Genomic DNA, 56,387 nt, shown 5'->3' on the forward strand with positions numbered 1-56,387 from the left:
TGACGGCGGCGCAGGTCACGGGGTCAGGGCGGAGGTAGACGCCGTAGCGGTAGGGGTCGCCCGCCGCCCGGGCGAAGCGCGCGTTCCTGGCCGGGACTGTCGACTGAGTGACGGTCACTGGCCGGCCTGCTCTCGGTAGTCCTGGATCTTCTTCGTTGCGGCCTTCTGAGCCGCCTTCAGCGCGCTGTCCAGCGAGGTCTTGCCGCTGAACGCCTGCTGCATCTCCGCTACGACGGCGTCCCGCACGCCCTGCATGGCGCCGCTGAGGCAGCCGGAGGTGGCCGTCGTCGCCGGAGTGCCGTCGAACTGCTTGTTGAGGGCGGCGTACGGCTTGTTCTCTGCGAGGAAGGTCTTCCAGGTGGCCGATTTGTTGACGTCCGTGTTGATCGGGGCGTATCCGGAGGCCTTGGCGAATCGTTCCTGTGCAGGTGCGGAGGCCAGGTAGCTGATCAGCTTCCAGCTCGCCACCTGCTCGGCCGCGCTGTGTCCGGGCCGGTCCACCCACATCGCGGCACCGCCGATCGCGGGCCCGGCCGTGGACGACGACCCCGAGAGGGGGTAGGGCAGCGCGGTGTAGTCCTTCATGCCCGCCTGGTTGAGGCCGCCGATCGCACCGCTGGAGTTGAACATCATGGCCGTCTTGCCCGCCACGAACGCGGACACGGCGGCACTGCCCTCGGTGCCGGTGTCGAGGGCGACGCCGTCGGTGTAGAGCTGGGCGACGGCGCCGATCGCGGCGCGCTGCGGTCCGCTGGTCAGGGACAGCGCTGTGGCTCCGCCCGCCTTACGGCCGTTGTCGGGGGTGCAGTAGGGGACCCCTGCTGCGGCGGTGAGCTGTTCGAACCACCAGCCGTCGAAGGGCTGGTCGAGGCCCTTCACGTCCGCCGCCGCGTGGATCTTGCGGGCGGCGGCTGTGACGCCGGCCAGCGTGCCGAGGGTCGAGCGGTCCACCTTCGCCTCGTCCAGCAGCTTGTCGTTGACGTACAGCATCGGCATGGACGTGTTGAGCGGTACGGCGAGCAGCTCGCCGTCAGCCGTGTAGTAGTTGCGCGCCGCCGGGCGGAGCTTGCCGAGGTCGAGGTCCTTCGGGTTGGCCGCCGCCATGGCCTGCGCGGAGACGGTCTGCCCGGCGTCGCGCAGATAGCCGGTGGTGATGTCGTTGGTGACCATCACACTGGGCGTCCCGCCGCCGCGCACCGCGGAGGTGTACTTGGCGATGGCGTCGGCGTAGCTGCCCTGGAAGGAGGCCTTGACGACGATCTTGCCGCTGTTGGCCTTGTTGAACGCGTCGATCTCGTCCTGCAGGGCCTGCCCGGCCGGGCCGCCGAGGCCGTGCCACAGGGTCACGGTGACCGGGCCCTTGGCGGAGGCGAGCGCGGAGGGGCCGGGGACGGTGCCGTCGGCCTTCCCGCCGTCGGATCCACCGGAGCCGCCACAGGCGGTGAGGGTCAGTGCGGTTGTCAGGCAGGTGATCGCGAGGTGCGCTCGTCTGGGTCGTGCGGGCATGATGGATCCTTCTCCTGTCACGGTTTACACATTTATTGGCGGTATGACGAGTTTGGTCTAGGTGGTGACCCGCGCCGCCAGCCCCCGGACCAGGAACCGCTGGCCGAACAGGACGAGCAGCAGGGTCGGCAGCAGGACGAGCAGGGTGCCGGCGTAGATCACGGCCGGGGTGGTGGCCTGGTCGACGACGAGCTGGGCGAGGCCGACCTGGATGGTGCGCCGTTGCGGGGAGTCGGTGATCAGCAGCGGCCAGAAGTAGCCGTTCCACGCCGACAGCGCGCACCACATCGCCGCGGTGATCAACTGCGGCCGTGCCATGGGCAGTACGACGTGCAGCAACGCCCGCAGTTCGCCGCAGCCGTCGAGACGGGCGGCCTCCCACACCTCCCTCGGCAGCGCGAGGAACGCCTGGCGGAGGAGGAAGACCGCGTAGCCCGCGGCCAGGTACGGGACGACGATCCCGAGCAGCGAGTCGCGCAGTCCGAGCCCGCTGACCGTCTCGAAGTTGGGAATGACCAGGCTCTCCCCGGGGAACGCCAGGGTGGCCAGGACCAGGGCGAAGGCGAGGCCCCGGCCGCGCCAACGGGGGAAGACCAGCGCGTACGCGGCGAGCGCGGCCGTGACCAGCTGGGCGCCGGCCTGCACGGCGGTGGCCCCGACACTGACCAGGTACTGCCGGGCCAGCGGCGCGGAGTCCAGCGCGGCGCGCACGTTGTCCAGGGTCAGCCGGCTCGGTACGGGGACCAGGCGCCCGGCCGCCACGTCCCCCTCGGGCAGCAGGGCGGTGACGACGGTGACATAGACCGGGAAGACGACGACCACGACCACGACGGTGAGCCACACCCAGCGCAGCACGGAGCCGGGGGTGATGCGGCGGCGATTCATGCCCACCTCCGCAACACCCGGAACTGGAGCGCGGTGATCGCCAGGACGAGGAGGAGCAGGACGACCGCCAGGGCGGAGGCCGAGCCGACGTGGGGCAGCGCCTCGCCGAACGCCCGCTGGTACAGCTCGTACACGAGTGTGGAGGTCGAGCCCGCCGGGCCGCCCCGGGTGAGCACCTGGACCTGGGTGAACACCTGGAGTCCGCTGATGGTCTGGGTGACCAGCAGAAAGATGAGGCTTGGCCGGAGCATGGGGATGATCACCGAGCGGGCCAGCCGCAGCCCCGTGGCGCCGTCCAGTGCCGCCGCCTCGATGACCTGCTGGTCGAGCTGGGTCATCGCGGCCAGCAGGACGAGGAAGGCGAACCCGAACTCGTACCAGGCGGTCGCGAGCGAGACCGAAAGGATGGCCAGAGCCGGCGAGCCCAACCACTCCGGTCCGGTGACGCCGACATGCGCCAGGACCCCGTTGAGGGTACCGACCGCAGGTGCGAACAGGCCCGCGAACACGGCTGCCGAGGCCGCTCCCGAGTAGGCGAACGGCAGCGACAGCAGCACGGAGACCACGGCGCGCGGCCGGGCGGCGGCGCGCCGCAGCGGGAGTACGGCGGCCAGTGCGCCGCCCACCGAGAGCAGCACGCTCAGTCCGGCGATCGCCCCCGTGGCGAGCAGTGCCTTTCGCAGCTCGGGGTCGGTGAACACGTCGGCGTACTGGTCGAGGCCGACGAACCGGGTGGGGGCGCCGAGCAGGTCGTTGCCGTACAGACTCAGGACGCCGCCGCGGACGACCGGCCAGTACACGAAGACGAGCAGCAGCCCGACGCAGGGCAGGACCATCAGCGGTCCTGCCAGTCGGCCGGTCGGCCGACCTCGCTTAAGTGGAACGTTCCCAATCACGAGTGGAACGTTCCCATTCGAGTCGGGACGAGAACAGCTCCGTCCGGGTGAACAGCGGGTGAAGAACCGGTCAGTCGATGTCGTCGGCCGTCGGCGATGCGGCGGTCGTGCCCACGACCAACGTGCCGGGCAGGGCCTGATGGTGGTCCGGGGGCTGCTCCCCGTCGAGGAGCTGGACCACCGCGTCCACCGTCCGGCTGCCGATCAGGTCGATCGGCTGCCGCCAGCCCGTCAGCCCGATGAGCGGGGTCGTGAGGTCGCCGATGGCGTCGTAACCGGTCACGGACAGCTGCCCCGGCACGGCCACCCCGCGCAGCCGAAGCTGTTCCAGCAGGGCGATGGCGTGCCGGTCGCTTGGGGCCATCACCGCGGTGATGCCGGGATGCCGCAGCACCTCCGTCGCCCACGCGCCCGCCGACTCCCCCCGTGCCCCCGGGATCTCCAGTACCCGCGCGCCGCGCTTCCGCAGCCGGCCCGCCATGGCCGCCGTACGCGGACCCATCGTCACGGAGCTGCTCATCGGCACCGTGACCACCGCGATCTCCCGGTGCCCCAGTTCCAGCACGTGGTCCGCCACCCCGGCACCGCCCTCTGCCTCGTCGCAGTAGACGCTGGTGATGTTCGGATGGGTCTCCGGGCGCCCCGCCACCACGGTCGGCAGCCGGGCGGCGAACGGCAGGATCTGCTCGCTCGGCAGCATCCCGCTGCACACGATCAGAGCCTCGACCCGCAGCATCGCGAGAGTCTCCAGGGCGCGGTACTCGTCGCTCACCTCGAACCGGCCAGACCCGGTCGCGGTGACCACGCGGTAGCCGTGGAAGGCGGCGCGCTCCTGCATCGCGGTGAGCAGATGGCCGTAGAAGGGAGTCGCCGCGTCCCGTACGAACGCCCCTACCGTGTACGTACGGTGGGCCACCATCGCGCGGGCGACAGCGTTGACGACGTACCCCAGTTCGGCCGCGGCGCGCAGCACCCGCTGCCGGGTCTCCTCTCCCACGCTGCCGCGCCCCGAGATGACGCGGGACACCACGGACTTGGACACCCCGGCCCGATGGGCCACATCTATGATCGTCGGGTTGCGCGGCCGGCCCCTGTCCCGGTCAGTCATCGAGCACGCCCTCCTGTCGCAGGGCCGCGACGGCCGCCTCGCCTCCGGTCCACACATGCGCGCGCCAGCCGTGCGCCCGGGCCGCCTCGACGTTCTCCGGGCGGTCGTCGAAGAACACGATGCCCGAGGCCGCCGCCGCACGGCCGAGCCGCGCGTCGGCGGTCTCGTAGATACGCGCGTCCGGCTTCGCCAGCCCTACGTCGGCGGAGAAGACCAGTTTGTCGAAGCGAAGGCTCCAGGACGCGCGCCGGACGGCTGTGGCCAGCGTCGTCGGCGCGTTGGAGAGGACTCCCAACGGGGTTCCACGGGCGGCGAGTCGGGCGAGCAACCGGTCGGCCTCAGGGGCCAGGACGGCCCAGCACTCGGTGTCGATCCGGTCCAGTCGCTCGACCCATTCCGCGTCCAGCGACCGCCCCAGCCCCGCAGCGACCCCGTGCCAGTATTCTTCGGGGGCGCCCCCGAGGTCGTAGGCGTCGCGGTGGGCCCAGTACGCGGGGGCGAAATCGGACTCGGGCATGTCGAGGGCGTCGGCGAGCGCCGTCAGCGCCCGGCCCGGCGGCGCGAGCACACCGCCGAGGTCCCATACGACCATGGTCGGCGCGTCGCGCCGGATAACTGCTTGGGAACGTTCCACATCGTTGATGATAGCGACTGGGCGGGGTGTTGTGGGTGGGATGGGGCAGGCATGCCTGATCACTCCCCCTACGCCCGCCGACTGCGTGAAATCGCCGACGCGCTCGACGCCGAGTTCCAGCCAGCCGACGACGCTCTTACGCCGCACCCGGACACCCTGAACGTCATCAAAGACCGCCACACCAAACGAGGGCAGCTCAACCACGCCGCCCCTGAAGTTCTTCAGTTCCAGCGCCGAATCCGCCGCTGCAACGCCGACACCGACATCCCTCACGGTGACATCGTCGCTCTCGCCCTTGATGCCTGGCTCCGCGCAAAGGGCTACCCACCAGACCTCAAACCACCGGGGACAGAAAGTCCTTTGGGTGCAGATCTTCTGAGGGTGCCTCGCTGGGGTGATTCGCAGAGGTTCGGGTTGTGGCTGGTCGTGCCGACTTCTACCGTCGCCGGGGTCGAGCCCGCCGTGAGGGGTGCGGGTGCTGAGCGAGGGTGGCTGTGGTGTGCCGTCGTTGATGGAGGCGTTGGAGGCCAGGCGGGTTGAGGTGCTGGGCCAGACCGAGCGGCTGCGTGAGCAGATCGCTGGTCCGTCCGAGGAGTTGTCGCAGGCCGAGGAGCGGCTGGCGCGGTTGCAGATCGCGCGGGAGACGGTGGAGGAGGTGCTGGCCGCGCCGTCTTCTCCGGTGCCGGGCACGGACGCGGGTGAGGGCGCCGGCGGGGTCGCCGTGGCGATGGTGAAGGCCGAGGCAGAGCTGGATGTGACGGTGATGTCGCCGGAGTACCGGGAGATCATCGCCCTGTTCGCGACCTCGGGGGCGGCGATGCGCTGCAAAGAGGTCTGCCAGCACCTGGGGCTGGGGACCCAGCCGCGGCATGTGGAGGGGATGCGCTCGAAGCTGAAGCGGCTGGTGGAGCGCGGGATTCAGGCCGAGCCTTCGCCCGGGCTGTTCAAGGTTGACGGCAGGAAGCAGGGGTGGTGAGCGTGGTGGGGGTCGGCCCAGAGCGCGCTCGCGGAGTGTGAGGATGCTTTCGCAGGGTGTGTCCCAATAGGGGCCTTGCCGTCAGGCGCCATCACGGTTCAGACCGCCCGATCGGGCAGGTGCCAGCCACCCAGCACATCACCACGCGGGAGGCGGACCAGCATGACGACCAGACAGCGCAGCACCTCTTCCACCAGCACAGACCCGCCCGCGTGGGGCGAGGTCGTCCTGGGCGTGGACACGCACGGCGAGGTTCATGTCGCCGCAGTGGTCTGCCCACTGGGCCAGATCCTGGGCACCAAGTCCTTTCCGGCCACGGCGGTCGGATACCGTCAGTTGCTCGCCTGGGCCTGCAAGTCGGGAGTAGTGCGGCGGGCCGGGGTGGAGGGGACTGGTACCTTCGGCGCGGGCCTGTCGCGCTACCTGCTGGCGCAGCAGGTCGTGGTGTTCGAGGTGAACCGGCCCGACCGCTTGGCCCGTCGGCTGCTTGGGAAGTCGGATCCGCTCGATGCGCAGGCTGCCGCGCGGGCCGTGCTCAGCGGTCGCGCCAGGGCCCGCGCCAAGACGGGCGACGGTCCTGTGCAGAGCGCCCGGATGTTCAAGATTGCCAAGGATTCTGCGGTCAAGGCCCGCACCCAGGCGATCAACCAGCTCAAGGCCGTTCTGGTCGTAGCCGACCCGGTCCTGCGGGAACGGCTGTCTGGCCTGGGCAACCGCGAACTGTTCCGCACCTGCGCACGCCTCAGTCCGCGCGAGGGCGAGGCCGGCGGGAGCGATGAGGACCCTGTAGCCGAGGCCACTCTCATGACGCTGAGCATGCTGGCTCAGCGCATCGAGCAGCTCACCGGGCAGATCGATGAGTTGAATCAGCGACTGACAGGGCTCGTTGAGCGCCAGGCCCCGCAGCTGCTCGCGCAGGTGGGTATCGGCCCGGACTCCGCTGTCACGCTTCTGATCACCATGGGCGACAATCCCGAGCGTCTGGGCAGCGAGGCGTCTTTCGCCGCTCTGTGCGGAGTCAGCCCCATCGAGTACTCCTCGGGCGGCCGGAGCTCGCGCCGGCTCAACCATGGTGGCGACCGGCAGGCGAATGCCGCTTTGCACCGTATCGTGTTCACCCGGCTGCGCCACGAACCGCGCACCCAGGCGTACTACGAACGCCGCACCCAGGAGGGCAAGACCCGTCGTGAGATCATCCGATGCCTCAAGCGATATGCCGCCCGCGAGGTCTTCAACCTGGTCAGGACGGTCTCTACCGACCCCCCGTTATAGGGGCGTCCGTGAACTGGTGAGGATCACCTGCAGCTCGGGTCGTGCCTTGACTGTTCTGCGCAGGTAACGGACCAACGAGTGCTGTAGCTGAGGGTGGAGATGGGCTTCAGGCTCCTCGATGATGACCGTTGCGTGGAATGGGGCGGTGGAGAAGAAGGAATCTTCCTCGGAGGCCGCCTCAGCTTGTGCTTGCGCCAGGTTCTCGAACGCCTGCCGCGCCTGCACCTCCTCGGACGGGGGATCGTGATCGACGCTCTCTGATGGGTTCGTCGGGGCGAGGGGGATCTCGGTGGAATCAGGTATCGCAGCCAACGTCACAGCAATATGCAGCAGGTTGACGTACCCAAGGCCCGAGACCTCCAGAGGGCGGGCTGCGGAGCGGCCTTCGATCACAGCGAGCATGATCTCCAGGACGCGAGCGAGATAGGTGTCGTCAATGACTTGACCGCGCACGTAGGGCCATTGTGGGCTCACGCCGGCGGTCAGTCTGCCCAGCTGTTCGCCGATGCGAGCCTCAACGGCGTCGATCAGACTGTCCTTGGCGAGATCCTCCAATAGCCGGGAGGCACGGGCTCGTAGAGCCACCAGGTTGCGGCTGCCGTGGAGTTCCTGCTGCCGTGCGCGGAGTAGCTCCACCAAGATGCGCGCCTCGCGGCGGGCGAGCTCGTCCAGCGGATGACGCCATGCGGGCAGATAGATCAGCTTGAACTGGTCGATTTTCCGGGCGAGGCCGTGGCTGCTTGTCAGGCGCGAGGTGACGGTTCCCAGTTGTCGGTGAAGGGAGACACTCCAGGATTCAGCTTCGCGACCGAGCCGTCGATGCGCTGTGGTGTGTATCTCGCGGCCGAGGCGCCCCTCGGCATCCAGGTCGTCGGCCAGGGTGTACGCGATGTCTATGCTGCGCTCGACGCCGATATCTGGCGGTGCCAGCGCGGCTGACGTCGGTCTTGGGAGCACCGGAAACCGGTTCCCTGGGTGTGCAAGGTAGAGAGCGTCCGTGAGGGTCGTCTTGCCCGCGCCGTTCGGCCCGATCATCACGCTGAACCTGCCGGGAAGGTCGCAACTTATTGGCGTCTCTGCGCTTGCGCGTAGTCCGCTCACTTTGACGCGACTCAGATACATGGCAGGCCCCCGATCGACTCCGTCACTCTGGCAACATCATCGCTCAGCGGTCTGCTTCGCTGCCCAGAATCCCCTTGCCCAGCTGGATCTGCCTTTTGGCTCGGCGGTGTAGCGGCGCTGGCTGGGCGTATGACGAGGCTGCTCGACTGAAGGCGTAGACCGTACCCGGAGGAGGGCGACCGAGCGGCTCTCGTCTTTCAAGAGCCGTGGCTGGTGGACTTGGTTGACCCTTCACGGACTTTCCGCCGGCAGGCCGGGCAGGCGTGGTGGCCGCCGACACGAAGAGGCCCTGCCGGTTTGCTCCGGCGGGGCCTCTTCGTGTGGTGGTCAAGATGCTCTGAGGGTTCCTTCGTGGGCTCCGTTGTATTCGGGCTCGCCGCTGTCGAGCACCCGAAGCAGGGACGTGGTGACGACCCGCGTGCAGCGGCCGATGCGGAGCACGCGGCACGGAAACTTCCCCTGGCGAACGAGGTCGTAGCCCTTCGCCCTCGAGAATCCGAATGCCTTGGATGCTTCCTCCACGCTCCCTGTCCCGCCCCAGGTGGCACGGATGTGCGTGGGGCTGTACCGGGAAACCTCTATCGCGCTGTTCTGTGTATGCATGTCTGGGTGTTGGGCCCTTCTCAAGACGGGTTTCTGTGGCGGAAATATCCCTGAGCCTGCTGGCGTTTCCCTCTGGCATCGTGGTCGTGCAGGGGGAATGGTGGGCCTGAAGCTGTTCAACACGCAAAGCGGCGTGACCGAGGTCGTGCCGCGTCTGGCTGAGGTCGAGGAGGACGTACAGGACCTCGTCGAGGCGCACATGGAGAAGATGCTTGGCGTCACGTTCCTTGCGAGCGAGTACGTCATCGACTGTCTCGACGGCGGGCGGATCGACTCGCTGGGCCTCGACGAGAACGGTGCACCCGTGATCGTCGAGTACAAGCGCGGCACCGACGCCGGGGTGATCAACCAGGGCCTGTACTACATGGCCTGGCTGACGAACCACAAGGACGCCTTTCGGAGTCTGGTCCGCGACCGGCTCGGGGTGACGGCAGCGTCCCAGATCCTGTGGAGCGCACCGCGGCTGATCTGTGTGGCCGGCGACTTCACGCGCTACGACGTCCACGCCGTACGTGAGCATCGGCGCTCGATCGACCTGGTGCGCTACCGGTACTTCGGAAGCGACCACTTCGGCCTTGAGACGGTGGCCTCGGTCACCGGGCACTCGGCCAGGGCCAAGCGGGTACGCCGCCGCGTGGCCGGGGCGTCGCCGGTTCGGCACCAGGGCGGTGCGATAGCCGAGCTGGCTGCTGCGGTCGACGAGGTCCTCGTCGGCCTCGGCGACGGTGTCACCAGGGTGCAGCGCAAGCAGTACCTCGCCTATCAGCGGCTGCGGAACTTCGCATGTCTCATCCCGCCCCAGCAGACCAAGGTTCTGGTCTACCTGAAAGCGGATCCGACGGCAGCCGATCTGGCGCCCGGTTTAACCCGGGATGTGACCGGGCTCGGCCACCATGGCACGGGAGACCTGGAGGTTCAGCTGCGCACGGAGCGGGACCTGGAGCGCGCTCAGGACCTATTCCGGCTCAGCTACGCCGCGGCGTGAAAGCGCAAGGGCCCCCAAAGCCGTGTGCGCTTTCCAGGTGAAGTTGTGGTTGGTCGTGATGCTGCCTTTCGACGTGGCGGTCAGGTAGTGGCGGTGGAGCTATAAGTATTCGGTGGATCCCCGGTTTCGGTAACCGGGGATCCACCGCTATATTGCCGTCCGCTCAGAGCTCGGCGTACTCACGCAGGGCTGCGAGGAACACCGTTGTGTCCGCGCGTGCGGGCCCAAGACCCTTGCGGATTCGGGCGCTCTGCTGGATCACGAACGCTCGCTGCTTGTCGGGGAGATGGTCCAGCACGGTTCGGTGCAGACCGCGGCGAGGTGGTTGCGGGAGCCTGCCCAGCACCGGCATCCCGTGGCGGGCCAGTTCCATGTCCACCGTGGTGTCGAAAGAATCCGGGTCGTGCTGATCGTGTGCGTACCAAAGGAGCAGGCCGGTCATCGGGATATCGGCGAAGGGGATTCTCGCCAGGCGATGGTGAAGCCAGGCGACTGCGGACTCAGCAGGAGTAAGTGCGATGGTGCGGCGCTGTAGTTCCCCGGCGTCCATCCTGGTGATCTTGGTCGTTCTCGGCAAGTGTCCGTCGGCGACGATGAGGTGGTCATCGGCCAGCGGAGAGAATGCCTGCAGGGGCAGGTCCACCCAATGGCGCTTGACCAAGATGATGTGGTCGAATGCCGCGCGCGCCCGGGTGATGTCGGCTTCGAGGTCGCCGTGCACGTAATTGGCCTCGCCCTTGAACATGGCGCCGGCACCGCCGGTCAATCGTGCGCGTTGCCACGCGGCTGTCGCACTTCCGTCCTGGCTCCGGCTGCTGTCCACTCTGAGTACCAGCGTGTTCAGGCCCTGGTGAGCCCAGGCAGCGGCGAGCTGCTCGGCGGTGTCCAGCGGGCCGTCTCCCCAGGGATCGATCAGCTGGAGGACGTGCCCAGCGCGGCCCTCACCGCCGGCGTCTGCCGAGGGGGAGCGTTCGGTGAGGAACGTCGCAAGGACGTGAGAGCGGGCGCGGCCTGGGCGCCGAGCGGGGCGGGTGTCCTCGCTGTACACCGTTTCGACTGTGAGGCGCATCGAGTCGAAAGTCTGGACGCATTGCCGCTGGCTGCAGAGGTGTCCGTCGATGTCCGCTGTTAGTCCTGGTCCAGCTACCGACTCTGCGAGTGCCGTGGCTACGTTGTCATCGTGCAGACGGGCGTCCTGCGTCAGCCTTCGCTGCACCGTCCACCTCAGGCCCGATCCGTGCGACTCACTGGTGAACGTCACCTTGCTCCCGGCGGCCATCGACTCCCATAGATGCAGGCGGCGCAGCAGTGCGCTGGCCAGGCCGGGGCACACGGCGTGTGGGTCCACGGGCTTGGCCGCCTTGCTCCTCGTTTGCGCGGTGCGGCTGGGACGCCGGGGCCGCGACGTTGGATCGTGCGGGGTGTCTTTGGTCCACAACGGAACGTGCTGTCGGCCCTCCACCGCTTCGCGGTGCGCCTTCAGTACGGCGGCAAAATCGCAGCCCTGGGGGCCCAGAAGGGTCACGCGACCGGCGCCGGTCCTGCCCAGGAGCAGCTCGATACCCCGGCTGCCAGCGAGGGCCCGCAGATCCAGGACGCCGTGCCGGGACCTGCGCCTGTCCCGGTAGGGAAGCAGGGGCAGCAGCGAGGCGAGAGGCTGAGCCGATTCCAGGCGTAGCACCAAGTGGCCGGCGTAAGGGACGACTTCACTGATGCCCAAGGGGTGGCGGCCTTGTCCCTCGCCGAGGGCTTGCAACAGGTGGGATTCCAGCCTTGCCTGGTCGCCGGCCTTGGCGACGGGCAGCGGCTCGGACCAGTCCCGAAGTTCGCCCAGGCGGCGCCGAGTCGCTGTCAGGGACTCGCCTGTGAGCTGGCGTCGGACATCGACGATGTACTGCTCGATGAGCATCACGCTCTCCCTTTTCTCTGCCCCGACCCGGCAGAAGGCGCGTGAAGATCAGAATCTAAGGCTGTGTGCGGGCAATACGCGAGGAGGTGTTGTCCGTCGGTGTCAGGGTCGGTTCGTGGCACTCGGAATTGGCCGCCTCGTACAGCCAGGTAGGAAGAACGGAACCGTACCGGCCGCTGCTCATGCAAGCTCGGAGTGCGAGATGAGGAAATGCCACCCCGAAAGGATTACGGCCGGTTGGCTCAAACAAGGGGGCGGAGCAGGCATCTGACCGGTTCACGAGGTCGGCCGAGTGCGGCTCTCCGCTCAGTGGACCGGCGAATCCGGCGGGGTGACTGGCGACTGCTGTCGGTGAACTCTGAAAGCTGACCCACTGCTGGTCTGCGAAGTCGGACCCCCGGTCCGTTAGTTGATGTTGTTCATTCCCCGGTGTTGGCGGGTGGAATCCGTCCGAGGTCACGTCCGCGCATGCGGTAGGAGTCGCCCTTCAGCGAGATGACTTCGGCGTGGTGGACGAGCCGGTCGATCATCGCGGCGGCGACGGTGTCGTCGCCGAAGACCTCGCCCCAGCGCCCGAAGGGCTTGTTGCTCGTGACGATCACGGATGCGTGTTCGTAGCGGCCCGAGATGAACTGGAAGAAGAGGTTCGCCGCTTCCGGTTCGAAGGGGATGTAGCCGACCTCGTCCACGATGATCAGCGGGATCCGGCTGAGGCGGGTGAGCTCGTCGGCCAGGCGGCCGGCATGGTGAGCGTCGGCGAGGCGGGTGACCCACTGGGCGGCGGTCGCGAACGCGGTGCGGTGGCCTGCCTGGCAGGCCCGGATCCCGAGGCCGGTGGCCAGGTGGGTCTTGCCGGTCCCGGGCGGCCCGAGGAAGATCACGTTCTCCTTCCCGGCGACGAAATCCAGGGCCCCGAGGTGGGAGATCGACTCCCGTTTCACCGACCTTTGGTGGTCGAAATCGAAGTCCTCGATCGATTTGCGGGAGGGGAACCGGGCGGCCCGGATGCGGCCCTCGGCGCCGTGGGAATCGCGGGCGGCGACCTCACGCTGGAGACAGGCGGCGAGGTATTCCTCGTGGCTCCAGCCCTCGGAACGGGCCCGCTCGGCGAGCCGGGCGGCGGCATCCCGCAGGGCCGGCGCCTTCAACGTGCGGGTGAGGTAGGCGAGTTCGGAGGTGACATCGCGGCCACTCTTCGCGGCCTTCGTGTTGGTGCTGGTCTGGGTCATGATGCGACTCCGTCTCCCGTCGTCAGCCCGCCGTCGATCACTCCGAAGATCCGGTCGTAGGTGTCCAGGGGCCGCTGTTCGACCTCGAGCTGGTCAGCCGGAACCGGCCGGCGCCGGGCCCGCTCGCGTCCCGTTGCCGCGGCGGCCGCGTGGGTGGGGTCGGTCAGTGACTGGTGTCGGGCCCAGCAGCGGGCATGACGGGCGACCTCGGTGCCCTCACAGAACGCCAGGACCTGGTCCAGGTCGGCCTTCACCTCGATGCGGCGGCCGATCGCGAGGGGGTGGATCGAGTAGTCGTTGGTGTCGATGCGAACGTAGTGATCGCGCGGAAGCCGCAAGCTGGACCGCCACCAGCCCGGCGGATCGACCGGCGGAACGGGCAGCATCCGGGCGGTGTCCGCGTCGATCCGGTCCGATGGCCGGGCCTGCAGAGTGCGGTGGATGCGCCGGTTGGCCTTGCTGAGCCAGTCGGCCAGCTGGATGTTGAAGTCGGTCGGCGAAGCGAACACCCGGCCAGGCAGGAAGCTGGTTTCCAGGTAGCCGTTCGCCCGCTCGACCAGCCCCTTGGCTTCCGGATCACCGGGACGGCACTGGATGATCCGGATGCCCAGGAGACCGGCGAACGCCGCGAAGTCCTCGGTGAGTTGAGGCCGTCCGCCCCGCCAGGAGCCGACGGCGCCCTCGTTGTCCCAGACCAGGGCCTTCGGGATCGCCCCGAGGCCGGTCAGCAGCCGCCAGTGCCCGGCGATCAGGTCGGCCGCGGACTTCGTCGGCAGCATCCTCGCCATGATCCAGCGCGAGTAGCCGGCCACGATCACCAGCACCGGCGGACTGGCCGTCTGCCCGAAGCCGAGCGGGATCTCCGCGGGCGGGAACCACAGGTCGCACTGGGCCAGTTCGCCCGGCTCATAACCCGTGCGCGAGACCGGGTCCGCCGCCCGATAGACCGGCCTCAGTTCACGGACCCGCTTCTTGACGACCTCATACGAATGCTGCCAGCCGATCCGTTCCGCGATCACCGTCGCCGGCATCTCCGGGAACTTCTGGAGCAGTTCACGGATCTGCGGCTCGACCGCATCCACGATCGAACCCCGCCGTTCCCGCTGGTACTTCGGCGGCGCGTTGCCCGCCAGGGCTCGCCGGACCGTGTTCCTCGAAACCCCCAGATGCCTTGCGATCGCCCTGATCGGCATCTGCTCAGAACGGTGCAGCCGGCGGATCTCCGCCCAGTCCTCCACGTCGATCACCCATCCTCCCGGCCTGACTCAACGAGCCAGACCCTCGAAGGGGGTCAACTTTGCGAGACCGCCACCGGTCCACTTTTAAGAGACCGCCGACAGACTGCGATCCCTACGGTGATCCCAGTCCGCAGAAGCCGGCGAGGACGCTCGGGGACAGGCCAATTGTGAATCCCGTGCGGGGCATGCGGCGGACGATGGCCTGCCAGAGCTCGGGCGCAAGGCTGGAGGGAGGCCGTTCCACCGTGGCCCGGAGGTCGAGTACGGCCGTCTTGCCGGCGTCCTGGAGGACGAACTGCTGGTCGCTGCCGTAGTTCTCGTCGGTGTCTCCGCGGAACCTCTTAAGGAGGAGCGGCAGACCGCAGACGGGGTCCACCAGGGCCGCCACGATGTTGTGCGGCCCCGGTCCCTGCTCGCGGGCATGGGAGGACCGCAGGACCATCCGTGCCACGTCGAAGGCCGCGCCGTCATGGCCGTCGGCCATGAAGGTGTTGGCGACGGTGTGTAGGAGAGCAGCGCGCCGGAGCAGACCGCTGCCCAACCAGGCCCCGCGCCGTGTCACCTGTACGTAGTGGTCATTGGGGTCTTCCCAGCGAGCGTGGTGCGCCTGCTCCGCCGACGTCCACGTGCGTGGCGAGGAACGCCAGCACAACTGCATGCTGTCCGGGTCGATCCACTGGGAGAGCGCTCGTGCTTCGGCGGTGCGCCAGACAGTTGCTGGGAGCCCGGTCAGTCGCAGGCGGGCCGGCTCTCCCAGGACCTGCAGCTCGATCGCGGTCCGGTCGCGGCGTGTGATGCGCAGGCCGGGGACGCCGTGTACTTCGTGATCGGAGACGTACGACGGCAGGAGGTTGAAGAGGATTTCAGCCGCTCGTTCTTCGCTCTCCACACCGAGGGCGATGCCGTCTGGCTCGGGGTGGACCGCAGTGATCCCCAGGGGGTAGCGGGTGTAGACGTTTCGGTACTCCAGGAGTGCGACGAACACGCGGGCCTCAAGGAGTCGTTGGGCCGATGACGCCGCTGCCGGAATCGGGGATTCACCGGTTTGCAGGGCATCGACTGCCCGGCGGGCCTGTTGGACGCTCTCGCCCGTGTAGTGGCGTCGGAGCAAGGCAACGTCTAGGTGCAGTACGTTCATGGGTCTCCTGCACGTCTCGGCCCAGGACGTACGGAATCGAGATCCAGTGGGATGCACGCAGGTTCGATGGGTGACCGGTTCACCCGAGCCTGGAGATCAGGGCCGAATCGTTCTCCGGGGAGCGGTGGTCGAGCCGCGGTTGCATGGTAGATGACGCGCCACTCTCCGGCGCTGTGCTGGCACGTTCCTGGGCAGCGATCACCTGAAAGGAGGACAGGGGCGAACGCCTGGGCCTAGCGTCTATCGGATCTTCTGCCACGGGCGGACATCAGCGCGTGAACTGTGGGAGTCACTCGGCCATGGCGGCTTCCACGTCGTCGGCGTGCAGCGCTAGTGCCTGTCCGAGTGCTGATCGGCCCTGGCCGCCGGGCTCGGAGGCATACAGGACTGCTTGGGCGTGCTGAACGATGACCGGCATCCGGTAGTCGTCACGGCTTTCGGGCCTGCTGACCAGGGACAGTAGCTTCGTGAGGATCTCGCGGGTGTCGGGAGAGTGCGGGGTGCGCGCGGCGCGGTCCGCGACGCGGTCGGGAAAGCTCACGTCCGGGTTGATCGTGACTGTGCGCAGTGTGTATTTCAGCCATTGATCGTGGTCGAGACCTTCGGCGAAGGCGAAGTGCCCGGCTCCGCGCAGGTGGCCCCCCGGTGTGCCGGTCGCCAGGTCCAGGACCTGCTCCCAGAGTGCCAGTCCGCGTGTGTGCAGGATGTGTTCGCTGCGGTCAGCGGGCAGCGCTCGGGCGACGTCTCCCAGTAGCTTCGACACGGCTTCGGGGCCGCCGTTGCCGTCGGACAGATCGGCGAGGAACGTCAGATCGAGTGTCTCCGGGAGTGAAGGAGCGTCATCGCGAACCGGTTGAAGATCGGCTGTGGCGCATCCGTTCGAAGATAGTGCGCGGTCTTGGCGGGGTCGATGCCGCCGATCACGGCGCAGTCGTGGGCGGAGAGTCGTTGCAGGTACAGCAGCCACGACCGGACGGGGGCGTTGCTGGAAGCGAGGTCGAGGAGGGTGTCCTGGTGGGCGATGTACCACGGCTCGGCGTACAGGCGCAGCGGAGTGAGGGCGGCGCCGACGACTGCCAGGGCCCGGTCGTCGGCACGCTCCGTGAGGATTTCGGTCATCAGATCGGCGGCGGCCGTCGGCAGTTCGCCGTCGGACGCGGCCCGGTACACGGCCCACTGGATGAGGGCTACCAGCGCCATGCCCCCGGACGTCGCGGCGGCGGTGACGTAGGCATCCTCCGGTTTCTGGATGGGCTGGCTCCAGTCCCGGGCGGAGGCCACGAGCCAGGTGACGACCTCGGTCTCGTCGAGACCGGGATCGATGCCGAGGGACCAGGCGTCCTTGAGGAGTTGGCAGGTGGTGCGGCGTGCCCGCTCGTTGAGGTCGGGATCGGAGCTGCCGGCGCCTCCACGCAGCTGAGTGATCAGCTGCCAGGCGGCGGCGCTGGCAGCCGCGGCGCGCGGGCCCTGGGGGTCGATAAGGCCAGCGGCTTGGCGGGCCGTACTGATTGCGCCGAGGAAGACGGTGCGCAGGTCGAACGTGCCGAGCGCTTCCACGACGGCGCCGATGTCGGTGGCCCATGCATCGGCGTCGGCGTAGACCGCCTCCTCGAGCAGCCTGAACTCGGTGCGCTCGAAGTAGTTACCTGGTGTGGGAGGGCGCGACGCGAGCACGGCTGCCCTATGGATAGGGCCGTGCTGTTCGCACATGGTGCGGAACTCAGCTGAGGCTTCCGCATCGTCGTCCGGAAGCGCAAAGCCTGAGATCACCGGTTTGCTGATGGTGTGCGGCGGCCCGAAGTACTCGGTCAGCAGATCGACCACGGGCTGCCAGGGCGTCAGGGCGGCGGCGGGCAGCACCTCGGAAAGTGCCCAGATGGTCCGCCACGCGGAGGGCACCTGCGACTTCCACTCCGGGAAGTCACCGCCCGACTCGAGTGCGTCGAGCACTCGCGCGAGCCGAGTGTCACGGTCGTCGCACTCGGCGCGCGCCGCTTGGAGGGCGGCGGCGTCGGGGACCGGTCCGAACCCGTCGCGCAAGGCCGCAGCGAGATCGTCCTGGTATTCCGGCCCGCACCTCTCGACGACCGTCCGGACGAATGCGGCAACGTCTGGGGTGGGCACCGGCATGGCGTCGAGCCGGGCGAGAACACTGAAGGCCGCCGCCCACCACTGCGCCTCGTCCGGCTCGTCGCCAGCGACATCCAGCAGGTGAACGGCCATCAACCGGTCACGCTCCCACCCGCCCAGCGCGTCCGGTGTCCATGCGCGTGTTCGCGCTGCCAGGTCCAAGCCCCGGTCACGCTGGGCGCGTGCGACCTCCAGGCAGGCTGCGGCGGCCAGCCAGGCACCGGTCAGCGCGCGGCTTCCCGAGAGGCCGGGAGAGCGCAGGTCGTCCCTGATCTGCAGATCGCCTCGGGTTCCGTCGACCGCGAGATGGGCGGACAGCACGTCGATCAAGGCGTTGCCCACCGTGGCGGCCAGCGGCGCGGTGGCGCGGGCCGTCTCCTGAAGCTGCTCCAGGCCGCTGCCGATGTCCCAGGAATCGATCGGGGACGCCCCAGCACCGGCAACCAGGACCTGTCTGACCAGATCCACCCACTGCGCGTCGCGCTGCTGCAGGTCGACATCCAGCGCCCAGAAGAGCACCTCGATGCGCAGGCCGTGGCCCCCCTGCCGCTGGACGATGCGTGCGACCAGTGGCGTCGCATGCCCGGTCAGATACCGGCAGAGTCGCATCAGCCTCACAGCGGCCCGCGGTCCGTTCTCGCTGATCTCGTCCAGGTGCGGCAGGAGCCACTGCGTCAGGCGGGCCGGGTCCTCGGTGGCCAGGTGCTGGAGGTACGGTGCAGCCGGCCAGCGGTCGGCTTCCGGCAGGAGGCGCGCGGAGGCGAGCCTCTCCAGCCACTCCCACCCGGTGAACCTGCTGAACAGGTAGGTCGTGGCCGACGGGTGGTGCAGTTGGTTGACTTCCTGCACTTGTTCGGCGGTAGGCGAGGTGACGGCGCCGAGCGCCACCCAGCGGGCTGCCTGGTCCGGCAGGGTCAAGACAAGCTCACGGATGACCATGAGGACGTCGTGCAGCAGCTTCACTGCATCCGATGCCCCAGTACGGGTTGCGGCATGAATGATCTTGGAACCGCTCTGGTAGTAGTCGGACCATGCCTTGAACGCCTTGAGCTCACCGGCCCCGGGCTCCCGGCCAGTCAGCTCCCGGACCAGTGCGGTGGCCTGCTGGATGCGCTGTGACCCTTGGTCGTTTTCCATGTCCAACAGGTGCGCGTACGCGGCGCCGACCGATGCCAACTGCCTGTCGAGGACCGCGTGCTGGCGAAAGCCTGGGGCGACGCGAACTGCGTGGAGTTCCCGCAGCGCCGCGGAGAGGGGATGCTGCCCGGTGAGGTGCACCGGTACCTGCTCCAGTCCGTCCAGTGCGTCGACAACTCGTCTCAGCGCCTCCGCGTGTGGCGCGGGGTCAGGCAGCGCGGCCTGATAGTGGGTGCGGGAGCGGTGCAACGAGACCAGCGCCTTGTTGAGGTCACTGTCAGTAGGTAGCTCGTCGGGGTAGGCGGAGAGTGCGTCCAGGGCGGCGAGCAGGCGATCCAGAGGCTTGGTGACCGTGCGCGCGCCGTCCGGCTGGAAGATCTGCTTGAGCGCCTTCTTGAGGTCGTTGCGCGCTGCCAACAGTGCCTTGTGCTTGGTGCCGCCGAGGTTCATGAGGCACTCGATCGCAGTGCGGCAGGTGGCCTGCGCGATCACATACGGCCGGTGGTAGCGATCGGGATGACAGAGCATGTCGTGGGCGTCGCGCAGCAGGCCCAAGGCCAGGTCACCCTCGCCTTCCGAGCCGAGACCTCGCAGACGTTCTGCGAGCAGAGAATCCTCAGCCAGTAGAGCAGTGTCGTCTGCCGAAGGCCGGGCCGGTTCAAGCTCACGGGAATCCACGTCGGGCACGGTAGCGAGCCCGGATGCCTGGAGCTACTCGTTTCGTTCGCGGCCACGGCCAGGGTTGATGTGGAGTGCGGCGGGTACCGCACTCACCGTCCGCCGTCCGTCGGCACCTTTGGTGCTGCCACGCCCTGCTCTTGTGGGGCGATGCCCAGTTCCTCCCGGTCGGTCCTGCGTTCGGCACCTGGGCCCGAGCGGCGGGCCGGTTGTTGAGGATCCTGGTGTTGCCACGCCTTTCGGGTGAGCTCGGCCGCGGACGGCCGGGCCCGGTAGTGGGGTCATCGGTGGGCGCGCGGGCCGAGTAGTGCGGGCTGGGGCGGCGGGCCGGTCGCGCGGGGCGGTTGCCCGCGTCGTGTCGGCTGGCTTTCGGCGGGAGCGGGCGGGGGTGCAGTGGCGCGCATCCAGCGGGTACGCAGGGAGTTGAGGTCGGCCAGGGCGCGGCGGCTGCCGGTGACGAGTTGGTGGGGGGTGTTGGCGAGGTCGTCGGTGTAGGCGGTGATCCGAGCGGCGACCGTCTGGGCGCGGGCGAGGAGAGCGCGTTGGAGGATCTTCTCGCCCCAGTACTCGGGGGATCCGGCGGGCGTGGAGACCAGGGCCATCAGGTCTTTGGGTGTGAGGGTGCCGGTGAGCAGGCCGCGGTGCTGGGCTTCGTCGAGGACAGTGATGGGGTCGACCATGCCGCCGCGGTGGACCAGCGAGGTGATGGACTGCCAGAGCGCGGCGTGCAGCGGCAGCAGGAAGTCCGCCTCGGTCAGCCACCGCATCTGGCGGACCTCCGCCGGGTAGGCGGTGGCGGTCGCAAGGAGGAGGCGCTCTTCGTCGAGGTTCTCCTCGCCGGCCTGCCGTGGGACCTCCGCGGGGAGTGGCGTTCGGGGAAAGGAGCCGGGGTGCGGGGCGAACTGTTCGGCGAGGGCGTCCAGGACGCGGCCGATGTCGTCGGCCATGCCGAGCGTCGCGGCGGCCCGGTTGGGCAGGCCGGGGTCGATCGCGGTGGACGCGAGGCGCTCGGCGTGGGCGCGCAGAACCCTGCGGGCATTGTCGGCGCGGATCATCCTGGCGTACGCCGCCGCATGCTTGGGCTGCGGGCAGAACTGGATGAGGGTGTGCAGGTAGGAGGCGTTCAGGGCGGGAGCGTGCGGACGCGCGTGCTCCAGCACGGCGTTGAGCCAGGCGGTGTCCTTGGCGTGGTCGGCTGGGTCGGGCGGCGGGAGCGTGCGGATCGCGGTGAACAGCGCGGCGTGGGTGTGGCTGTCGAAGTGCTGGGCGATCAGGGGCTCGGTGTCGGCCAGACGTACAGGTTCGAGGAGGAGGGCGCCGAGCAGGGCCTGCTCGGCGTAGTGGACCGGCTTCGGCGCCGGCACGCGGTCGAGGTCGTCGTCCTCGTCGGGTTCGGGGGTGTGGGGCATCAGGCGGTGAGGGTGAAGTCGTAGGGGTTGAAGGGCTTGTTGAGGTGTGGGGCGAGCAGGTGGGCGGCCAGACGCGGGGGGACGGCGTTGCCGATCTGCGAGAACATCTGGCCCTTGTTGCCCTGCCACGGGTAGTCGGCGGGGAAGCTCTGCAGCACGCCCGCTTCCCGGGCGGTGATCTTGATTGGGGCCGGCGCCGCTCGCTGCTCGTCGTCCGGAAGGCCGGAGGCGGGGTCGGCGACCCAGGTGCACTCGTTGGCCCGGTGGCCGAAGAACAGGGTGCCGGCGGGCTCGTCGGCCCGGCGCACGGTGGCGTTGGACTGGTTGTTGCTGCGCAGTGACCACGACCAGCGGTGCGTCTCGGCGGCGAACGTGGGTGCCGGAGCATCCGCGGGGCGGTTCTCGCCGGGCCGGGCGGCCCAGCCGGAGCTCTCCCTGCGGGAGGCCAGGACGAATTCGGCGTCGGGGTGGGGTGTCCAGGTGCCGCGGTCGCGGGCGTCGGTCAGGGTCTTGCGCGAGCCGGAGGGGAAGGGTTCGGGCCCGCCTCCTGGTCCGCCGCCCGCGCACACGGTGGGCACGGGACGGTCGGTGGCGCCCCATCCCAGGGCTTCGGCCATGGACACCCAGCGGGCGCGGCCGGGCCCGAAGAGTGATTCCGGTTCGGCGGACTGCGCGTGGGTGGGCGGCGGCGGTGCGGCGGTGCGGGTGCGGGAGGCGAGCAGGATCGCCCGCCGCCTTGTCTGGGGGACGCCGTAGTCGGCGGCATTGAGGAGGCCGGTCCACACGGAGAATCCCCAGGTCCGCAAAATCGCCGCGTACTGCCGCCACAGGGGCAGGACATCGGGAACTTCCTCCATGAGCACCCACTCGGGCTCGCCCACCAGGTTCAGAGCGTGCAGGTAGCGCATGGGCTCGGCGGCGAGGAGCGAGCGTGTGTCCGCGCACACGCCGAGCAGCCGCTCACGGGTGTCGCGTCCGGCGGCGAGGTCGGCGACGGCTTGGTGAACGAGGGGCTGGTCGACCAGACCGAGGCGCTTGCCCGCCATGCTCCATGCCTGACAGGGAGGGGAGGCGATCAGCCCGAGGATCCGGCCGGAGAAGATCCACGCCGGATAGCGGGCGACATCGGTGCGGATCGTCAACTGCCCGGCCCTGGTCCGGGTCTTGCAGGCCCACTCGTCCCACTCCAGGCCGATGTCTCGCGCGCCGAGGATGGTGAGTGCGTGGCTCCAACCGCCGGGTCCGGCGAACAGGTCCAGAATGATGCGTCTCAAGAAGCCAGCCCGAAGTCGTCCTGCACCGGCTCGACTTCACCCCGGCAGGCCCAGGGCGAGCAGCCGTCGGCCACACCGTTTTCCAGCTCCTCGACCGCGGCGGCAGGGTCGTCGATTTCCTGTCGGCGCGCTGCCCACTCGGCGGCCGTGACGTGATCAATGGGGGCCTGGGAGAGCGGCACGCGGGAGCGGTACAGGAACGCCTGGCCGAGCAGCCGGTTGCCGGCCGCGTTGGCGCGGGCGTTGCCCTGGCGGATGGCCGCATCGAACGCCACCATATCCGCCCATTCCTGCGGGCTGGTGTCCCGGATATTCCGCCACTGCTGATTTCCGTGAAATGGACAGCCCGAGCAACTCGATTTTGGCGTTTCCGCCAGACCGATAGAGGCCAGGTATCGGATGCAATCAGCTCGTGACCAGTTGAGGTCGGTGAGTGGGTGACGGTTGCGCATGTACTTGACGTCGGCATCCTTGGCTCGGTGGAATTCATCGGTGGAGATGCCTACCCACTGCTCGACGAACACGCTCTTTGGAATGCGCTTCGGGTAGGGGTATCCGAGGAGTTCCCGGACCTTCTTCTTTATCGGTTTGATCTTGTATTCCCCGGTGCATTGGCGCCTGGTCATGCCCTGTTTCCCGTCCTGGTTGAGGATGTAGAGAGGCATGGAGGCAAATCGATGCTCCGGGTCGAGGGCGTCGTCGCGAATATTCCCGGACGTGACACGCAGCATGGTTATTCCGGCGGGTTCGGCGATTTCTCTTTCGAGGCGGTTCAGGTGGCTGTATACGGCTGCTGGCTCCCAGCCGGTGTCGGCGAATATCGCGTAGTCGACCTTGGGAAGGGCGCCTGCGGCGGACAGGGCGAGGAGGGCGCTGGATTGAACTCCCGCGCCCAGGGAGAGGGCGCGGAACTGAGGCTGATTGGAAATGGGAAGTCCTGAGTGTGACGGGTGCGGATGTCGGACCTCAACGGGACTCGTTCGCAGGCAGGTTGACGATCGTGAGCGAGACGCGCGGGATGGCCTGACAGGGCGGGGGTGGCATCGAGCAGATCGGTGGCCGACTCGACGTACTGCTGGGGCGAGGGACGGAGGAGGACGAGCGGCTCGTGTGTGGCGTGGGCTCGACGGCGCTGGTTCTCTACGGCGCGGGCAAGCGCCGCGCTGAGTTCGGCGCCCGCGTCCTGGGCGGCTGTGACGATGTGTGCGGCGCGGTCAAAGGGCAGCAGGTGCGCCCCGTACGACATCGCCCTCGCGCCGGCCGCCCAGACCCACTCGGACGCGGGGCGTCGGTGGGCGTGAGGTCTCCTGAGGATCGGGTGCGGGGGTCAGCGGGTCCGGCCGGCGGCGGCCTGGGGCAGGGCCGCTGCGGGCCGCGCCGTGGTGGGTGCGAGGAGCTTGGGTCGGCCGAAGGAGGCGGCGAGATCACGGCAGCCGTCGGGGGTGAGGTGGACCCGCTCGTCGGTGAGCCACAGCGGGCACTCCTCGCGGGCCACGAGGCCGCGGGCCTCCAGAGCGCGCACAGTACTGATCGTCACGCGCAGGTCGTCGGCGCGGACATAGGGCTTGTTGTCGGCGATCGTCACCTCGCCGCGTGCGACGGCGCGCAGCGCGGCGTCCTGGGCCGCGGTGAGGACGGGTGGCTGGTGCGGGAGCGAAAAGCCCCGGCGAAGCCGCTCGGCGACATACGCCTCGGCGGCCGTGAGAGCGTCGTCGGCCCCGAGCGCGGTCAGATCTCTGACGAGCGTGAGGCGGCTGCCCGCCTCCCCGAGGGCCTGCTGGCCGGTCAGCACGACCAGGAGCGAGTCGTCGAGCTCGACGGGGAGTCCGGCGCGCGTGTTGTCGAGGATTTCGGCGGCGTCCAGGAGGTGATCGGCGCTGTCCGTGGCCAAGTGAGCGAGCTGACGCACGCGTGCGTACACGGAGCGGATCACGGGGCTGTGGTACATCCGCTGGGAGTTGAGGGTGTCCACGATGTCCAGCGCCGCCCGGGCCAGGCGCTGGGCGGCGTCGGCCTGGGCAGCGAGGAAGGTCGAGGGGCCGGGACCGTTGATCCGGTGCCGCACAAGGGCGTCGTTGTACCGGGTGAAGTCGGCACCCAAGAGCAGGAGTTGTTCGGCAGGGGCGGTGGAGGCGGTGTTCTGGGGCAGGGGGGTTCCGTTTCGGGGCGGCGTCAGCGGCGGCGTGCAGCGGCGCGGTCCAGCTGGGTGAGGGCGTGATGGACGTGCGGGTTCACCGAGGCGCCGCGGACAGGGGTGGTCAGGGCGCTGTCCGCGTGCCATGTGCTGAGGGGAACATCGGCGTAGGCCCGCTCCACGGCCAAGGGCGCGGCCAGGTGGGCGAAGAAGTTGCGGACGAGCGCCTCGGGGGTGTCCTGCGTGAACGTGGCCAGCGGCTCGTTTTCGTAGTAGAGGTGCTCGACCTGCCAGGAGATGTCCTCGCCGGGCGTGTGCCGCAGGCTGCAGTACAGGTCGGGTGAGGTGAGAATGTCGCCGTCGGCGGACCAGTCGTTCAGCTCGGCGAGCTGCTCCAAGGGCGTGTCTGTGATCGGGATCCTCTCGGCGTGCCAGGCATCGCCGAGCAGCTGAGGCAGTGCCTGGGTGACGGCGGCGACCGCCTCCAGGGGCGCCTGCCTGCTGAACATCACTTCCCAGAACGGCTCATGGTGGGCAACGGTGACCCACCGACCGAGCGGGTGAAGCGGGTTGAAGTCGAGGAACATGCTGCCGTCGGGGCTGTCGATCCTGATGTGCCCGGAGGCGGCGTCGTGCTCGTGGCGCCAGCCGAAGAGGTGGATGAGGGGGCCGATCACGTCGGCGATCCGGTCTCCGGCGCCTGACATGTACCGAGGCGAGACCATGACCCGGTCGTCGTGCGTGTACGGGTTCACCGGCGTACCCCCTGTCTCACCGCGACCTTGGGCGGGGCGGTCGCGGCGGCGGTCAGCGCGGCGTGCGGCGTGGCTTGGCCAGGGCGCGCTGGCCCTGCTCGGTGACGGTGATCTTCTGCCCGTGGTACAGCGAGGTGCTGGTGTCGGCGGTGACCATCCGGTGCTTGGCCAGGGCCCGATAGGTGGCGATGGACACGCGGGCACCGTCGTCGGTGGCTACGCGTGTGACGCCCAGTCCGCGTTGGGAACTCTCATACAACCGTGCGCCGCCCAGGAAGGACGTGAGGGCGTCGTACTGGGGGCGGGTGAGGTCTGGCACGGTTGTCTGCTGAGCAGGCGCCGCCTGGTGCTCCTGTACGGATGACAGGTCTTCGGTGATGCCGTGGGCCAGGTAGTGGCATCCGATCGCGCTCAGGTCGAGCTGGTGGGCGGCGTCATCGAGATGGCCGGTCATCTGCGGAATGGCCTCGGCGTGCCGCGCGGTACGCACCGCCTCGTCGTCGGCCGGATATCCGGCGAACTGCTGGCCCTCGTAAGGGTTGGCGAGCAGCGCGTGGGCGAGGTCGGTGCCGGCCAGCGACGAAGAGGACACGACCGAGGCCAGCAACTCCAGGCTGGCGCGGCTGCCGGCGATGTTGGTGTACGCGCTGTTGTCGAGCGCGGTCAGACGCACCAGGGCGGTGGCCGTCAGGTCCTGTGCCGTGAGCAGGAGCGGGCTGATGCGGCGCAGCGCGTCCGTGCCGGGGGTGTAGGAGACGTCGCGCACGCGGGCGCGGAGGGCTTCGAAGTCCCGGGCCAACTGGCGAAGCTGGCGGACTTGTTCGTGCAGGTCGAGTTGGGGCGTGGGGATGGGTGACTCCTGTGGGCGGCGGTTCAGCGGCTTCGGGTGGCGGCCTGTGATGCGGCGGGGATCGGGCGGGCCGTCGCGCCCAGAGCGGTGTCTGGCCCGGCCGCAGGTAGGCCGATGCCGGAGGCGAGGACGGTGATGCCGGCGGGTGTGAGGCATACGCGGTCCTGGGGCGGGCCACCGCGGTAGGCGGGCAGCGCGCAGTTCGGAGTGCGTTCGGCCAAGCCCTTCGACTCCAGCGTCCGCAGGGTGCTCATGAAGACCTTGGGCTCGTGGGAGCGCGTGAACTCCCGTCCCAGGGAGCTGCTGGCCACGACGTGGCCGGAGGCGATCTGCACCAGGGCGGAGCGCTGGTCAAAAGTAAGCCGCACATCTGGGGCGCTGGCGCTCGCCCCGTGACGGCGCCGCGTCTCGGCGGCGAGACTCACTGCACAGCCCACCACGGTCTCGGGAGCCAGGGCGGTCAGCTCACGCGCCACCTGTACGCCGTGGTCCGCTGATGCGGCGCTGAGAAAGGCGAGCTGCTTCAGCCGCACAACTGTCTCCGCCAACTCGGTGCTCTCGTACAGCCGTTGATCGTGGATGGCTCGGACGGCCCTGCGGGTGTCGGCCGCCAGTCGCTGAGCGGAGGCGGCATGGGCCTGCGGCTCGGGCTCGGTGGCAGCGCGAAGGCGGAGGTCGAGCGCGTCGTTGTGCCGGGTGTACTGGCCAGCGAGGTGGAGCAGCCGCTCGACGGGCGTGGGCACGTCGAACAGCAGGGATTCGGCGGGCAGCGTGCTCATGAGCGGCGCCGTGCGGTCGGGGCCCGCACGGACACGGTGGCGATCGCGGCGGGTGTCGTGGAACGGCGCGGGCGAAGGCAGAGGCGGGCTTCGGCCAGGGCCCGACCGGCGTCGTCGAGGTGGACACGCAGGCGGCTGTGCAGGTCGATCGCGTCGAGCTGCTGTTGGAGCGTGGCCTGTGACCCGGGCTGCGCGAGCGCGACGAGCGGGGGGAGGGCCTGGGTGTAGTGGGCGATGGCGCGCCCCACATGCGCCGCCGTCTGGCTCAGGTTCTCGGCCGATGGCGTGGCCGGCCCGCCTGCGCTGTCGTGGTTGTGGAGGTACTCGCCCTCGCCTGCCAGCTGGCCGGCGAGGGCGCACAGCAGCTCGATGTGGCGGCTCGCGGTGAACAGGCCGTTCCGGTCGCCGGGGATCGGGTGGTCGCGCAGGTCGGCGGCGACCGCGTCCACGGCTTCGTGCGGTTCCATGTCGTGCAGATCGGTGGGTTCGTAGGTGTGCAGTGCGTCTCCCAGGGGTGGGGGCGGTCAGCGATGCCTTGACTGTGCGGGCGAACCCGGCGGCGAGGGCAGTGGCGCCGTCGATTGCTCGGCCGGTGCTCCTGGCGCGGATGCAAAGGAATCGAGGACGGCGGACACCTCCGAGATATGCCGGGTGCAGGCAAGAGCCTGTTGGTTCGTTGCGGGGTGGGTGATGGCCCGCAGCGTGACGTCGGGGTTGCTGTTGCCGCATTCCAGGCAGCAACGGTGAGCGGGGTTCCAGTCGCTGGGGACGTCGTGGATCTGTGGCATGGGCGGTTCCAGGTGTGGTGGATCGTCTTGCTGGCCCTAGTCAGTGCGCGCTTCGCCAAGCACGGCCGATCAACGCGGCGTTCGAGGCTCGCCGTGACCTCTGTACCACCGGATCAGGCTCGGCACTGCCAGCAGGTTGAAGGGTGAGCGCGTTGTGGTGTCGCACTCATGCGGCCTTGCCGAAGTCGGACTGCTTCGGGGCGGTCTTGGCCACGGCACGCTCGGTGATGTCCTTGGACGCCCGGGCGGAGGCGGCGGAGAGTTCGCCTGCGCCGGGTTCGAGATACCAGGGGCGCAGGTCGAGCATGGCCGCGCGCATGCCGGTGGCGAATGCGAGCGCGGTGCCCTTGGGCAGGGCACGGATGGCGTCGGCGGCCAGGATGCGTTCTTGCCGCATGCTGACGGACGTGGACTTACCGGACTCGGAGGTCGAGGTGGAGGTGGTCTCGACGTCGTGGTCACCGATCAGGCGGGACAGCTTGTCGGCGAAGTCCGGGTCGTCGATGCCGGACCCGATGACCTTGATCGTGGAGGCGGACCACATGGCGTCCATGCCGGCGTCGCCCCAGACTTTCTGACCCTGGCGGTAGCTCTGCAGGATCGTGATGGGGATGATCCCGCGGCTGCCGAGGTGGGAGTACAGGTCCGGCAAATCGCTGATCTTGCAGACGTTGGCGGCCTCGTCGAGGATCGCCAGCATGGGCGGGTCGAGGCGTCCTCCGGCGCGTTCGGCCTGGGCGGTCGCGGCCCGCATGACCGAGTCCGCGCACGCGGCGATGAGGGCCGAGGCGCCGCCACCGCCGTCCTTCGACAGCAGATAGAGCGTGTCCTTCGAGGTGACGAACTCGCTCGGCTTGAACTCCGCCACGTCCTTTTGCGGGGTCACCCATGCGGCGATCTCGCTGTTGAGCAGGGCGGCGGCGTACTGGCGAGCCGTCTCGTAGATCCCGTCGCGGGTCTCCGGCGGGCCCTCCACGGTGCCCTTCAACTGCGCGGCGACGGCGGCGAACCCGTGATCGCGCAGGACGTCCAGCGGGGTCCGGTCGGCGGGGAAGGCCAGCCACTGCATCACGTCCGTGATCGGCCGCTCGGCGAGCGCGGCGGCCAGGAACAGCTGCGAGAGGATGTTGGATCCCGCCTTGGACCAGAAGTCGCCCTGCTGGGAGGCGTCGACGCTGGCGGCGAGGAAGTGGCCGGCCAATCGCCCGGCGCCGTCGAGGGTCTTGGCGTCGGACAAGGGGTTCCACCACATGGCCCGTTCGGCGTGGGCGATCTGCTGCGGGTCCATCGACCAGGTCCGGCCGACGGCCGCCCGAGCGTCGAGCGTGGCCGTGTAGGCATCGCCCGCCGCCTTGTTGGAGGTGAGCAGGACCGGGCCGGGCGCGTTGAGGATGGAGGGGATCGCCAGGGACGTGGTCTTGCCGGAGCGGGGCGCCATGATCGCGACGGCGACGTCCTCGTATCCCATGCGCACTTCGTGCTTCGTGCCCTGGAGGTTGCCGAGCAGGATGCCGGTGTCGGCCGGGTTGAGGTGCTTGGCGTCTTTCAGACTCGGGCGCAGGGAGCGGGCCTTGGTGGTGATGGCCTTGGACATCAGCGGCTCGATGTCCCGCTGCTTGGCCATCCCGGCGACGCGCTTCCTGCGTCCGCCGCCGTCCTTGTGCCGCTTGTACAGCACGGCGGCCGTGATCCCGAGTGCGAGTAGCACGGTGCCGGGCAGGATGCGGGTGCCCAGCAGCAGGGATGTGTCGCCGAGGCGGGGCCACAGCTGATCGGGATGGAGCAGAGCCTGTACGGGCTGATACGGCGCACGGGGACCGGTGTCGGTGGCCCAGGCGGTGAGGTTGCCGCCCAGCCACGCCAGGTTCGACAGCGGGACGGCGATGGCGAGGACGACGCCCAGGACGCGGAAGGCTATGTCGTAGCCGTCGGTGGACGAGGAGGAGGGCTGGGGCAAGGGCTGTTCCAGGTACGTGGGTGAGGAGCGCGGCGCGGGCGGGGCCGGTCAGCGGGTGCGGCGCGGCGAACGGCCGTGCGGCGCGGGCGGGGCAGTGGTCGCTGGGCGGTGCCGGGCGGCGAGGGCGCTGACGCGTCGCTCCAGGGCGAAGGCGATGTCCGGCGCGGCGACGTGATGGGTGTGCACGGTCATGCGGTCGCGGGCCAGGCCCGGGATCCGGCTCGGATCGCGGGGGATGGGCGTCCGGTCGGCGAGCGACTGCGTCACGGCGGCGATCAGGTGCAGCGGGGTGGTGCCGGTGAACACGGCCCGCCAGATCGTCGGGTCCTGAATCACCGCGGCCTCGATGCTCCACAGATCCCGACCGGGGGCACCGATCCGCCAGACGTGCGCGATGTTGTCGGGGGAGGCGAGGCTGCCGAGGTGGGGCGGCGTGTGCCAGCCTGCGTCCCGCAGCGGGGCGCAGGGATCGGGCGCTGCGGTGGGCGGGCCGGATGGATCGGTCAGTGAGTCGGTGAAGGCGGCGATGATCTCGACGGGGGTGCGGGCTTCGAAGGTGGCCGTCCAGCCAGGGTGATCTGCGGTACCTGCGTGCCGGATGGTCCACCAGCCCGGATCGTCCGGGTCGGGGTCCAGACGCAGCTGGATGTGCTGGTCCGGGCTGGTGAGCAGGACGCGCGGCGTCAGCGGGTCGTGTCCGTAGCTCTAGCCGGCGGCGCGATGCAGCGGCACGGTGATCCACCCCGGGTCTCCGCCGCCCGCCAGATAGCGCGGGGTGATGAGCGCCTGCGCGACGGTGTCGCTCACGCGCACCACCGCCGGGTCGCGGACGACGCTGCGGCGGCCTTGGGCAAGGGCGGCGCCGTGACCTGTGCTGGCGCGGATGCCTTCGACTGCTTCTGCGCCAGCGCGTTGATGGCGAAGAGCGCCTGGCCGTGGATCGCCCACTGGTCGAGGTAGTGCCAGGCTTCCGCGTAGCTTTCGGCGAGCGGTTCATCGAACGCCTCGGTCCCGGGCCGGGCGCTCGCGGGCAGTGCGCGGCGCACGGCGAGCCAGTCGTCGTGGACGGCGTACAGCCCCGTGGTGCTGTCGCGCAGTTCTCGCACCTGCCAGGCGTAGCGCCGGGTCCGGGCGGAGGCGGGCAGCTGGGCGAGCTGCTGTTCGGCGGCGTGCACCAGTTCGTCGGCGTGGTCATATACCCGGCCGAAGGAGACCAAAGTGTCGGAGTCACGCTGGCGCTGGCGCAGGCCGTAGGCGTCCTCGTCGTAGGGCTGGTGCGTGTCGGGGTCGGAGTGCTGGTCGGAGTAGGCGTCCCAGGCGGCGAGGATCTGCCTGCTTTCCCGCAGGTAGATGGCGAGTTGGCTCAGATGGAGGCGGTGCTCTGGGCTCGCGGGCTCCAGTGGAATGGTCAAGAAGGGCCTTCGGGCATACAGGTGTGACGGCGAGGGGGTGCGGCGCGGCCGGGGCCGCGCCGCGTGGTTCAGCGGCCCCGGGCCGCAGCAGAGGCCAACTCGGCGGCGGGTGCCGGGACGGTGTGCGTGGTTGGCGCGCCACTGCGGCGGGCCTTGCGGGCGGCGGCCAGTTGCTCGCCCTGGGCGTCGCGTTCCACCTGGGTGACCAGGTGGGAGTGCGGGACGTCGTAGTGGCCGCGCGGCACGGGCGCGGGGTCGGTGAGGGCGGTGGCGAAGGCGGCGAGCAGGTGGCGGGGTGTGCGGTCGTCGAAGTACGCGTGCCACAGCCGCTGGTGGCCGCCGAGACCGGTGGGGAGCGCGACGTCGGCGCTCCAGCTGAAGTAGTCGCTCGTCAGCGTCGCCCGCCGCTCCATGGTGGTGATGCCGTCCGGATGGCGCGCACTCTCATTGCCCCGCTCGTCGCGCTCGTAGGTCCAGTCCGCCGCTTGCAGGGTCGGCCACACGTCTGGCTCCGGGGCCGGGGCGGGGTGCAGGAGGGCGTCGGTGAATCCGGCGATGATCTCGGCGGGTGTGTTGCCGCCGAACGACGCGTGCCAGCGCTGTGAGGAGATCCGCCACCAGGCGGAGTATGTGTCCGCAGCGGGTTCGAGTACGAGCGTGTGGCGGAAGTCGGGGCTGGCCAGGACGACATGGGGAAAGTCGGGGTCGGCGTAGTTCTTCCAGCCGCCGGCCCGCAGCGCCTGGGTGACATGGCGCGGGTCGCCGGGCCCGGCGAGATGACGGGGACTGGTGTCGAACCAGATACGAGACCAGGGGTCGTCGGCCTTGCTGACGATGTAGGGGCGGGTCACGAAGTCGTCGGCGGACCTGCGGGCGCGAACGCCTGGCCGCCCACGCGCTGGATGTCCCAGTGCAGGACGTGCCAGTCCGTGGCCTCCTGGGCGGCGTCCCGGAGCCCGTCGATGATCAGGCGGATCTCGTCGGTCTGGGGGCTGGCGGCCTGCTGGGAGACGAGGTGCGCGGCGTTGCGCAGGACGTCGCCGAGCAGGATGGGGACGCCGGTGTCCTCGTCGAGGAGGGCGAGCCAGCAGCGGCAGCACGTCGGTGACGGGCGGGTTGGTGCGTAGATAGTCCTTGAGCTGGGTCTGGGGTGCGGTCGCCTGCGCGATCTAGTCGGAGCTGGGGTGTGAGGGGTTGGGCATCAGCGTCCTTGAGTGAAACGTGGTGGTGAGCGGGGCCAGGCTGTGGACAGCCCTGTGGATATCTCCCGTGGCGGGGGTGTCGTCGCAGTTCAGATCGGTGATGAATCTCCTTGCCATCGAGGGAAGTTGGGGACAGGGCGGCGGGCGTGTCCACCCGAGGCCGGTCAGCGGCGTCGGCCGGCGGACGTCGCGTACGGGCGAGCGCCGGGGCTGGAGCGAGCCCGGTTGGCGGCGAAGGAGCTACGGGCCCATGTCGCCGCTCTAGCGGCGGTGATCCGGGCCTGCTGCCACGCGCCGAGCTGGGACGGTAGGACGGACACGGAGGTGGTGCGGATCCGCTGGGAGGGCGGGACGCGGCCGAGGGGCCGCAGCACGGGCTGCGGGTCCGCGAGCGCCGTGCTGAATGCCTGCACCAGATGCATCGGCGTGGTCGGCGTGAACATCGCCTCCCACGCACGGCCGTGTTCGTTGCGAGCACCGGCCCACCAGTGCGCCTGCCCGGGGCTGGACGGGTGGAAGCGGACGAAGGCGTCGCCGTCCGGGCTGCGGGCGGTGAAGTGCTGGCCTCGCTCAGTCTCCCAACCCTGTTGCTGCAGGGGCTCCCACACGTTGGGGGCGTGCGCCTTGCGCTCCTTGAACAGGGCGTCGGTGATACCGGCGACGATTTCGACGGGCGTCTGCCGGCCGAAGGTGACGTGCCATGCCTCCTGGTGCGTGGTCTGCTTCCCGCTGATGGTCCAGCCGCCGGGCTGGGTGAACGGGTCGTATCCGATGCGCACGGACTTGTCCGGGCTGTCGAAGACGAGGGGGCCGCCGCTCTTGGACTTGTCCTTCCACCCGGAGGCGCGCAGGTACTCGGTGACGTGGCGCAGGTCGCCGCCGCCGGCGAGATGGCGGGGCTCGACGAGGTAGTGCTGCTGGGCCTGCTGACCGGCGGCGCCCCAGCCGGACCACTGCTTGTTCTGTCTCACCGGTGCCGCCTGACGACCATCGCCGATCCAGCGGGCCGCGCAGCCGGGCTGGTGGACGGGGTGGCGGGTGTGGCGAGCTGTTTGATCGTGCCGGTGTGCTCGTTGAGATCCTCGCCCACGCTGTCGAGTTCGTTGGCCGCGCGGCCCAGGGCCAGCCACACCTCGGGGTGCAGGATGCCGCGCTGGGAGTGGTCCTGGGCGAAGCGTGATCCGGTGGCGACCAGGTCGGTGACTCGTCCGAGCAGGCCCTCGTCGTAGTCGAGGACCTTGCCGAGGATCTGGGCGGCCTCGTGCGGCGGCGACTGTGCCAAGAGCTGTGTGAGCTGGCTGAGCTGGCGTGCGATGTCGTCAGCGAGCCGTACCGAGGTGAGGGGCGGGGGGTTGGTCATGGGCCTCCTGAACGGGCCAGTTCGTACTGCTAGTTGTGGTGGCTGTCGACGAGAGGGAACATGTCCGGGCGCCGGGCTTCGTCGAGGGCCGCTTCGGGGTGCCCGCCGGCCAGCAGGTTGGTCCGGGTGCGGCTGCCGACGGTGACGGCACGCAGGTAGCGGCGGAAGAGGACGGTGACCAGGCGCGGCCTGCGGTCGGCTGTGATGGGCGGTGGGGTGCGGTCGGTTTCGCGGGTGACAGGTACTCCAGGTGAGGGCTGGGCCGACCCCCCCCGTGCGGGGTCGGCGCGGTGGGTGGTCAGCGCGTACGACGAGGGCGCGACGCGCTCGGGGCAGGCGCTGCGGGCGCGGGTGCCGGCCGGTGTGCTGGGGATGTGGTGAGGGCGGCGCGGTAGGCGGTGCCGCCGAAGAGGCCCGTATCAATGGAGACCTGGAAGCCGTGGCGGGTCAGCAGCCACGCAGCCCGATCGGCCATGTCCTTCATGGCGATCTCGTCCATCTGGTCGGGGACTTGATGCCAGATCTCGCCCTCGCCGCCGTGGCGTTCGAGCCCGAGGCCGTCGAGCAGGACGAGCAGCTGCTCCGGGGCGCTACGGGTATCGACGTAGATCGTTCCGTCGCGGTGATAGAACTCAACGTCGACCTCGTGCTCGTCCGCCAGGCTCACGAGCGGGACTCCTTACGATCGTGGCTCACCGCCGACGAGGTGTCGCCGGACTGCCGTGAGCCCGGATGACGGAGGCGGTCGCGGTGTGCGGCGCGGCTGCGGCGCCGGGCTGGCGGCGCACTGCCTCTGCGGCCTCCTGATAGGCGGCGGCGTCCCAGACGGCGTTAGTGATGTTGACCAGGTATCCGGCCACGAGCAGCGAGGGAACGGCGCTGGTGGCGAGCCTCTTCTTCTCGGCCTCGGTGAGGCGGTCGGGGACCTCGTGCCAGACATAGACGGGCCCGGCCGTCGCCGCCGTCTTGCGTTCGAAGCCGAGGCTGTCGAGCAGGGCCAGGAGTTCCTCGGGCGCATCGGTGGGGGTGTCGGCGTGGACCGTGTCGGTCAGCGGTCTGATGTAGATCTCGACGTCGGTGCCTTCGTCGTCGGCGCGGTTTCCCACGTACGGCATGCTCCTGTTCGGGGATCGGGTCAGCGCTGTCGAACGGCGGGCGCAGCCAGTGGCGAGGGCGCTGTGGACACTGGGCGGGGGTGGGGCTGTAGTGCGGGGCCGGTCCGGTCGACGTCGTTGCGGACCTGCTCGATCTGCCAGGTGAGGGTGGACAGTTTGTTGACGATGGCCCCCAGCTGCATCGCCACCTGCGGGTCACGGCCGGTGTCCTTGAGACGTCGGCCCCACGATGCCCAGGTCGCAAGCAACGACTGCGTAAGGCGGGGTAGCAGGCCGTCGTCGGGTGCCGCGATCTCGGTCAGGACCGCCGCGACCTGCCGGTCATTGTCGGCATCGCTGCCGAGTGAGGTGAGCTGTTCGAGATGGCGGTGGGCGGCTTGCCGGTCGCTGCCCTGGGTGGCCAGGGTGTTGAGCGTGGGGTCGAGATGGACGCTGTACCCAGCCAGAAGCAGGGCATGGGTTGCGGCGGTGGCACCCTGACGCTGCTCCTCGACGGGCAGGGCGTGCGGCAGGCGGTGGTAGTCGCCGCGTGGGCCTGGGGCGGAACGGAAGCCGCCGGCGGTCTGCAGGAGGCCGGCCCCGCGCTGGTCGCCCCCGATGGCAACGACCAGCGCGGTCTTCGGGTCCCGGGTGATGGTCACGTAATCCAGGACGAGGAACGTCGGCTCGTCCCCGTGTGCGAGAGTCACCGGCCCCGGTGCGGAGAGGTGACCGGCGGGCTCGGAGGCGCTACCGCGGTGGTGCCCAGGGCGGGCCGGGCGGGCGGATTACGTAGGACGACGCCGACGCCCAGCTCGGACAAGCGGTGGCCAGCGGCTCGTACGGACGCGGCCTGGTGCGCGGAGTCGTCACCGGACAGGACGAGGACGTCGTTTTCCGCGTCGAGGGCGAAGCCGTAGTCGGTCAGGGCCTGGACGATGTCATCGCGGTCGGGCTTGTCGACGACGAGGGCGTCGCCGGACCAGGTCATCACTACGTGGTCCGGCTCGGCGGCCGGCGGCGTCGTGAGGCGGGCGGCGTTGGCGCGGACCTGGGCGAGGGCCTTGTCGTACCGGGGCAGCAGGTCGTAATGGATGTCTTCGGCGGCGCTGAACGGATCGGCGTTCACCGCGATTCCGTCGGGCTCGCGGACGCCACGGAACGCTTCGGCCGGTGCGTCGGTGGGGGCCATAGCGGCGATCAGGTAGCCCTCGCCGTGCCCGAGCGGGTCCGCGACGAACAGTCGGCTGCCGTCGTCGCGGGTCAGCACGGCGCAGTGGTCCACGGTGTGCTTGGCCAGGGTGTAGGCGACATCGTTCATGTCCCACACGTGGTCGGTAAGGGCGTCGTGGTCGTTGTTGCCGCCGCGGTCCGGGTGGTACGTGCTGGTCCAGGCGCCGGGCAGTTCGCCGGCGAGGACGGCAGCGAACGAGCCGAGACCGGTGTCGGGGGTGGGGTCGTGCATGGTCTCCTCGAAGGGAATAGGGGGCGGGGGTCAGCGCCGCCTGTTTGCCGGGGCTGCTGCGGTGGGTGCGGCGGCGGGGCTGGTGGTCAGGCGCGGCGGGGGTGCAGGACAGGCGCAGATGGCGGAAGCTTTGCGTTCGTCCGGCCCGACGTCGGCGGTGCACGCGCGGCGCTGGGGTGGTTCTGGTGCCGGTCGGCGAGGTCGTTGCGCGTGTGGGTGAGGTCGGACCGGATGACGCCGAGCCGGTGCTCGCCGAGGTACTGCAGCCGCTTTGCGGTGTGCGGATCCGGGGCCTGGCCCAGGCCCTGGTAGAAGGCGGCGGTCGCGGTGAGGACTTCGCCCAGCGCGATGAGCACTCCGTCGTGGGAGGCGGTCAGTTCGGTCAGCGCGTCGGCGACCAGCGCCCCGAGTGGCTGGTAGTGCGCCTCGCGCGTCTCGGTGTCGAAGGCGTCATCGGCGTCGACGTGGTAGCGCACAGCGCGCAGCCGGGCCACGGCGCGAGCGGCGAGACGTTCCTCCTCGGCTATGTCGAGACCGATGGGCAGGCGGTGATAGGTCTCGTGGAGGCGGACGACGGGGACAAAGCCGGTGCGTTGAAGGATGCTGTGGGCTTCCGGATCGCCGCCGCGGGCGAGGACTTCTCCGGAGTGCTCGTCGCGCCCCAGGGTCAGGAAGCGATCGGCAAAGGCCAAGAAGCTGTTCTTTCTGTCGGGTCAGTGGGTCAGCCGGGTGCCGGACGTGGGAGGCGCGGCGGTCATCCGGGTCGAGAGGGGCACCGGCCGTGCGGTAGCGGGCAGGGCGGCGGCGGTCGCGTCGAGATCCTGCTGGACGCCGTACAAGCGGCGGGCGATCAGCTCCAGCTGGTGTCCTGCGGCCGGGCCGTAGGCATGCGGGAGGCGATCGAGACGGTGGGCTGCGTGCTCGACGAGGCCGCGCACGGTCGCGAGCGGACCGGTGTTCTCGTCGGCGAGCTGGCGCAGCAGTCCGGCGAGTTGAGTGGTGGCGTCGGCAGCGCCTGGTGAAGCGCCGTTGCCCGCCGCGGTGGAGCGCTCCGAGAAGCGGGCGGTCTGCCCAGGATCAGGGCCGAGGAGGGGAGAACGGAGGTCCAGCTCGGCCTCGATACGTCGGCACTCGGCTGCCATAAGCGGAAACAGCCGGTGTGGCTGCGTGGTCCAGGTGTCGTCCGGGCGGATGAGGTTGGCGAGCAGGTCGAGGCGGCCGGGCTGTGCCTGGACGGCGATCCAGCGGCAGCCGTGGTCGTCCCCCGGCCGCTGGATGCCCGCGATGCGGGCGATCCGGTGAGCGATCTCGGACCACTCGGGGCCGGTGAGGTCGCGGTCGCAGGCGTGCAGGCGCACATCCGCGTGCCAGATGGCGCGTCGGTCGTCCTGCGCACCGGCCGCGAAGGAGTGCTGCCAGCTGGGGACGTCCAGGTGCTCGGCCCACTCGGCGGAGGTCCAGGACTTCTGCTCGTCGTCGAGCGTGTAATAGTCCAGCCCCGGCCAGTGGGCGACCACCGTGTGCTCGGTCAGGCCCTCTTGGTCGCTGACCGGGCGGTCGAGGGCTTCGGCAAGCGGCTCGCTGGGGCTGGTGTCGCGTGGATGGATACGGATGATCATTGTGAGGTGGACTTCCGGCGCCTACGGGCGAGTTGGGTCAGGTCGTGCGCGGCGGTGATAAGGGTGTCTTCGCGCACCAGGTCGGAGTGGACGGCCAGGTTGCCCGGGGCAGGAGTTCCAGGGCGCGCTCGATGGCCGTGCGCGCCTGGCGGTACTGGCCCAGCGCGCGCAGCACCGAAGCCTTGCGGAACTGCGCGATCGGATCGTCTCCACCGCCCTCGGGCAGCCGGTCCACGAGGGCGAGCAGCGCGTCGGCGCGGCCGGGAAGCAGACCGCCCAGCCACACTCCGTGCAGCAGGACGTGCAGAGTCTTGGGGTGATCCGATGCGGTGGCGAGGACCTGTTCCATCACGGCCAGGCCATCCGAGCGGGACTGGCCCAGGCGCGCGAAGGCGTACAGCGCCCAGCTGTACGGGTCCGCATTCAGCACGCTCAACGGCACCTGGTTCAGGAGGGATTCGATGGAGCGGCACCAAAAGTCGTAGCGCAGGGCACTCAGGTAGAGGTGCCGGTACGTCCGCCAGATCACCGGGCCGGGGCCGGGGTCGGTGACGTGCTCGGGGTCGAGAAGTACCAGCGCACTGTTCCCGGCGGCGCGGGCTTGCCAGGCGACGTCAGCGCACACCTCGGCTGACTCCTGCCACGTCGCGTCCAGATCACGCAGGGCCTCGGCCAGGCGCATTGGCCACTGGGTACCGGCGACCGTCTCGATGGCGATCGAAGCCGCGCGAGCCAGGGCCGCGTTGCGCTCGGGGCTGGGGGTCATCGCCCGCCTCGGGCGTCGGCGACGTGCACCACCTGATTGAGGTGGTTGACCGAGTACCAGCCGCAGTCGACGTCCTGTTCGGCGCCGGCCAGGCGTGGGACGAGGTAAGTGCGCAGCGCCTGCTGGTAGATGAGGCAGTCCGGGCAGCGGCTGGAGAGATGGGCGAGGTAGCGCGGGTGAGCGGTGAGGTACGTGCGCTCGCCGCCGGCCGGGTCGTACAGCCGCCACCCGTCCTCGTCGGTCGGCGTGTGCCACGAGGGCGTGACGACCTTGTAGGCGTCTCCCCACAGCTCACTGCCGGAGGTGCCCTTGAGGATGACGACCTGGTCGTCGGGCCGGAAGTGCTGGTGGGTGACGTCCCGTTCGGGGGTGACGATGTCACCGGGGGCAAGCGGAGGGCGGGAAACGGCGTCGGGCACAGCAGGGAGTTCCTTCCACGAGCGGGCGCAGGGAGGCGGTGGGAGGAACAAGGATCCGGACGATCCCCGGTTTCGGTAATCGGGGATCGTCGGCTATAAGACCCCGTGTCTACCGGAACGGGTTCTCGGTTCCGGTGTCGTCGCTGGTGGCGGCGTCCAGGAGTTCGGGCAGGTCAGTGCCCTCGGCGTCGCGCTGATCGATCCACCACCCAACGCGGGTGACGGTGCGGATCGTGTCCTCCAGGGCAGCCCAGTCGGCCTCGTCCCAGCTGCCTTCGGTCACCAGCGCGCTGTACGCAGTCGTGACGAGCTGGTGGCGGGAGCGCTCACCCCAGGCGAGAGCCTTCTCGGGTCCTTCGAGCGGCGGCATGTCGAACCTCTCGGCCCACTCGGTGGCGGCCTGCTGTTCCTCCGCGCGCCTGGCGGCCAGCCACTCCTCCTTGCCGGCGTCGTCCTCGTCGCGGGCGGCCTTCCAGCAGTCGGTGCAGTCGCGTCCCTCCAGCCAGCGGGCGAATCCGGCCCGCCGGTCGGCGGGGCGGTTGGAAAGATCATGCGAGATTTCGTGTCCACAGCTGTGGACGATGTTCCACGTCGTTCGGACGGCCATATGAGGGCGAATCTCCTTATTGTCAGGGGTGGTTCGGTGTGTTCCGGGTGTTCGGCGTGACCTGGGCGGGGGTGCTAGCACCCCGGGCAGTGGCCTCGGCAAGGCGGAAGTGGTGGACGGTCAGCGGGTCCGCCCGGTGGCGGCAGCCGCCGCCGACGGTTTCGGCGGCCTGCTGGTCGAGACGGTGGGGCGGGAGGGTCCCTGGGACGAAGCGGCGGTGGCGCTGCGGACCACCGCGACCAGGTCCTCGCTGGACTCGAGCCACACCGCCATGGCCTCATCGGTGCCGACCGGTTCGAGCCCGCTTCCGGCGTCGTCGCTGGAATGCGTCAGGGAGGCGAGGAGGGTCTCGAAGCGGTCGAGAACCTTCGCATCCTGCGCGGCCAGGGGCTTGGCGCCGGCGCGGCGACTGGCCGCGATCAGGTAGGGCGCGTGGGTGAGGAAGCGCCCCAATGCCGCGTCTAGGTCCGCGGGGTACGGGTAGGGCACGGTGCCGGGCTCGACGTCCCGCAACCAGTTCAGGTCTTCCTGCACTTCGCGCAGCCGCGCGAGGTTCACCAGCTGCTCGAATTCCGGCAGGAGGCGTGAGCGCACCTCTGCAGTGACTGCACGGGCGGCGGGGGCGGCGACAGTGCGTGGCCCTGCGCCGATCACGTGGAGGTGGTCAGGGGAGGGAAGCAGGGTGGCGACCAGGTACTGGCCGTCCCACGGGCGTTCGGCCAGGAGGAGTTCGGTGCCGCCGCCGTCGCGGAGGATCGCCGCCCCTGAGTTGCGGTACTTCACCAGCGGGGACAGCACGGGGCCGGCCTCCCACACCCAGTCCAGCAGGTGGGTGGGGATGTTGCCGTCCGGGTAGTGCTCGATGTCCACCTCCCACGGACCGGGAAGGCCCTCGGCGACGACGTGCGCGATGTCGCCGAGATAGGGACGCTCACTGGTGATGACCTTGGTCTGGCAGTCGCGGGCCGTCTGGTGGAGCTGGGTGAGCGCCTCACGTGCTTGGGAGTGGTCGTCGAGGGACAGCCGGTGGACCTCGTCCTGGTGCCGGGCGAATCCCGCCAGTTCCAGGGCGGTGGTGGCCCACCGGTGCCGCTCCCCGCTGGGGAGCGCGACGATCGTGTTGCCGGCGGCGAGGTGCAGGGTGATCTCGGCGGAGGAAGTCAGGGCAGCGGGCTTTCGTCTTGGGACGCCAGGTCAGCGCCGTGGCCGCCGCGGGGTGCCGGCGGGCGAGGGCTGCGCGGTCATGGCGGTCTTCGTGCGGCGCAGCGTCGGCGGTGCGGAGGCTGCGGCCGGGGTGGGGCGCAGGTCAGGGTCGAGGTCGACGCTGTAGCGGGCGGCGGTGAGCATCTCCGCAGCCCAGGTGGCGTGTTCGTTCTCCCAGGTGCGGCCCAGGTCGAACGGCAACCGGATCCACACGCCGCGCAGCGTGGGATAGGTGTCGAATCCGGCACGGGCCAGGACGCTCGCGGCGAAGGCATCGACCGGGCCATCGACTTCGACTTCGCCGCCCAGGCCGCGGGTGATGTGGATCGCTTCGTCGCTCATCGGCTCCGCCCCTTTCCGGCTGTCTGTGCTCGGTCGCCCACGGGCACAGCGGCGGTCTGCGGCACAAACTCAGGGAGGGTGGCTGTCGGGGCGGTGAGCCTTTGAGGGGAGCGGGTGGCCGCTGCCTGCGCGATGGGGTTGCGTCGTTCCATCAGCTTGTTGCGCACGGCCGGTTGCGGTGGGCCGGAGGTGAGGGCGGGGTCGAGGGGGTAGTCGGCCTGCACCTCGTAGCCGTGTCGGCGAAGGTCGAGGACGGCCTGGCGGGTACGGCGGACCCCGTCCTGCTGGGGGTGGGTGAGCCGGTACAGGCCCGGGGTCTCGGGGACCGGCTCGAACTGTTCACGGACCAGGAACCAGTCGGCCAGGTGCGCGGGGAGGTTCGCGGTGGCGGCGGCCACGAAGCCGTGGTCGGGATGGGCGCCGAAGCGGAAGTGGTCAGACAGAGGCGAATCCCTTCTTTGAGCGGTCAGCGGTGCGCTGCCGCGGAGCGCGGGGCGGGCAGCGGCGCGGGGCGGGCGGTGAGCAGTCGCGGGCTGGGCGCGGACAGCGCGGCCGGCCCGCCCGGTACGGCGGCGCGGGCCTGGCGCTCGAACGCTTCGCTGTCGGCGAGCCACGTTTCGATCGCGGGCAGGACGGCGAGGCCGAGCTGCCCGCGGACCTGGCTCCATTCGTGGGCCGGCAGTGTGCGGGGGATCGAGTACAGGTCGTGGCGCAGGTCGTTCCATTCGTTCCAGGCGTCCTGGCTGTGGTCGAGTGCCTCGCGCAGGCGGGTCAGGGCCGCGGCGTCTTCGGGCCAGGGGGTGGCGGCGGGACGGCAGCGGATAAGCAGGATCGGCGCGTGTTCGAGCACGTCGCGGTAGGACAGCCAGGCGTGGTCGGCGAAGTCCCGTTCCAGTCCTGAGATCAGGCGGGACTTGCCGAGCGGAACGCCGTCGCTGTACCGGCCGGAGTCCTTGATCGCTTGGAGGGTCTGGTGTTCTTCCCGGATGCGCTCCAGGGCGCGCAGGACGTTGTTCAGGTCCTGGTTGTGCAGGGCGCGATCGTAGGCGGGCAGGAACGTGTGCGTGACGGCGTGGGCGGCGAGGCCGGGATCGGCGGGCAGCACGATGCTGTGAGGCGTGGTGGGATCGTCGTGGGGGTCCTCTTGCTCCCGGTCGGTGAGAGCGCCGAGGAGGTATCCGCTGCGGTGACCGGGGCGCTCGATCAACAGCAGCTCGGTGCCGGTGCCGTTCTTCAGGACGGACGCGAACGGGATGCGGTGGTCTTCGAGGGCCCGGTATATCTCGCCGGCTTCCCACAGCATGGGCCAGAGGTCTTCCTGCCACAGCGGGTGGCTGTAGATCTCCAACTCGGCGCTCCAGGTGCCGGGCAGCCGGGCGGCGATCTCGGTGCCGATGTCGCCGAGATACGGCCGGCTGCTGGTGATGATGGTGGCGCCGTGTTCGTGGGCGTGATGCACCAGGGCGCTGGCGGTGGCCCGGGCAGCCTGGGCGTCGGCCAGCGGAGCGGTGAACACACCGTTGGGCCGGCGCCTGAATCCGGCGTCTTCCAGCGCTTGATGGGCCTGCGGGTACTTCTTGCCGGAGGCGATGGCGACGAGCCCCAGGGGGCGGCTGGTGGTGAGGGTGATCTCGGCGGAGGGGATGGGCATCAAGGTCCTGGTGGGTCGAGACCGCGGGCGAGTTCGTCCAGACGGACCGGGCTCAGCGGGTCTTCGGGGCGCGCTTGGGCTCGGGGGTGCGCGGTGGTTCGGCGTGCGGAGGCTGCGCCGAGGGGCGGCGGGACGGCGATGAGACCCGTTCGATGGTCACCAGCGGGGCGACGGTGGCGGGGAAAGGGAAGGACGTGGAGCGCAGGGTGGGCCGGGGATCGAGTGTCTCGGCGACGACCGCGTGCATGAGGAAGGGCGGCGTCTTGTCCGTGAACGAGATGTCCCACAAATGGCCGAGGTCTTCCGGGGAGGCGGCCAGGTGCCAGGTGATGGATGCGTCTCCGTGGATGGGCGGCGCTGGCGAGTCCACGGGGCGGCCGACCACGGCGGCGTGTCCGTCATGCGAGATGAATCCGGAGAGCCCGAAGTCGTCGAAGTGGGTCCAAGAGTCGACGTCGACGTAGAGTTCCAGCAGGCCGGGCTCGACGCCGATGCCGTAGACGACGTGATCCGGATCGGCGGCCAGTTCGCCTGCCAGGGTGCCAATGAGCCTGGCGACGAACTCGATCGGCACATTGCCCGCGATATCCGCACGCCAGCGCTCAGCAGCTTCTTCGTCGGTGCGGGCTGAGATCACCATATGAGGGCCTCGGCCCACCACTGCTTGGTCGTGGCGGATCGTGATGCGTCGGCATGGGCTGGTCACGGTCAACGACGACGCGTCGGCGTGTGCGCTCCACGCGGTTTCCTCGGCGAAGATGTCCAGGAGCTGTTGGTGGTCATTGGGGAGGCTGGCGGCCAGGTAGCGGGGAGAGATGAGGATCTTCTCTCGGGGACTGTCCTGGTCGAGGTCGTTGGGCATGGTTCTTCCGGTGGGATCGGAGAGCGGGCGACGAAACGGGGCGCCTCAACTACGCGGCGGAGGAGGCGGAATCGCGGAGAGCGCGCGCTGCGGCGTGCAGGCTGGCACCGAACCGGTGGGCGAAGACCCGCGCCGTTCCCTCCAACTCGTCGTAGGAGTCCTGCGCGGTCATCTGCGCGGCGTGCTTGCGGTACCGGTAGACCGGAACGGGCAGCAGGATTCCCGGGGCGAGGCAGGTGATCGCGAGAGCGCAGTAATCCTCGCCCTGTACGAGACCGCCCATGGGGGCCGCGCGCACCAGGTCGGTTCGGGCCAGGAGGGTGGTCGGGCCGAGCGGGATGGTGTCGGCCGGGTCCTTCCAGTACCGCCATACGTCCCCGGCCTCATGCCGGCCGGGCGGCGTCGGGCACCGCCACAGGGTCGTGGACCCGTCCGCGTGCAGGTCCTGGCTGTATCCGGCACACCAGCCCACCCCGGTCTCCTCCAGCGTGCGCAGCCGCAGCGCCATGGCCCGGTCGGTGAACTCGTCATCGTCGTCAGCCCATTGGACGTACTCGGTGCGCACTTCGTTGAGGGCGAAGTTGCGGGCGCAGGCCGCGCCGACCGGGCGCGGCAGGACGAGGGTGCGGATGCGCGGGTCGGCGGCGAGCGCGGCGGGCAGCCGGGTGGGGTCGGCGCCGTCGAGGGCGACGACGGCCTCCCACGGGACGCTCTGGCGGCACAGGCTCGCGTGCATGGCGGCGAGGAACGCCAGCCGCTCCGGGCGGAGTTGGGTGGCGATGACCACGGTGATCTTCGAGTGAGGGTGCGGCGACAGGGGCTTCTCCGGGCGGGCTTCGGTAGGGACGGTGCGGGCTGCCGGGGCTATCGGCGGGCGGCCTTGCGGGGCGCCAGCGCCGGCGCCGATGCAGGAGCAGTGGCGGACAGGCGCGGGGCGGTACGCGGCGGCACGACCGGCGCCGGAGAATCCGGGTTCCATGCACCGGGATCGGCGACGATGCGGCTCCGCGGGTCGGTGTCCCACCCGACGACGGGTCCGCGGTCGTACGCCAGCAGGCCGATCACTTCGATGCCGGACTCGTGCAGGACATAGGCCCACTCCAGGTCCTCGGTGCCGTCCTGCGTGATCAGTTCACGCTCGGCCGGGGTGCCGTCGGTGTTGTACACGTTGGTGAGCTGGCGGCTGGGGTACTCCTCGCCCCCGGTCAGGGAGCGGCGCAGGCCGGCGGGAGCACCGTCGAGGAGGTCCGTGCCCAGTTCCTCCCAGCCGTGGTGCACCTCGTCGATCAGGTGCCGGGCCATCGCCTCCACGTCACCGGCGAACCGGTGCTGGTAGGCGGCCAGGAGCAGCGGGAGTTTGCTGTCGGGGTAGCCGTCGAAGTGGACGTACATGCCGGCATAGCCGTCGGCGGTGGGGCGGGCGATGACCGCACGGGTGGACAGACGAGTCTCCTGGGGGTTGGGGCGGGCCAGTGCGAGCGGGCGCGTGACGCCGGAGCCGAGGTGGGGGCCGGCCGGGCTGCGGCTGGGGCAGGAGTGCTGGTCCGCGCGGTGGTCTGGGGCGGTGTGGTGGCCGGGATCGGCTGGTCGGGCTTCCACAGGCCGGGGGTGTCGCGGAGCCGGACGCGGGGGTCGGTGCTCCACGCGACGAGGGGACCGCGTTCCACGCCGGGAGCGCTGATCACTTCGATGCCGTGTGGGTGGAGGACGTATCCCCAGTTCAGGCGGGACGCCGTCCGCTCCGTGTAGATCAGAGGCTGCACGGTCGGCCGGGCCGGGTATCGCTTGCCGGGCCGGTCGCGGCCGGCGGCGAGGCGGTCGCGCAGGGCGTCGGGCGCTCCGTCGAGGAGGTCGGTGCCGAGGGAGGACCAGCCTTCCGGCGCGTCGTCGATGAGGTACGCGGCCAGGGCCTCGGTGTCGCCGGCGAACCGGTGCTGGTGCGCGGTGAGCAGCAGCGGCAGGTGATGGTTGGGGTAGCCGTCCCGGTGGACGTACGTCCCGGCGTAGCCGGTGGCGGTGGGGCGGGCGATGACAGAACGAGTGGACAGAGAGTCTTCCTGTCGACGGGGCGGGTCAGCGGAAGGGGCGGCGTGCGGGCGCGGCCGGTGGCGCCGGTGCCGCCGCGGGGCCGCTCGTGGGCTGTGCCAGGGCTGACGGGTGCGTGCGCCGGTAGGTGTCGGCGAGGTGGTCGTCGGTCAAGTAGCTGAGCTCGTCTCCGAGTTCGGACAGCTGCTCGGCGTGCCGGCGGTACCGTTCGGCGATCTTCGGCTCGTGGCTGCGTTCGCACCACTCGGCGGCCGTCTCCAAGAACTGGTGCAGCTCGCTCAGAGCGCTGTGTCCGTCGCCGAGGACGGCGGTGGCGACGGCCTGGAACTCGGCGGTCGTGCGCACTTGGTACAGCCGGCGGGTCCAGGCGATGACGCTCTGCCCGGCGTCCTCGATCGTGAGGCCGTCGGTGAACTGCTTGGCGTCGTGGGCTGCCCAGCGGTGCAGTTCGTCGGTGGTGGGCCGGTTGCCGCGGTGATCTTTGATCTGCTCGCCGGTACGACCGACGTTGTCGTACAGGTCGAAGTCGGGGTGGGACAGGGACAAGGAACTCCTCGGGGCGTGGAGCCGGGCCGCGGTGCTACGCGTGGGTCGTCAGTCCGGAGGCGACGGGCGGCCCGGAGGCATCGGTGCGGGCGCACGTGTAGCCGATGAGGCGGGACGGGGCGGCCTTGGCCGGCACGGTGGCGGCGTCGGAGCAGACGAACGTGTACGTGACCGAGGTGCGAGGGATGTCGTGGAGCCAGGCGCGGTCGTCCTTGCTGGGGTTGATCTGCAGCCCGGAGTGCGCGACGGCGTCGGTCTGCGTGTGGGTGTGGGCGAAAAGGATCAGCGCCCCACCGTCGGTGGTCTTGAGCGCGTAGGCGTCCTTGTAGCGGTTGGCTGCCCCGGCGAAGACGGTGGTGCCCAACTTCCCGTACTTTTTGGTCGTCTTGTCGTTGACCTTGATCTGCCGCTTGCTCGCCGTGGTCGGGGTGAAGACCTTGGTGCCGGTGTTCACCCCGCCGGTCGCGAAGTTGTCGATCACTGCGGTGCGCAGCAGGTCGGCATCGGCGGCGAGCTGCTTGTTGCCGCTGGCGGCGACTGCGGTGGCATAGCCGTGCTGGTCGAGGGCGATGTCCGGCAGTGTCTTGTCGTCGAGGTCGACGACGGAGACCATCTCCCACCGCGTGTGCTCCGGCTGCTCGGCGAAGACCGCAAGTCGGCTCGGATCCTCGCCCTTCTGGCCGGAGAGCGCGGCGGCGAACCAGCGTTCCTGGCCGGCGGTGAAGCGCGGGATGTACAGCTTGGCGTTGGCGGTGTCGTACGACCACGGCTTGTACGGCTTGCGGTCGGCCTTGGGCAGGCCCTCGTCCTCCTTGTAGTCCGCCACGGACATGGCGTACAGCGGGCCGTCCTCGATGTTGTCGAGGAGCGTGCGGTCGTTGTCGGCGTTGGCCTCGTTGTTGATCTTCGAGTAGTGGGTGATCTGGGCGAGGGCCTCCTGCTTCGTCAGCGCCGGGACGGCGGCCGGTACGGGGGAGGCGGTGCGGGTGGCCTTCGCCGCGGCCTCGTGGCTGCCGGTGTCGGAGGTCGTGCAGGCGGACGCGGTGAGGGTGACGGTCGCGAGCGTAGTGAGTAGCAGGGCTGTGCGGCGGGCGGGGGTGTGCGAGGGGATGGGGGCGCTCCGGGGGAGGGGATCAGCGGGATCGGGATCGGGATGGGGCTGGGGCGGCCGACGGCGGGGAGGGCATGGAGGTAGCGGCCGGTGGTGTGCGGGTGTCGGCAGCGGCGCGCAGGTGCTTCGCGGCGCGGGCGAGGTAGATGCGGCTGTCGCCGAGGCGGGCTTCGAGCCGTTGGTGCTCGGTGGTGATCGCCCGGTCGCGGGCGGGGCCAGGGGCCTGGTGAGTGAGGTCGGCGAGATGGCCGAGGTGATGAACTGCGGCGCTGAGGGCGGCGAGCGCGAGCCCGGTGGGTTCGGCGGCTCTCGCGAGCGCGAGGGTCGTGCGGCGCACCGTGGTCGTGGGCCGGGCCGGGGAGCGGGCGGCGGCGCGATGGCGGAAGGCGCTCTCGCCGGCCAGGAATCCCAGCAGGCGGGCCAGGTGACGGACTTCGTCGTCCAGGATCTCGCTCAGCGCCGGATCCGGGCGGATCTGGTCGGGGAGCGGAAGGTGGTCGGCAACGGTGTTGAGCCGGTCGGCCACGTCGTGCAGCAGCATCCGCTGGTCGGGATCGGACAGTGGCAACTCCTTGATGCCGAGACCGGGTTCTACCGGCGGGAAGTGGATTTCGGGGAGGAGGACACCATCGGCAGCATCTTGCTCGCGGCTGCTGATGCCGCAGTAGGAGGCGGGAGGGGAGCGGCACGGCGGAAGTTGACCCCGATGCCCTGGAGTGTGAGCCGCTGGGCGGCGAGCTGGACCAGCAGGGCGCGCTCCTTGGAGCTGTAGGAGGCCGGCAGCACGAAGGCGAACTCATTCGGCCTGTACTGGAAGTTGCAGCCGAACAGCGTCATACGTGCCTCTTCGGGAACCGAGTCGTACGGTGCTCCCACCACGCCGTCCGGGTACCAGACCAGCGTGAGAGTCTGGGCGACCTCGGGCGCGGGCTGGCGCTGCGGAGGCTCGGGCTGGCCGAAGGCGTTGTGCCGGACCGCGTCCAGGGCCGCCCGGTAGCGGGGCAGCACGCGTCGGGTGACTGCGGCGGCGGCGCGGGCCGGATCGTTGGGGACGGCGATGCCGTTCGGCTCACGTACCGGGGAGATCTGGTGGGTCTTGAAGCCCTCGGGCTCCAGCGGGGCCACCACAAACTGGTGGCGGTACAGGGGCCGGTCGGTGACGTAGAGCTGCTCTCCATCGGGGCCGTTCAGGACGGCGTCATGGCCGAGGACGTACTGGCTGACGATGTAGTCGACGTGGCCGACGTCCCATAGCCGTTCGATGGTGGGGAACTGGTCCTTGTAGGTGGGGTGGCGGTGGTACTCGCTCGTCCAGGTGCCGGGCAGGCGTTCGGCGAGTGCGGCGGCGAAGGCGGACAAAAAGGTCGTGCGGGGCGTGGGCATGGGTTCCTGAGGTGCTGCGGCGGGTGGTTGATCCGTCGGCAGTCAGCGCCGTGGTCCCCCGGACCCGGGCTGCGGGCCGGGCGGGGCCGGGGGAGTGGAGGGCGTCGTGCGGGCCTGCTTCAGGAGCGCGTCGAGGTCCGGGGGTGGGTCGTAGTGCGCGCGGAGGATCTTGAGATCCGCTTCGGTGGCCATGGCCAGGGCTGAAGCGATGCTGCTGGCTGCGCCGCGGAGCAGCCAGGGCGGTGACTCGGGTTCGGCTCCGCGGTTTTGGCCCTTCCACGTGGCGGTGGCGGCCAGGTGATCGATGACCTCGTTGAGGAACGGTCCGACCGCGTCCAGCAGGGCGTTGAGTGTGGTGCTGAACTCGGCCGGCGTCTCGGCCGCGTCCAGAGCCGTGCGGTAGGGGCTCAGGTCCGGGGCGGGGAAGGGCTCGTTCGGCAGGGGGTGCCGGGTGCGGAAGGCTTCGGTATCGCGATCCGCCCAGCGGTGCAGGTCTGCCTTTGTGGCGGAGCGGGTGTGGTAGGCGTGGATCTGATCGGCGGTGCGGCCGACGTTGTCGTACAGCTCGAAGTCGGGGTTCTGCAGGGGTGCTCCAGGTCTCGTGCAACCGCGGCTTGCGGGGTTTATCAGTGCATGCGGGCGTCGGTGTCGAAGAGCGCCAGCTCGTGGGGGTGCAGGAGGTGCTGCACGATGAAGCTGCGCCCCGCGACCTTCCACAAGCCTCGGCCCCGGTTGAGGTGGGAGATCGCGTCGGTCTCCACCGAGGTCAGGCCCAATAGGGCTGCTGCGGCATGGAGTTGGTCAGTCTCCTGCCGGTAGACGATGCGGGTGGAGCAGTCGGCGAGCAGACCTTCGGCCAGGGCGCGTCCGCGGGATCCGGCGTCGCCGGCGGTGAGCAGGTCGGACAGCCGGTGGATGACCATCAGGTTGGCTATGCCGAGTCCGCGGCTCAGTTTCCACTGGGACTGCATGCGCTGCAGGAGGCCGGGGTGGCGCATGAGGCGCCATGCTTCGTCGTAGACGATCCAGCGCCGGCCGCCATTGGGGTCGGACAGCGCGGATTCCATCCATGCGGACGCGCAGGTCATCGCCAGGACCAAGGCGGTGTCGTCGCCGGATCCGCCCAGGCGGGACAGGTCGATGGTGAGCATCGGCGAGTTGGGATCGAAGGCCACCGTGCTCGGGGCGTCGAACATCCCGGCGAGGTCGCCGTGGACCAACCTGCGCATGGCGTGGGCCAGGTCGCGAGAGGCGTCGCCGAGGCGGCCGGACATGATGCCGCCGGCCACGTCGAGTTCGTCTGGGTTGTTGAGGGTGGCGGCGATGTCGCCGAGCAGCGGGGTGCGACCGGTCGCGGCGGCGCGGGTGACGACGGCGTCCAGGGCGACGTCGAGGCCGGTGTGCTCCATCGGCAGCAGGTCCCGCCCGAGCACGGTGCGGGCCAGCGAGCCGAGCAGCAGCAGGCGGCGCTTGCGGATCTCGCCCGCCCAGTCGGCCTCGGAGACGCTGTTGGGCCGCGGCGCCGCGTCCAGAGGGTTCAGCTTCCCGGGCAGGCCCGGCCCGAGCGCGATGGAGGTACCGCCCAGCGCCTGCGCCACGGGCGTCCATTCCCCCTTCGGATCACACGGGACGTAGACCCGGTACCCGAAGGCGATCGACCTCAACGCGAAGGACTTGGCCAGCGCCGACTTGCCCTGCCCGATCACCCCGGCAAGGAGCACGTTGGGGTTGGTGAAGCCCTCGACCTTGCCGTACAGCGCGAACGGGTCGAAGCAGAAACTGGCTTCTGCGTGGACGTCGCGGCCGATGTAGATGCCCTCGGCGCCGAGGCCGCCTTCGGCGAGAAACGGGTACGCCCCGCTCGCGGTGGCGGTGGTCATGCGGTGGGCGGGCAGCTTGAGCCTGTTGTTCCGGGAGGACGCGGGGCCGGGTCGCCCGGCGGGTGGGAAGAGGGGCGCCGGCATCTCCTGTTCTGCTACGCCAGCGCCGCTGGTGTGGGCGGCTGCTTCGAGGCGGGCCTTCGCGGCGGCCTCGGCGAGCTGCCGGCGGGCAGCCTTGCGGGACGCGCGATCGGTGCCGTGCGGGGTGAACAGGGGGCTGGCGCTGGCGCGGCGGGTGCGGCGCGCAGGTCGGTGGCTCATGACGGGGCGGCTTTCACGTGCGCGGTCTGGACGCGGCGCGGGGTCAGACGACCGGTGAAGCGGTGAACAGAATCGGGCTGCGATAGCTCTTGCCGTCGCCCGACCAGTCCAGCTGGATGTAGCCGTCGGCGAGGTAACGGCTGGAGCCCGCCTTGGACTTGAGGGTTCCGGTGGAGTAGGAGCCGTTGCCGTTGCCGCTGCTGTGTTCGAGCGCGTGCTCCAGGCCGGTGTAGGCGCCGGACTTCACGACCGGGTCCGTGCCGCTGACGCTCCGCTTGGTCTGGAGCTGGAACTTGGCCTTGTTGAAGGTGTAGGTGCTGCGGTTCTTGGCCGTGTACGGGCCGTCCCAGTACACGGTGGCGGTGGTGTAGATGTAGCCGCCGGATCGCATGGCGCACAGCGTCACGTCGAAGTCCCAGTTGTCGGAGTCGGGGCCGTTATAGCTCGGGTCGTCGACGCTGTGGCTGCTGGTCTTGCAGTGGTAGCTGGCGGCGGATGCCGGAGTGGCGGTGGCCAGGGCGGCGGTGCCGGCGAGCGCGGCGAGGGCGACGGCGGCGGAGGTGGAGCGCTTCAGGTTGCGCATTCAGGGCCTTTCGGGGTGCGGGGGTTACTGGCTGCAGGTGGTGGTGTGGCCGTGCAGCGGGGTGTTCAGGTCGCTGGGGGTGGTCTTGCGGCGGACGACGTGACCTGCGGCGAGGTGGCGCTGGCAGATGGTCAGGACGGGTGGACCCTCGGGCAGCCGCTCGGGGTGGCATTTCGTGTCCGTCGGGGTCTCGTCCGCGGCGGGCAGGAGGTGGAAGGCGTCGTGCACCGCGGCGGCGGACTGCCACAGCCGGGTGTGCGCGGCGGCGAGATGGCGGCCGGCGCCGGGATGCGGCGGCCGGGTAGATTCGGCGAGCTGGTCGAGCAGGTGGTGCAGTGCGGTCAGATGGGCGTGCAGCACGTCGAGGTGCACGCGATCCGCGGGTGAAGCGGTGTGCTGGGTGCTTGGGGTGAGGGCGCGGGCGTGGTGGCGGATACCGGCGTTGGCGGCCCGCAGGTACGGGTACGCGTCGCCGACTGGGATGGCAGAGGTCAAAGGGGGAGAGTTCCTTCCTGCCGTGGGGGCAGGACGTCGGCTGGTGCCGGAGTGGGGCTACAGGGCCGTGCGGGCGAGGGGGAGGGCACCGAGCGTGAAGGCGTCGGGCTGCTGGAAGTTGAGCCGTCGCAGATCGACCTGGGCGGTGACGGCGGCGGTCTCGATCTGCGCGCACGCCGCGTCGAGCAGGGCGTCGGTCTCCGCGGAGACGGTGAGCAGACCGGTCAGCGACACGTCGGCGTGTCCGGCGATCAACTGGCGCTCGCGAACCTTGACGTCCGCGTACTCCACGGAGTCGGCTTCGGAGTCGACCTGCCCGCGACGCGAGCGTTCGTTGGCGTCGGCGATGATCGCCGCCTTCTTGCGCTGCACGTCGCGCATCGCGGACTCGAGCCCCTGCGGCACATATATAAGGGAGAGGGTGCGCCGGACCCCGGCGGTGAACATCAGGCCGTGCAGGAAGCCCGCGCTCGTTTCGGTGCGGGGCCAGTCCTCGACCCAGTAGGTGGCGTGCCGGGCGGAGTCGGTGGCGAGCCGGTCGTACTCCTCGACCTGGACCACGGGCCCGGCGGCTGCCGGGGCGGCTTCGGCCCGGCCAGAGTTGGACCACTGCTGCAGCGCGGACAGCGCCCTGGGGTCGTAGGCGGTGCGGATGACAGCGGCGATCTCGCGGGCGCTGAGCCAGCCGGTCACCATCAGTCCGGCGCTGCGCGCGGCCTGGGCGATGGAGGACGTGGTCTGTTCCATCACAGTGAAGGCGCCGGGCAGTCCGCCGCCGGCCTGACTGATGAGGCGCTTGGCGGCCTTGAGGTCGAGGGAGATCGCCAGGTACGCCTCGTGCGGGGCGGCGGCCGGGCCGGCGGAGGCGACAAGTTCGCTGTAGACCTGTCCGGCGACCGGGGTTTCGGGGTGGCCCTGCTGGGCCCAGTAGCGGGTGAGGGTGTTGCCGCTGTCGGGCACGGTGCGTTCCAGGACCTGCACAGTGGCGACGTGTCCGGTGCGGGCGATGCCCGCCAGGGCCCGCCCCCAGCTGCTGACGTTGTGGTTCTGACTCGCCGGGTCGAGGAGCGCGAAGGCCCTGCTGGAGACGCGGGCGACGGCGGTCAGGGTCTGGCCGTGCGGGTCGTGCACGGCGGCGGCCTGGTTGGCGGAATCGCCGGGCGTGACGACGCGCAGTGAGGCGGCGGTGCCGGGCAGGTGCAGGATGCCGTCCTGGCGGGGACGGGTGACGGGCCGGGCGAGCCACAGGGTCTGGCCGGTGCGTAGCCGCCGGGCGAAGCGCAGGACGATCGGCGTCCAGTCGATCAGCGAGCGGCCGTGCCGGCGGATGGTGACCAGGGCGGCGACCGCGGCCCACAGCGGGGTCAGGGCGAGGGCACCGAGCAGCCCGGTGGATACCACCGTTACCAGCAAGAGTGCCAATGCGCTTGACACGAGGACGAGTTGGGGAAGGGAGAGGCCGAGCAGGATGCCGCGCCTGGACCGGTGGGGGAATTTGACGGTGAGCGGTTGGACGGTGAGATCAGACAAGGGCCGTTCCGATGGTGCGCGGGGCGGTCGCCGGGGCGGCACGCGGCGAGGAATGCGCAGCGCGTGCCGCCCCGGAGTCGGGCAAGGTCACAGGCCGGTGGGCGGAGGCGGTGGTGCCCCGGTTCCGCTGGAGGTGCCGGCCGAGTTCGGTGCCGGCGGGGCGCCCTGCGGCGGTGGTGTTGAGGTGCCTGCGCCGGGCTGCGACATGAAGCCGCTGCCGCCGCTGGGGGGCGATCCGGAACCGCCACCCTGTCCGGGGGCACCGCCGACCTGACCACTGGTGTCGTCACTGGGGCTGGTCGGCGGGGGCTGGACGGCCTTGTCCAGACCGCTCGTGATCCCCTCGCCCGCGGACGACGGCGTGCTTGAGCTGCCGCCTTCCTTGCCGGTGTCCGGTGTGGGGTTGGCGGCGATGTCGCCGGGGAAGCCGCCCGGCACGGAGTCCGGGCCCTGGGGAGCGGTGCCCGCTCCGGCCGCGGCACCGCCACTTCCGGCAGTGGCGACCGCGGCGGCGGCCTTGCGCCCGGCGCGTTCGGCGTGCTGACGGGCCATCTGCGCACCGGCTCCGCCGGAGCGGTGCAGGGTCTCGGCGTCGGAGCCCTCGGAGGCGGCCCAGTGCACGAACTTGAATGTGGCGTACGGGCATAGCAGGACCAGCGCCAGGATGACGATGCCGGCCATCACGTCGGCGAGGGCTCCGACGCCGTCTTTCGCCTCGGTCTTGCCCATCGCGGCGATCCCCAGGACGAAGATCACGGTCATCAGGAGCTTGGAGACGACGAGAGTGGCGGTGGCTTCGATCCAGCCCTTGCGCCAGCGTCGGGCGACCTCCCAGCCGCCGCCGGCTCCGGCGAAGACGGCGAGGGTGACCATGACGAGGATGCCGACCTTGCGGACCATCATCACGCACCAGTAGAGGAAGGCGCCGATCGCGGCGCCGATGCCGACGAAGACGGTGACGAGCCAGCCCAGGCCGGACAGGGAGGCGATCTGTCCCACCTTGACGATGCGCCGCACCGCGGTGGCGATGTCGAGGTTGGCGGCCTTGAAGAGTCCGTCGCTCAATGCGTCGACGACTTCGATGGCGACGGTGGTGAAGGCGATCGCGGTGAACGCGAAGAGCACGCCGGTGGCGGTGCCGGTGAATGCCTGGGTGAGCGCCTGGCCGTCGCGGCGGATCGCGGCGCGCACGAGCTGGGCGCAGAACGTGGCGACGAGGACGACCAGGCCGATCGGCAGGATCATCTCGTAGTTGTCGCGGAACCACCCGGCGTTGAGGTCGACCTTGGTGGTGGTGTTGACTGCCTCGGCCGCCAAGTCGGCTGCGGCGGCGGCGAGTTCACCCGCGCTTTTGGCCATCCAGTTGCCGATGGCCGTGCCCGGGTCGGAGGCGAAATCCACGGCGTCGCCGACGGCGCAGAGTTTGTCCGCGAGGGGGAGGTCGCAGAAGCCCAAAGGGGGAGTCCCCTCCTTTCTCAGGTGGGCTGGGGGCGTGTCAGGGCACGACGCGGGGGGCGATGGAGACCAGCGAGCAGTTCGCGTTGGGGCGGCACTGCACGGCGAGGGTTATGGAGCGGTCCTCGGAGCCGGCCCCGCCCTTCTTCCAGGCGATCTGCTGCTTGCCGGTGACGGTGACGGCGTAGATGTACGCCTCGGTGATCGCCGAAGGATCGTCCGCCAGGGCCTGCTTGAACGCCGAGGGGTAGTGGGCCTCCGTGACGGTGGCGGTGGCGTACTGGTCCTGGTCGGCCATCCGCGACCACAGCACCGGATCCGGCACCTGTGTGGCGATCGAGGACCAGTCGGCGTACTTCGTCTCCGCCGTCAGCCACGCCCTCATTCCGGCGAGCTGCTGGTCACGGCTGGTGGTGCGGGTGTCGTACGACCACAGCGTTGCCGCGGCGGCCTTGGCGAAGGCGACCGGGTCCGCCAGCTGCGGGGGCTTGGCCACCGAACCGGCCCCGGCCGACGTCGTCGGGCCGGCGGACGCGGAGGTACTGCTGCTCGGCCCGGAGGACGGAGCGGCGGCCTGGCTGTCGCCGGCTGTGGTGCGGCCGGTGAGCAGGGCGACGACGACGGCGAGGGCCAGCAGGACGGCGAGGCCGGTCGCGAGGACCGTGATGCGCTGGCGGGTCGACCAGCCGAGGCCGTAGCCGGACAGGGAGGGGAATCGTTTCGGCATCAGTGGACCTGCGACCCCAGGGCGGAGAAGAACGCCACGACCCCGTTTGCGGCGCCGAGACCAAGGGCGGCGCCCGCCGCGACGACCGCGCCCTTCTTGCCGTTGGCCTCGGCCTGGTGGCCGCCGGTGTGGTGGCCCCACGCCCACACACCGAGGGAGACGGCGAGCGCGCCGACCACGGCGACGATCGCGAACAGGTTGATCGAGTTGACGACGTTCTTGAGCACGGCGAGGCCGGGCAGGCCACCGCCCGAGGGCGTGATGCCGGGGTCGTAGGCCAGATACTGCACGGTTTCGAGCAGGTGCAATGAGGCTCCTTGGGCACGCCGAAGCCCGGCGCGCGGGAATCACAGAAAAGGGGGAGGGGACGAGGCAACTGCCTCGAGAAGGAAGGCCGGCAGCGGTGCGGGAGACGGCTGGCCCGGTCGGCGCCCGCGTTGGGGCCGCGTGGCGTGCACGAGGTCACGCAGGTTTCGTGCCGAGGCTGGACGAGGCCACAGTTCGAGCCGAGGCTGCTGTCGATGGCGCTTCGGCTCAGGCTCCGAACCGGCTGCCGGGGTGCACTACTTCGGGATCGACGGCTTCGGTGCCGGGTTGGTCTTGTAGGGGTTCGCGCAGTTGTAGATCATGTAGCCGCGGATCTTCTTGCCGTCGGACTTCCGGGTGACGGTGCCGCGGGTATACCAGGTCTTCTCGGCCTTCTTGTAGGCCCACTGGTCGTAGACGACCTTGTCGTGCCGGTAGCCGATGCCCACGACCGTGGACGTCTTCGACGGGGCCTTGCGGATCTTGACCGCACTGCAGCTGATCGTGGTGGTGCCGGTGTCGTACGCCTGTGCCGTGCTGGCGGTGGCCAGGCCGCCGGCGGCGACGGCCAGGCCCAGAGAGGCTGCCGCGAGGGCGCGCTGGGCGCGGTGGCGGGTTATCAAGTAGGTGCTCCGTGATGTCAGGGGAATGAGGGTGGGCAGGACGGCGG

At 70.0% G+C, this 56,387-nt stretch carries 60 protein-coding genes; 5 read left to right on the forward strand and 55 right to left on the reverse strand.

The genetic code is table 11. The features are described 5' to 3' along the window. Positions 1-114: 114 nt before the first annotated feature. The 5 genes from IG08_RS0138600 to IG08_RS0138620 all read right to left on the reverse strand — a co-directional run bounded on the left by IG08_RS0138600 (position 115) and on the right by IG08_RS0138620 (position 5,029). Positions 115-1,506 (reverse strand): extracellular solute-binding protein, encoded by a 1,392-nt coding sequence (locus IG08_RS0138600; RefSeq protein ID WP_030614148.1) that lies wholly within the window; start codon positions 1,504-1,506, stop codon positions 115-117. Between the two features lie 57 nt (positions 1,507-1,563). Continuing rightward, positions 1,564-2,391, reverse strand: coding sequence for a carbohydrate ABC transporter permease (locus tag IG08_RS0138605; protein ID WP_052425029.1), 828 nt, complete (start codon positions 2,389-2,391; stop codon positions 1,564-1,566). Next, on the reverse strand, positions 2,388-3,227 hold the full coding sequence (locus IG08_RS0138610) for a carbohydrate ABC transporter permease (RefSeq protein ID WP_043456291.1): 840 nt from the start codon (positions 3,225-3,227) through the stop codon (positions 2,388-2,390). Before IG08_RS0138610 ends, IG08_RS0138605 begins: the two co-directional genes overlap by 4 nt. Before the next feature lie 130 nt (positions 3,228-3,357). Beyond that, on the reverse strand, positions 3,358-4,395 hold the full coding sequence (locus IG08_RS0138615) for a LacI family DNA-binding transcriptional regulator (RefSeq protein ID WP_030614157.1): 1,038 nt from the start codon (positions 4,393-4,395) through the stop codon (positions 3,358-3,360). Continuing rightward, positions 4,388-5,029, reverse strand: a complete 642-nt coding sequence (locus tag IG08_RS0138620) for an HAD family hydrolase (protein WP_158812317.1) — start codon at positions 5,027-5,029, stop codon at positions 4,388-4,390. The genes IG08_RS0138615 and IG08_RS0138620 overlap by 8 nt, the downstream gene beginning before the upstream one ends. Before the next feature lie 51 nt (positions 5,030-5,080). Between IG08_RS0138620 and IG08_RS61745 the strand changes: the two genes are divergently transcribed. The 3 genes from IG08_RS61745 to IG08_RS0138630 all read left to right on the forward strand — a co-directional run bounded on the left by IG08_RS61745 (position 5,081) and on the right by IG08_RS0138630 (position 7,277). Next, positions 5,081-5,569, forward strand: a complete 489-nt coding sequence (locus tag IG08_RS61745) for a hypothetical protein (RefSeq protein WP_234343061.1) — start codon at positions 5,081-5,083, stop codon at positions 5,567-5,569. Further along, positions 5,505-6,005: a hypothetical protein gene (locus tag IG08_RS0138625; protein WP_052425030.1), complete on the forward strand. Its 501-nt coding sequence runs from the start codon at positions 5,505-5,507 to the stop codon at positions 6,003-6,005. Before IG08_RS61745 ends, IG08_RS0138625 begins: the two co-directional genes overlap by 65 nt. Before the next feature lie 162 nt (positions 6,006-6,167). After that, positions 6,168-7,277: an IS110 family RNA-guided transposase gene (locus IG08_RS0138630; protein ID WP_030614180.1), complete on the forward strand. Its 1,110-nt coding sequence runs from the start codon at positions 6,168-6,170 to the stop codon at positions 7,275-7,277. Here IG08_RS0138630 and IG08_RS0138635 read toward each other — a convergent pair. Continuing rightward, positions 7,272-8,312 carry an AAA family ATPase gene (locus IG08_RS0138635; RefSeq protein WP_158812318.1) on the reverse strand — a complete coding sequence of 347 codons (1,041 nt, stop codon included), beginning with the start codon at positions 8,310-8,312 and terminating at the stop codon, positions 7,272-7,274. The two genes, IG08_RS0138630 and IG08_RS0138635, sit on opposite strands and share 6 nt — an antisense overlap. A gap of 787 nt (positions 8,313-9,099) precedes the next feature. Here IG08_RS0138635 and IG08_RS0138640 point away from each other — a divergent pair. Next, on the forward strand, positions 9,100-9,987 hold the full coding sequence (locus tag IG08_RS0138640) for a DUF5655 domain-containing protein (protein WP_030614185.1): 888 nt from the start codon (positions 9,100-9,102) through the stop codon (positions 9,985-9,987). 163 nt (positions 9,988-10,150) lie between these two features. On the opposite strand, the gene IG08_RS0138645 is transcribed toward IG08_RS0138640, so the two are convergent. The 18 genes from IG08_RS0138645 to IG08_RS0138735 form a co-directional block, all read right to left on the reverse strand. Then, the gene (locus tag IG08_RS0138645; protein ID WP_030614188.1) at positions 10,151-11,896 is read right to left on the reverse strand and encodes a hypothetical protein; all 1,746 of its coding nucleotides are present in this window, start codon (positions 11,894-11,896) and stop codon (positions 10,151-10,153) included. A 419-nt stretch (positions 11,897-12,315) separates the two neighbouring features. After that, positions 12,316-13,125 carry an IS21-like element helper ATPase IstB gene (gene istB, locus IG08_RS0138650; protein WP_030614191.1) on the reverse strand — a complete coding sequence of 270 codons (810 nt, stop codon included), beginning with the start codon at positions 13,123-13,125 and terminating at the stop codon, positions 12,316-12,318. Beyond that, a complete protein-coding gene (istA, locus tag IG08_RS0138655; RefSeq protein ID WP_030614194.1) occupies positions 13,122-14,372 on the reverse strand; it encodes an IS21 family transposase in 1,251 nt (416 codons plus the stop codon). The genes istB and istA overlap by 4 nt, the downstream gene beginning before the upstream one ends. A 103-nt stretch (positions 14,373-14,475) precedes the next feature. Further along, positions 14,476-15,348, reverse strand: a complete 873-nt coding sequence (locus tag IG08_RS0138660; protein WP_030614197.1) for a hypothetical protein — start codon at positions 15,346-15,348, stop codon at positions 14,476-14,478. A gap of 442 nt (positions 15,349-15,790) precedes the next feature. Continuing rightward, positions 15,791-16,264 (reverse strand): hypothetical protein, encoded by a 474-nt coding sequence (locus IG08_RS0138665; RefSeq protein WP_030614200.1) that lies wholly within the window; start codon positions 16,262-16,264, stop codon positions 15,791-15,793. 44 nt (positions 16,265-16,308) lie between these two features. Next, complete coding sequence (locus tag IG08_RS0138670) at positions 16,309-19,446, reverse strand: hypothetical protein (RefSeq protein ID WP_158812319.1); 3,138 nt, start codon at positions 19,444-19,446, stop codon at positions 16,309-16,311. Between the two features lie 281 nt (positions 19,447-19,727). Next, entirely contained in the window at positions 19,728-20,855 is a 1,128-nt protein-coding gene (locus IG08_RS0138680; RefSeq protein ID WP_063757814.1) for a DnaB-like helicase N-terminal domain-containing protein, read from the reverse strand. Continuing rightward, complete coding sequence (locus tag IG08_RS0138685) at positions 20,855-22,120, reverse strand: DNA cytosine methyltransferase (RefSeq protein WP_030614209.1); 1,266 nt, start codon at positions 22,118-22,120, stop codon at positions 20,855-20,857. Before IG08_RS0138685 ends, IG08_RS0138680 begins: the two co-directional genes overlap by 1 nt. 5 nt (positions 22,121-22,125) lie before the next feature. Then, positions 22,126-23,025, reverse strand: coding sequence for an adenine nucleotide alpha hydrolase family protein (locus tag IG08_RS0138690; RefSeq protein ID WP_078655902.1), 900 nt, complete (start codon positions 23,023-23,025; stop codon positions 22,126-22,128). Between the two features lie 431 nt (positions 23,026-23,456). Next, a complete protein-coding gene (locus IG08_RS56480) occupies positions 23,457-24,230 on the reverse strand; it encodes a hypothetical protein (protein ID WP_078655903.1) in 774 nt (257 codons plus the stop codon). A gap of 71 nt (positions 24,231-24,301) precedes the next feature. After that, positions 24,302-24,970 (reverse strand): SPDY domain-containing protein, encoded by a 669-nt coding sequence (locus IG08_RS0138700; RefSeq protein WP_234343062.1) that lies wholly within the window; start codon positions 24,968-24,970, stop codon positions 24,302-24,304. A gap of 100 nt (positions 24,971-25,070) precedes the next feature. Beyond that, positions 25,071-25,817, reverse strand: coding sequence for a hypothetical protein (locus IG08_RS54795; protein WP_234343063.1), 747 nt, complete (start codon positions 25,815-25,817; stop codon positions 25,071-25,073). A gap of 74 nt (positions 25,818-25,891) precedes the next feature. Continuing rightward, a complete protein-coding gene (locus IG08_RS0138710; RefSeq protein ID WP_030614221.1) occupies positions 25,892-26,647 on the reverse strand; it encodes a hypothetical protein in 756 nt (251 codons plus the stop codon). Next, a complete protein-coding gene (locus IG08_RS0138715; RefSeq protein ID WP_052425031.1) occupies positions 26,644-27,114 on the reverse strand; it encodes a hypothetical protein in 471 nt (156 codons plus the stop codon). The genes IG08_RS0138710 and IG08_RS0138715 overlap by 4 nt, the downstream gene beginning before the upstream one ends. Before the next feature lie 487 nt (positions 27,115-27,601). Next, positions 27,602-29,392, reverse strand: a complete 1,791-nt coding sequence (locus tag IG08_RS0138720; RefSeq protein WP_030614227.1) for a type IV secretory system conjugative DNA transfer family protein — start codon at positions 29,390-29,392, stop codon at positions 27,602-27,604. Positions 29,393-29,440: 48 nt separating this feature from the next. Beyond that, positions 29,441-30,079 (reverse strand): SPDY domain-containing protein, encoded by a 639-nt coding sequence (locus IG08_RS54800; RefSeq protein WP_338060178.1) that lies wholly within the window; start codon positions 30,077-30,079, stop codon positions 29,441-29,443. A gap of 116 nt (positions 30,080-30,195) precedes the next feature. Then, the gene (locus IG08_RS54805; protein WP_063757815.1) at positions 30,196-30,804 is read right to left on the reverse strand and encodes a hypothetical protein; all 609 of its coding nucleotides are present in this window, start codon (positions 30,802-30,804) and stop codon (positions 30,196-30,198) included. Positions 30,805-30,872: 68 nt separating this feature from the next. Then, a complete protein-coding gene (locus tag IG08_RS0138735; RefSeq protein WP_030614233.1) occupies positions 30,873-31,655 on the reverse strand; it encodes an SPDY domain-containing protein in 783 nt (260 codons plus the stop codon). A 68-nt stretch (positions 31,656-31,723) separates the two neighbouring features. Here IG08_RS0138735 and IG08_RS60310 point away from each other — a divergent pair, with 68 nt between their 5' ends. Then, the gene (locus IG08_RS60310) at positions 31,724-31,912 is read left to right on the forward strand and encodes a hypothetical protein (RefSeq protein ID WP_158812320.1); all 189 of its coding nucleotides are present in this window, start codon (positions 31,724-31,726) and stop codon (positions 31,910-31,912) included. Between the two features lie 258 nt (positions 31,913-32,170). On the opposite strand, the gene IG08_RS0138745 is transcribed toward IG08_RS60310, so the two are convergent. From IG08_RS0138745 to IG08_RS0138900, 31 genes are all read right to left on the reverse strand, one after another. After that, on the reverse strand, positions 32,171-32,977 hold the full coding sequence (locus IG08_RS0138745) for an SPDY domain-containing protein (protein WP_030614238.1): 807 nt from the start codon (positions 32,975-32,977) through the stop codon (positions 32,171-32,173). Then, the gene (locus IG08_RS0138750) at positions 32,974-33,366 is read right to left on the reverse strand and encodes a hypothetical protein (protein ID WP_030614240.1); all 393 of its coding nucleotides are present in this window, start codon (positions 33,364-33,366) and stop codon (positions 32,974-32,976) included. Before IG08_RS0138750 ends, IG08_RS0138745 begins: the two co-directional genes overlap by 4 nt. A gap of 298 nt (positions 33,367-33,664) precedes the next feature. Beyond that, a complete protein-coding gene (locus tag IG08_RS0138760; RefSeq protein WP_030614245.1) occupies positions 33,665-34,033 on the reverse strand; it encodes a hypothetical protein in 369 nt (122 codons plus the stop codon). A 25-nt stretch (positions 34,034-34,058) separates the two neighbouring features. Then, on the reverse strand, positions 34,059-34,481 hold the full coding sequence (locus IG08_RS0138765; protein ID WP_234343064.1) for a hypothetical protein: 423 nt from the start codon (positions 34,479-34,481) through the stop codon (positions 34,059-34,061). Positions 34,482-34,501: 20 nt separating this feature from the next. Next, a complete protein-coding gene (locus tag IG08_RS0138770) occupies positions 34,502-35,170 on the reverse strand; it encodes a hypothetical protein (protein WP_030614251.1) in 669 nt (222 codons plus the stop codon). Continuing rightward, positions 35,167-35,925 (reverse strand): hypothetical protein, encoded by a 759-nt coding sequence (locus IG08_RS0138775; protein ID WP_030614253.1) that lies wholly within the window; start codon positions 35,923-35,925, stop codon positions 35,167-35,169. The genes IG08_RS0138770 and IG08_RS0138775 overlap by 4 nt, the downstream gene beginning before the upstream one ends. Positions 35,926-36,011: 86 nt before the next feature. Continuing rightward, positions 36,012-36,617, reverse strand: a complete 606-nt coding sequence (locus IG08_RS54810; RefSeq protein ID WP_234343065.1) for a hypothetical protein — start codon at positions 36,615-36,617, stop codon at positions 36,012-36,014. Positions 36,618-36,638: 21 nt separating this feature from the next. Continuing rightward, positions 36,639-37,544: a hypothetical protein gene (locus IG08_RS0138785; RefSeq protein WP_052425032.1), complete on the reverse strand. Its 906-nt coding sequence runs from the start codon at positions 37,542-37,544 to the stop codon at positions 36,639-36,641. A 37-nt stretch (positions 37,545-37,581) separates the two neighbouring features. Beyond that, entirely contained in the window at positions 37,582-38,310 is a 729-nt protein-coding gene (locus tag IG08_RS54815) for a tetratricopeptide repeat protein (protein WP_234343066.1), read from the reverse strand. After that, positions 38,307-38,729: a hypothetical protein gene (locus tag IG08_RS0138795; RefSeq protein ID WP_030614258.1), complete on the reverse strand. Its 423-nt coding sequence runs from the start codon at positions 38,727-38,729 to the stop codon at positions 38,307-38,309. Before IG08_RS0138795 ends, IG08_RS54815 begins: the two co-directional genes overlap by 4 nt. A gap of 109 nt (positions 38,730-38,838) precedes the next feature. After that, positions 38,839-39,336, reverse strand: coding sequence for a hypothetical protein (locus tag IG08_RS0138800; RefSeq protein WP_030614259.1), 498 nt, complete (start codon positions 39,334-39,336; stop codon positions 38,839-38,841). Positions 39,337-39,456: 120 nt separating this feature from the next. After that, positions 39,457-40,206, reverse strand: a complete 750-nt coding sequence (locus IG08_RS0138805; protein WP_030614261.1) for a hypothetical protein — start codon at positions 40,204-40,206, stop codon at positions 39,457-39,459. 324 nt (positions 40,207-40,530) lie between these two features. After that, positions 40,531-40,881: a hypothetical protein gene (locus IG08_RS0138810; RefSeq protein WP_030614263.1), complete on the reverse strand. Its 351-nt coding sequence runs from the start codon at positions 40,879-40,881 to the stop codon at positions 40,531-40,533. Further along, the gene (locus IG08_RS54820) at positions 40,878-41,279 is read right to left on the reverse strand and encodes a hypothetical protein (protein WP_030614265.1); all 402 of its coding nucleotides are present in this window, start codon (positions 41,277-41,279) and stop codon (positions 40,878-40,880) included. The genes IG08_RS0138810 and IG08_RS54820 overlap by 4 nt, the downstream gene beginning before the upstream one ends. A gap of 68 nt (positions 41,280-41,347) precedes the next feature. Continuing rightward, positions 41,348-42,532, reverse strand: a complete 1,185-nt coding sequence (locus tag IG08_RS0138820; protein ID WP_030614267.1) for a hypothetical protein — start codon at positions 42,530-42,532, stop codon at positions 41,348-41,350. Positions 42,533-42,584: 52 nt separating this feature from the next. After that, positions 42,585-43,394, reverse strand: a complete 810-nt coding sequence (locus IG08_RS0138825; protein ID WP_030614269.1) for an SPDY domain-containing protein — start codon at positions 43,392-43,394, stop codon at positions 42,585-42,587. A 49-nt stretch (positions 43,395-43,443) separates the two neighbouring features. Beyond that, positions 43,444-44,181 (reverse strand): glycosyltransferase family 2 protein, encoded by a 738-nt coding sequence (locus tag IG08_RS0138830; protein WP_030614272.1) that lies wholly within the window; start codon positions 44,179-44,181, stop codon positions 43,444-43,446. Positions 44,182-44,258: 77 nt separating this feature from the next. After that, complete coding sequence (locus tag IG08_RS0138835; RefSeq protein WP_234343067.1) at positions 44,259-44,993, reverse strand: hypothetical protein; 735 nt, start codon at positions 44,991-44,993, stop codon at positions 44,259-44,261. A gap of 474 nt (positions 44,994-45,467) precedes the next feature. Then, on the reverse strand, positions 45,468-45,986 hold the full coding sequence (locus IG08_RS0138840) for a hypothetical protein (RefSeq protein WP_030614285.1): 519 nt from the start codon (positions 45,984-45,986) through the stop codon (positions 45,468-45,470). A 34-nt stretch (positions 45,987-46,020) separates the two neighbouring features. Then, complete coding sequence (locus IG08_RS54825; RefSeq protein WP_476713213.1) at positions 46,021-47,208, reverse strand: DUF8094 domain-containing protein; 1,188 nt, start codon at positions 47,206-47,208, stop codon at positions 46,021-46,023. Beyond that, entirely contained in the window at positions 47,120-47,665 is a 546-nt protein-coding gene (locus IG08_RS0138850; protein ID WP_234343068.1) for a hypothetical protein, read from the reverse strand. The genes IG08_RS54825 and IG08_RS0138850 overlap by 89 nt, the downstream gene beginning before the upstream one ends. A 23-nt stretch (positions 47,666-47,688) precedes the next feature. After that, positions 47,689-48,480 (reverse strand): hypothetical protein, encoded by a 792-nt coding sequence (locus IG08_RS0138855; RefSeq protein WP_052425033.1) that lies wholly within the window; start codon positions 48,478-48,480, stop codon positions 47,689-47,691. Between the two features lie 42 nt (positions 48,481-48,522). Then, a complete protein-coding gene (locus IG08_RS61755) occupies positions 48,523-48,672 on the reverse strand; it encodes a hypothetical protein (protein ID WP_234343069.1) in 150 nt (49 codons plus the stop codon). Between the two features lie 434 nt (positions 48,673-49,106). Then, positions 49,107-50,621, reverse strand: a complete 1,515-nt coding sequence (locus IG08_RS0138865; RefSeq protein WP_030614292.1) for a TraC family protein — start codon at positions 50,619-50,621, stop codon at positions 49,107-49,109. A 43-nt stretch (positions 50,622-50,664) separates the two neighbouring features. Then, positions 50,665-51,204 (reverse strand): hypothetical protein, encoded by a 540-nt coding sequence (locus IG08_RS0138870; protein ID WP_030614294.1) that lies wholly within the window; start codon positions 51,202-51,204, stop codon positions 50,665-50,667. A 24-nt stretch (positions 51,205-51,228) separates the two neighbouring features. Beyond that, complete coding sequence (locus tag IG08_RS0138875) at positions 51,229-51,699, reverse strand: DUF6238 family protein (protein ID WP_030614296.1); 471 nt, start codon at positions 51,697-51,699, stop codon at positions 51,229-51,231. Positions 51,700-51,756: 57 nt separating this feature from the next. After that, the gene (locus IG08_RS0138880; RefSeq protein WP_030614298.1) at positions 51,757-53,229 is read right to left on the reverse strand and encodes an SCO6880 family protein; all 1,473 of its coding nucleotides are present in this window, start codon (positions 53,227-53,229) and stop codon (positions 51,757-51,759) included. 87 nt (positions 53,230-53,316) lie between these two features. After that, on the reverse strand, positions 53,317-54,684 hold the full coding sequence (locus tag IG08_RS0138885; protein WP_030614300.1) for an SCO6881 family protein: 1,368 nt from the start codon (positions 54,682-54,684) through the stop codon (positions 53,317-53,319). Positions 54,685-54,724: 40 nt separating this feature from the next. Further along, positions 54,725-55,411 (reverse strand): hypothetical protein, encoded by a 687-nt coding sequence (locus IG08_RS0138890; RefSeq protein ID WP_030614302.1) that lies wholly within the window; start codon positions 55,409-55,411, stop codon positions 54,725-54,727. Next, complete coding sequence (locus IG08_RS0138895; protein ID WP_033530972.1) at positions 55,411-55,719, reverse strand: DUF6112 family protein; 309 nt, start codon at positions 55,717-55,719, stop codon at positions 55,411-55,413. The genes IG08_RS0138890 and IG08_RS0138895 overlap by 1 nt, the downstream gene beginning before the upstream one ends. A 255-nt stretch (positions 55,720-55,974) precedes the next feature. Next, complete coding sequence (locus tag IG08_RS0138900; RefSeq protein ID WP_030614306.1) at positions 55,975-56,340, reverse strand: hypothetical protein; 366 nt, start codon at positions 56,338-56,340, stop codon at positions 55,975-55,977. Between the last annotated feature and the right edge of the window lie 47 nt (positions 56,341-56,387).

It is taken from the genome of Streptomyces fulvoviolaceus (assembly GCF_000718165.1).
GTDB classification, from domain to species: domain Bacteria; phylum Actinomycetota; class Actinomycetes; order Streptomycetales; family Streptomycetaceae; genus Streptomyces; species Streptomyces fulvoviolaceus.

Excerpts from the sequence above, each read along its gene's own strand:
- IG08_RS0138600 (WP_030614148.1), bottom strand. The coding sequence starts at position 1,506 with ATGCCCGCACGACCCAGACGAGCGCACCTCGCGATCACCTGCCTGACA.
- IG08_RS0138605 (WP_052425029.1), bottom strand. The coding sequence starts at position 2,391 with ATGAATCGCCGCCGCATCACCCCCGGCTCCGTGCTGCGCTGGGTGTGG.
- IG08_RS0138610 (WP_043456291.1), bottom strand. The coding sequence starts at position 3,227 with ATGGTCCTGCCCTGCGTCGGGCTGCTGCTCGTCTTCGTGTACTGGCCG.
- IG08_RS0138615 (WP_030614157.1), bottom strand. The coding sequence starts at position 4,395 with ATGACTGACCGGGACAGGGGCCGGCCGCGCAACCCGACGATCATAGAT.
- IG08_RS61745 (WP_234343061.1), top strand. The coding sequence starts at position 5,081 with ATGCCTGATCACTCCCCCTACGCCCGCCGACTGCGTGAAATCGCCGAC.
- IG08_RS0138630 (WP_030614180.1), top strand. The coding sequence starts at position 6,168 with ATGACGACCAGACAGCGCAGCACCTCTTCCACCAGCACAGACCCGCCC.
- IG08_RS0138635 (WP_158812318.1), bottom strand. The coding sequence starts at position 8,312 with ATGATCGGGCCGAACGGCGCGGGCAAGACGACCCTCACGGACGCTCTC.
- IG08_RS0138640 (WP_030614185.1), top strand. The coding sequence starts at position 9,100 with ATGGTGGGCCTGAAGCTGTTCAACACGCAAAGCGGCGTGACCGAGGTC.
- IG08_RS0138645 (WP_030614188.1), bottom strand. The coding sequence starts at position 11,896 with ATGCTCATCGAGCAGTACATCGTCGATGTCCGACGCCAGCTCACAGGC.
- istB (WP_030614191.1), bottom strand. The coding sequence starts at position 13,125 with ATGACCCAGACCAGCACCAACACGAAGGCCGCGAAGAGTGGCCGCGAT.
- IG08_RS0138680 (WP_063757814.1), bottom strand. The coding sequence starts at position 20,855 with ATGCCCCACACCCCCGAACCCGACGAGGACGACGACCTCGACCGCGTG.
- IG08_RS0138700 (WP_234343062.1), bottom strand. The coding sequence starts at position 24,970 with ATGTCAGGCGCCGGAGACCGGATCGCCGACGTGATCGGCCCCCTCATC.
- IG08_RS0138710 (WP_030614221.1), bottom strand. The coding sequence starts at position 26,647 with ATGAGCACGCTGCCCGCCGAATCCCTGCTGTTCGACGTGCCCACGCCC.
- IG08_RS0138715 (WP_052425031.1), bottom strand. The coding sequence starts at position 27,114 with ATGGAACCGCACGAAGCCGTGGACGCGGTCGCCGCCGACCTGCGCGAC.
- IG08_RS0138750 (WP_030614240.1), bottom strand. The coding sequence starts at position 33,366 with ATGACCAACCCCCCGCCCCTCACCTCGGTACGGCTCGCTGACGACATC.
- IG08_RS0138765 (WP_234343064.1), bottom strand. The coding sequence starts at position 34,481 with ATGCCGTACGTGGGAAACCGCGCCGACGACGAAGGCACCGACGTCGAG.
- IG08_RS0138775 (WP_030614253.1), bottom strand. The coding sequence starts at position 35,925 with ATGCACGACCCCACCCCCGACACCGGTCTCGGCTCGTTCGCTGCCGTC.
- IG08_RS0138785 (WP_052425032.1), bottom strand. The coding sequence starts at position 37,544 with ATGATCATCCGTATCCATCCACGCGACACCAGCCCCAGCGAGCCGCTT.
- IG08_RS54815 (WP_234343066.1), bottom strand. The coding sequence starts at position 38,310 with ATGACCCCCAGCCCCGAGCGCAACGCGGCCCTGGCTCGCGCGGCTTCG.
- IG08_RS0138800 (WP_030614259.1), bottom strand. The coding sequence starts at position 39,336 with ATGGCCGTCCGAACGACGTGGAACATCGTCCACAGCTGTGGACACGAA.
- IG08_RS0138810 (WP_030614263.1), bottom strand. The coding sequence starts at position 40,881 with ATGAGCGACGAAGCGATCCACATCACCCGCGGCCTGGGCGGCGAAGTC.
- IG08_RS0138820 (WP_030614267.1), bottom strand. The coding sequence starts at position 42,532 with ATGCCCATCCCCTCCGCCGAGATCACCCTCACCACCAGCCGCCCCCTG.
- IG08_RS0138825 (WP_030614269.1), bottom strand. The coding sequence starts at position 43,394 with ATGCCCAACGACCTCGACCAGGACAGTCCCCGAGAGAAGATCCTCATC.
- IG08_RS0138855 (WP_052425033.1), bottom strand. The coding sequence starts at position 48,480 with ATGCCCACGCCCCGCACGACCTTTTTGTCCGCCTTCGCCGCCGCACTC.
- IG08_RS61755 (WP_234343069.1), bottom strand. The coding sequence starts at position 48,672 with ATGGCCACCGAAGCGGATCTCAAGATCCTCCGCGCGCACTACGACCCA.
- IG08_RS0138865 (WP_030614292.1), bottom strand. The coding sequence starts at position 50,621 with ATGAGCCACCGACCTGCGCGCCGCACCCGCCGCGCCAGCGCCAGCCCC.
- IG08_RS0138870 (WP_030614294.1), bottom strand. The coding sequence starts at position 51,204 with ATGCGCAACCTGAAGCGCTCCACCTCCGCCGCCGTCGCCCTCGCCGCG.
- IG08_RS0138890 (WP_030614302.1), bottom strand. The coding sequence starts at position 55,411 with ATGCCGAAACGATTCCCCTCCCTGTCCGGCTACGGCCTCGGCTGGTCG.